The 52554-nt window shown below is 65.6% G+C and carries 54 protein-coding genes and 2 pseudogenes (1 of these 56 only partly in view); 32 read left to right on the top strand and 24 right to left on the bottom strand.

The window, feature by feature from the left end; genetic code table 11:
• The 3 genes and pseudogenes from J2Z17_RS25640 to J2Z17_RS23660 all read left to right on the top strand — a co-directional run.
• A pseudogene (locus J2Z17_RS25640) lies at positions 1-96 on the top strand (IS5 family transposase); the annotation flags it as partial.
• 151 nt (positions 97-247) lie between these two features.
• On the top strand, positions 248-496 hold the full coding sequence (locus tag J2Z17_RS23665; RefSeq protein ID WP_209949010.1) for a hypothetical protein: 249 nt from the start codon (positions 248-250) through the stop codon (positions 494-496).
• 17 nt (positions 497-513) lie between these two features.
• The gene (locus tag J2Z17_RS23660; RefSeq protein WP_209949008.1) at positions 514-1170 is read left to right on the top strand and encodes an NAD(P)H-binding protein; all 657 of its coding nucleotides are present in this window, start codon (positions 514-516) and stop codon (positions 1168-1170) included.
• 111 nt (positions 1171-1281) lie between these two features.
• On the opposite strand, the gene J2Z17_RS23655 is transcribed toward J2Z17_RS23660, so the two are convergent.
• The 3 genes from J2Z17_RS23655 to J2Z17_RS23645 all read right to left on the bottom strand — a co-directional run bounded on the left by J2Z17_RS23655 (position 1282) and on the right by J2Z17_RS23645 (position 4119).
• Positions 1282-2268 carry an MBL fold metallo-hydrolase gene (locus J2Z17_RS23655; RefSeq protein WP_245224318.1) on the bottom strand — a complete coding sequence of 329 codons (987 nt, stop codon included), beginning with the start codon at positions 2266-2268 and terminating at the stop codon, positions 1282-1284.
• Between the two features lie 101 nt (positions 2269-2369).
• Complete coding sequence (locus J2Z17_RS23650) at positions 2370-3062, bottom strand: glutathione S-transferase family protein (RefSeq protein WP_209949006.1); 693 nt, start codon at positions 3060-3062, stop codon at positions 2370-2372.
• A gap of 124 nt (positions 3063-3186) precedes the next feature.
• Positions 3187-4119, bottom strand: a complete 933-nt coding sequence (locus tag J2Z17_RS23645) for a LysR family transcriptional regulator (protein ID WP_209949004.1) — start codon at positions 4117-4119, stop codon at positions 3187-3189.
• Between the two features lie 287 nt (positions 4120-4406).
• On the opposite strand from J2Z17_RS23645, the gene J2Z17_RS23640 reads away from it, so the two are divergent.
• Entirely contained in the window at positions 4407-5576 is a 1170-nt protein-coding gene (locus tag J2Z17_RS23640) for a GAF domain-containing sensor histidine kinase (RefSeq protein ID WP_209949002.1), read from the top strand.
• A 103-nt stretch (positions 5577-5679) separates the two neighbouring features.
• On the opposite strand, the gene J2Z17_RS23635 is transcribed toward J2Z17_RS23640, so the two are convergent.
• The gene (locus J2Z17_RS23635; RefSeq protein ID WP_209949000.1) at positions 5680-6426 is read right to left on the bottom strand and encodes an SRPBCC family protein; all 747 of its coding nucleotides are present in this window, start codon (positions 6424-6426) and stop codon (positions 5680-5682) included.
• Between the two features lie 251 nt (positions 6427-6677).
• Positions 6678-7160: a hypothetical protein gene (locus tag J2Z17_RS23630; protein ID WP_209948998.1), complete on the bottom strand. Its 483-nt coding sequence runs from the start codon at positions 7158-7160 to the stop codon at positions 6678-6680.
• Positions 7161-7252: 92 nt separating this feature from the next.
• On the opposite strand from J2Z17_RS23630, the gene J2Z17_RS23625 reads away from it, so the two are divergent.
• Both J2Z17_RS23625 and J2Z17_RS23620 read left to right on the top strand, forming a co-directional pair.
• A complete protein-coding gene (locus tag J2Z17_RS23625; protein WP_209948996.1) occupies positions 7253-7639 on the top strand; it encodes a helix-turn-helix domain-containing protein in 387 nt (128 codons plus the stop codon).
• 66 nt (positions 7640-7705) lie between these two features.
• Complete coding sequence (locus tag J2Z17_RS23620; protein ID WP_209948994.1) at positions 7706-8596, top strand: LysR family transcriptional regulator; 891 nt, start codon at positions 7706-7708, stop codon at positions 8594-8596.
• A 24-nt stretch (positions 8597-8620) separates the two neighbouring features.
• Here J2Z17_RS23620 and J2Z17_RS23615 read toward each other — a convergent pair whose 3' ends face one another.
• The 3 genes from J2Z17_RS23615 to J2Z17_RS23605 all read right to left on the bottom strand — a co-directional run bounded on the left by J2Z17_RS23615 (position 8621) and on the right by J2Z17_RS23605 (position 9988).
• Complete coding sequence (locus J2Z17_RS23615) at positions 8621-9349, bottom strand: SDR family oxidoreductase (protein ID WP_209948992.1); 729 nt, start codon at positions 9347-9349, stop codon at positions 8621-8623.
• A 146-nt stretch (positions 9350-9495) separates the two neighbouring features.
• Positions 9496-9741, bottom strand: a complete 246-nt coding sequence (locus tag J2Z17_RS23610; RefSeq protein WP_209948990.1) for a hypothetical protein — start codon at positions 9739-9741, stop codon at positions 9496-9498.
• A 1-nt stretch (position 9742) separates the two neighbouring features.
• Complete coding sequence (locus J2Z17_RS23605) at positions 9743-9988, bottom strand: hypothetical protein (protein ID WP_209948988.1); 246 nt, start codon at positions 9986-9988, stop codon at positions 9743-9745.
• 33 nt (positions 9989-10021) lie between these two features.
• Between J2Z17_RS23605 and J2Z17_RS23600 the strand changes: the two genes are divergently transcribed.
• Both J2Z17_RS23600 and J2Z17_RS23595 read left to right on the top strand, forming a co-directional pair.
• Positions 10022-10558: an AAA family ATPase gene (locus tag J2Z17_RS23600; protein ID WP_209948986.1), complete on the top strand. Its 537-nt coding sequence runs from the start codon at positions 10022-10024 to the stop codon at positions 10556-10558.
• A gap of 239 nt (positions 10559-10797) precedes the next feature.
• Positions 10798-12219, top strand: coding sequence for an MFS transporter (locus J2Z17_RS23595; protein WP_209948984.1), 1422 nt, complete (start codon positions 10798-10800; stop codon positions 12217-12219).
• Between the two features lie 136 nt (positions 12220-12355).
• On the opposite strand, the gene msrB is transcribed toward J2Z17_RS23595, so the two are convergent.
• Together msrB and J2Z17_RS23585 are read right to left on the bottom strand one after the other, a co-directional pair.
• Entirely contained in the window at positions 12356-12763 is a 408-nt protein-coding gene (gene msrB, locus J2Z17_RS23590; protein ID WP_209948982.1) for a peptide-methionine (R)-S-oxide reductase MsrB, read from the bottom strand.
• An 83-nt stretch (positions 12764-12846) separates the two neighbouring features.
• Positions 12847-13260: a winged helix-turn-helix transcriptional regulator gene (locus tag J2Z17_RS23585; RefSeq protein ID WP_209948980.1), complete on the bottom strand. Its 414-nt coding sequence runs from the start codon at positions 13258-13260 to the stop codon at positions 12847-12849.
• Between the two features lie 135 nt (positions 13261-13395).
• Between J2Z17_RS23585 and J2Z17_RS23580 the strand changes: the two genes are divergently transcribed.
• From J2Z17_RS23580 to J2Z17_RS23530, 11 genes and pseudogenes are all read left to right on the top strand, one after another.
• Positions 13396-13803: a hypothetical protein gene (locus J2Z17_RS23580; protein ID WP_209948978.1), complete on the top strand. Its 408-nt coding sequence runs from the start codon at positions 13396-13398 to the stop codon at positions 13801-13803.
• Positions 13804-13958: 155 nt separating this feature from the next.
• Positions 13959-16352, top strand: a complete 2394-nt coding sequence (locus tag J2Z17_RS23575; protein ID WP_280923402.1) for a putative monovalent cation/H+ antiporter subunit A — start codon at positions 13959-13961, stop codon at positions 16350-16352.
• Positions 16353-16839: 487 nt separating this feature from the next.
• The gene (locus tag J2Z17_RS23570) at positions 16840-17259 is read left to right on the top strand and encodes a Na+/H+ antiporter subunit B (protein ID WP_209948976.1); all 420 of its coding nucleotides are present in this window, start codon (positions 16840-16842) and stop codon (positions 17257-17259) included.
• Entirely contained in the window at positions 17259-17636 is a 378-nt protein-coding gene (locus J2Z17_RS23565; RefSeq protein ID WP_209948974.1) for a Na+/H+ antiporter subunit C, read from the top strand. The genes J2Z17_RS23570 and J2Z17_RS23565 overlap by 1 nt, the downstream gene beginning before the upstream one ends.
• Before the next feature lie 235 nt (positions 17637-17871).
• Entirely contained in the window at positions 17872-19461 is a 1590-nt protein-coding gene (locus tag J2Z17_RS23560; RefSeq protein ID WP_209948972.1) for a Na+/H+ antiporter subunit D, read from the top strand.
• A complete protein-coding gene (locus J2Z17_RS23555; protein WP_209948970.1) occupies positions 19458-19931 on the top strand; it encodes a Na+/H+ antiporter subunit E in 474 nt (157 codons plus the stop codon). The genes J2Z17_RS23560 and J2Z17_RS23555 overlap by 4 nt, the downstream gene beginning before the upstream one ends.
• Positions 19928-20212, top strand: a pseudogene (locus J2Z17_RS23550) (cation:proton antiporter); the annotation flags it as partial. The gene J2Z17_RS23555 and the pseudogene J2Z17_RS23550, both read left to right, overlap by 4 nt.
• Positions 20213-20634: 422 nt before the next feature.
• On the top strand, positions 20635-20973 hold the full coding sequence (gene mnhG / locus J2Z17_RS23545) for a monovalent cation/H(+) antiporter subunit G (protein ID WP_209948968.1): 339 nt from the start codon (positions 20635-20637) through the stop codon (positions 20971-20973).
• Between the two features lie 435 nt (positions 20974-21408).
• Positions 21409-21837 carry a Ros/MucR family transcriptional regulator gene (locus J2Z17_RS23540; RefSeq protein WP_209948965.1) on the top strand — a complete coding sequence of 143 codons (429 nt, stop codon included), beginning with the start codon at positions 21409-21411 and terminating at the stop codon, positions 21835-21837.
• Between the two features lie 264 nt (positions 21838-22101).
• Positions 22102-22635 carry a transposase gene (locus tag J2Z17_RS23535; RefSeq protein WP_209948963.1) on the top strand — a complete coding sequence of 178 codons (534 nt, stop codon included), beginning with the start codon at positions 22102-22104 and terminating at the stop codon, positions 22633-22635.
• The gene (locus J2Z17_RS23530) at positions 22628-23503 is read left to right on the top strand and encodes a DUF6456 domain-containing protein (protein WP_209948961.1); all 876 of its coding nucleotides are present in this window, start codon (positions 22628-22630) and stop codon (positions 23501-23503) included. The genes J2Z17_RS23535 and J2Z17_RS23530 overlap by 8 nt, the downstream gene beginning before the upstream one ends.
• A gap of 135 nt (positions 23504-23638) precedes the next feature.
• On the opposite strand, the gene J2Z17_RS23525 is transcribed toward J2Z17_RS23530, so the two are convergent.
• Together J2Z17_RS23525 and J2Z17_RS23520 are read right to left on the bottom strand one after the other, a co-directional pair.
• Entirely contained in the window at positions 23639-24064 is a 426-nt protein-coding gene (locus J2Z17_RS23525) for a SufE family protein (RefSeq protein WP_209948959.1), read from the bottom strand.
• Between the two features lie 700 nt (positions 24065-24764).
• Positions 24765-25184 carry a DUF5330 domain-containing protein gene (locus tag J2Z17_RS23520; protein WP_209948957.1) on the bottom strand — a complete coding sequence of 140 codons (420 nt, stop codon included), beginning with the start codon at positions 25182-25184 and terminating at the stop codon, positions 24765-24767.
• A gap of 442 nt (positions 25185-25626) precedes the next feature.
• Here J2Z17_RS23520 and J2Z17_RS23515 point away from each other — a divergent pair, with 442 nt between their 5' ends.
• Both J2Z17_RS23515 and J2Z17_RS23510 read left to right on the top strand, forming a co-directional pair.
• Complete coding sequence (locus J2Z17_RS23515; RefSeq protein ID WP_342454456.1) at positions 25627-27183, top strand: sensor histidine kinase; 1557 nt, start codon at positions 25627-25629, stop codon at positions 27181-27183.
• A gap of 49 nt (positions 27184-27232) precedes the next feature.
• Positions 27233-28054 carry a peptidoglycan-binding domain-containing protein gene (locus J2Z17_RS23510; RefSeq protein ID WP_209948955.1) on the top strand — a complete coding sequence of 274 codons (822 nt, stop codon included), beginning with the start codon at positions 27233-27235 and terminating at the stop codon, positions 28052-28054.
• 45 nt (positions 28055-28099) lie between these two features.
• Here J2Z17_RS23510 and J2Z17_RS23505 read toward each other — a convergent pair whose 3' ends face one another.
• On the bottom strand, positions 28100-28729 hold the full coding sequence (locus tag J2Z17_RS23505; RefSeq protein WP_209948953.1) for a TetR/AcrR family transcriptional regulator: 630 nt from the start codon (positions 28727-28729) through the stop codon (positions 28100-28102).
• A 146-nt stretch (positions 28730-28875) separates the two neighbouring features.
• Here J2Z17_RS23505 and J2Z17_RS23500 point away from each other — a divergent pair, with 146 nt between their 5' ends.
• From J2Z17_RS23500 to J2Z17_RS23485, 4 genes are all read left to right on the top strand, one after another.
• Positions 28876-29895 carry an alpha/beta hydrolase family protein gene (locus tag J2Z17_RS23500; RefSeq protein WP_245224317.1) on the top strand — a complete coding sequence of 340 codons (1020 nt, stop codon included), beginning with the start codon at positions 28876-28878 and terminating at the stop codon, positions 29893-29895.
• Between the two features lie 99 nt (positions 29896-29994).
• Positions 29995-31026 carry an aldo/keto reductase gene (locus J2Z17_RS23495; protein WP_209948951.1) on the top strand — a complete coding sequence of 344 codons (1032 nt, stop codon included), beginning with the start codon at positions 29995-29997 and terminating at the stop codon, positions 31024-31026.
• Positions 31027-31222: 196 nt separating this feature from the next.
• Positions 31223-32722 carry a methyl-accepting chemotaxis protein gene (locus J2Z17_RS23490; RefSeq protein ID WP_245224316.1) on the top strand — a complete coding sequence of 500 codons (1500 nt, stop codon included), beginning with the start codon at positions 31223-31225 and terminating at the stop codon, positions 32720-32722.
• A gap of 230 nt (positions 32723-32952) precedes the next feature.
• Positions 32953-34605, top strand: a complete 1653-nt coding sequence (locus tag J2Z17_RS23485) for a BCCT family transporter (protein WP_245224315.1) — start codon at positions 32953-32955, stop codon at positions 34603-34605.
• Positions 34606-34695: 90 nt separating this feature from the next.
• On the opposite strand, the gene J2Z17_RS23480 is transcribed toward J2Z17_RS23485, so the two are convergent.
• Positions 34696-35523 (bottom strand): oxidoreductase, encoded by an 828-nt coding sequence (locus tag J2Z17_RS23480; RefSeq protein WP_209948949.1) that lies wholly within the window; start codon positions 35521-35523, stop codon positions 34696-34698.
• Between the two features lie 95 nt (positions 35524-35618).
• On the opposite strand from J2Z17_RS23480, the gene J2Z17_RS23475 reads away from it, so the two are divergent.
• The 3 genes from J2Z17_RS23475 (at position 35619) to J2Z17_RS23465 (ending at position 40251) form a co-directional block, all read left to right on the top strand.
• Complete coding sequence (locus tag J2Z17_RS23475; RefSeq protein WP_245224314.1) at positions 35619-36545, top strand: AraC family transcriptional regulator; 927 nt, start codon at positions 35619-35621, stop codon at positions 36543-36545.
• Positions 36546-36722: 177 nt separating this feature from the next.
• A complete protein-coding gene (locus tag J2Z17_RS23470) occupies positions 36723-37844 on the top strand; it encodes a metallophosphoesterase (RefSeq protein ID WP_209948945.1) in 1122 nt (373 codons plus the stop codon).
• Between the two features lie 205 nt (positions 37845-38049).
• The gene (locus J2Z17_RS23465) at positions 38050-40251 is read left to right on the top strand and encodes a sensor domain-containing diguanylate cyclase (protein WP_209948943.1); all 2202 of its coding nucleotides are present in this window, start codon (positions 38050-38052) and stop codon (positions 40249-40251) included.
• 46 nt (positions 40252-40297) lie between these two features.
• On the opposite strand, the gene greA is transcribed toward J2Z17_RS23465, so the two are convergent.
• Positions 40298-40780, bottom strand: a complete 483-nt coding sequence (gene greA, locus J2Z17_RS23460; protein ID WP_209948941.1) for a transcription elongation factor GreA — start codon at positions 40778-40780, stop codon at positions 40298-40300.
• 273 nt (positions 40781-41053) lie between these two features.
• Between greA and J2Z17_RS23455 the strand changes: the two genes are divergently transcribed.
• Positions 41054-41455 carry a hypothetical protein gene (locus J2Z17_RS23455; RefSeq protein ID WP_209948939.1) on the top strand — a complete coding sequence of 134 codons (402 nt, stop codon included), beginning with the start codon at positions 41054-41056 and terminating at the stop codon, positions 41453-41455.
• A gap of 164 nt (positions 41456-41619) precedes the next feature.
• Here the strand turns inward: J2Z17_RS23455 and J2Z17_RS23450 are convergent, their stop codons facing one another.
• From J2Z17_RS23450 to J2Z17_RS23430, 5 genes are all read right to left on the bottom strand, one after another.
• Positions 41620-43161, bottom strand: a complete 1542-nt coding sequence (locus J2Z17_RS23450; protein WP_209948937.1) for a DHA2 family efflux MFS transporter permease subunit — start codon at positions 43159-43161, stop codon at positions 41620-41622.
• Positions 43145-43651 (bottom strand): isoprenylcysteine carboxyl methyltransferase family protein, encoded by a 507-nt coding sequence (locus tag J2Z17_RS23445; protein ID WP_209948934.1) that lies wholly within the window; start codon positions 43649-43651, stop codon positions 43145-43147. The genes J2Z17_RS23450 and J2Z17_RS23445 overlap by 17 nt, the downstream gene beginning before the upstream one ends.
• A complete protein-coding gene (locus tag J2Z17_RS23440) occupies positions 43648-44700 on the bottom strand; it encodes a type III polyketide synthase (protein WP_209948932.1) in 1053 nt (350 codons plus the stop codon). The genes J2Z17_RS23445 and J2Z17_RS23440 overlap by 4 nt, the downstream gene beginning before the upstream one ends.
• Before the next feature lie 137 nt (positions 44701-44837).
• Positions 44838-45188, bottom strand: a complete 351-nt coding sequence (locus J2Z17_RS23435; protein WP_209948930.1) for a DUF1491 family protein — start codon at positions 45186-45188, stop codon at positions 44838-44840.
• A 128-nt stretch (positions 45189-45316) separates the two neighbouring features.
• Positions 45317-46345: a DUF2336 domain-containing protein gene (locus J2Z17_RS23430; protein WP_377300008.1), complete on the bottom strand. Its 1029-nt coding sequence runs from the start codon at positions 46343-46345 to the stop codon at positions 45317-45319.
• Between the two features lie 355 nt (positions 46346-46700).
• Between J2Z17_RS23430 and J2Z17_RS23425 the strand changes: the two genes are divergently transcribed.
• Positions 46701-46886: a hypothetical protein gene (locus J2Z17_RS23425; protein WP_209948926.1), complete on the top strand. Its 186-nt coding sequence runs from the start codon at positions 46701-46703 to the stop codon at positions 46884-46886.
• A gap of 165 nt (positions 46887-47051) precedes the next feature.
• On the opposite strand, the gene J2Z17_RS23420 is transcribed toward J2Z17_RS23425, so the two are convergent.
• Both J2Z17_RS23420 and J2Z17_RS23415 read right to left on the bottom strand, forming a co-directional pair.
• Positions 47052-47600 carry a DUF1254 domain-containing protein gene (locus J2Z17_RS23420; RefSeq protein ID WP_209949033.1) on the bottom strand — a complete coding sequence of 183 codons (549 nt, stop codon included), beginning with the start codon at positions 47598-47600 and terminating at the stop codon, positions 47052-47054.
• Between the two features lies 1 nt (position 47601).
• Positions 47602-48189, bottom strand: a complete 588-nt coding sequence (locus tag J2Z17_RS23415; RefSeq protein ID WP_209949031.1) for a DUF1214 domain-containing protein — start codon at positions 48187-48189, stop codon at positions 47602-47604.
• A gap of 193 nt (positions 48190-48382) precedes the next feature.
• Between J2Z17_RS23415 and J2Z17_RS23410 the strand changes: the two genes are divergently transcribed.
• The gene (locus J2Z17_RS23410) at positions 48383-49030 is read left to right on the top strand and encodes a hypothetical protein (RefSeq protein ID WP_209948924.1); all 648 of its coding nucleotides are present in this window, start codon (positions 48383-48385) and stop codon (positions 49028-49030) included.
• Positions 49031-49195: 165 nt separating this feature from the next.
• Here J2Z17_RS23410 and J2Z17_RS23405 read toward each other — a convergent pair whose 3' ends face one another.
• Entirely contained in the window at positions 49196-50389 is a 1194-nt protein-coding gene (locus J2Z17_RS23405) for a GGDEF domain-containing protein (protein ID WP_209948922.1), read from the bottom strand.
• A 284-nt stretch (positions 50390-50673) separates the two neighbouring features.
• Here J2Z17_RS23405 and J2Z17_RS23400 point away from each other — a divergent pair, with 284 nt between their 5' ends.
• Entirely contained in the window at positions 50674-50904 is a 231-nt protein-coding gene (locus J2Z17_RS23400) for a hypothetical protein (RefSeq protein ID WP_209948920.1), read from the top strand.
• Between the two features lie 186 nt (positions 50905-51090).
• Here the strand turns inward: J2Z17_RS23400 and J2Z17_RS23395 are convergent, their stop codons facing one another.
• On the bottom strand, positions 51091-52554 hold the 3' portion of the coding sequence (locus J2Z17_RS23395) for a transglycosylase domain-containing protein (protein ID WP_342454455.1). It continues 705 nt past the right edge of the window; only the last 1464 of its 2169 coding nucleotides appear in the window; its start codon lies beyond the right edge, outside the window; its stop codon occupies positions 51091-51093.

Below are 52554 nucleotides of genomic sequence, written 5' to 3'. Positions count from 1 at the left end.
GCGACCCGATACGACAAAACACGGAAATCCTTCTCAGCATTCCTCGCTCTGGCCGCCGCAAAGATTTGGCTGCCATACTTTGTCAACAGGGCCTAGCGAGGCAGGCGACCGGGCAGGGTTGAGCCGTTTTCTCAACGCGACAGCGGCAATATTGCAAGCCTCTTCCGCCGACAGGTCTGGTGGTTGGCTGCCAAATTTACGGTGATCAAAGGGGGCCGCCTCGAGAGCGTGTTTCGAGCAGGTTCTCGTGTCGAAACTCACCCCCGGCGAAATCGGCAATGGCGCTCGTCAATGGCGCTCGGAAACGGTGCTCGGCAAGGGTGATCGTCAATGGAGCGACGCGCCGTCCGCAGCCAGCCCCGACAAAAGAACAGCAATACATGCAAAGGGCAAACATGATATTCAGCCCGGGGGCTTCGAGGTGCGCGCCAGGGTAAGCGACCGTGTGCAGCGAACCGATTTCCTTCCAATGGCTTGCTTCCACGCACCTTGCTGAATGGCGGAGACTGGCACATGACCCGACATATTTTGCTTGCCGGCAGCACCGGGCTTATCGGCAGGCGCGTTCGTCTTGAACTCGGCGAGCGGGCCGATATCGATCTCATCAGCCTCGTTCGCAACGGCTCGACCGTCCCTGGTCATCCGATCGAGTTCGAACACTTATACGTCGCGCCGGAAGCGACGCTGAAGCCGGTCGCGCCCGATGGTGCCGATGTTGCCATTTCCTGTCTCGGCACCACCATTCGCACAGCCGGGTCGCAAGCTGCCATGTTCCGCGTTGATCATGACTACGTTCTGGCCCTTGCCAAGGGCGCAAAGGCGCTCGGCGCCCGCCATTTTATCCTTGTGAGCTCCGTCGGCGCGGGCGGACCCGGCTTCTATCTCAAGACCAAGGGCGCCATTGAACAGGCGGTCACCCAGCTTGGCTTTGAGCGGATCGACATAATCCGCCCGGGCTTTCTGCTCGGTCAACGCGACGATACGAGGCTTATGGAAGCGGCTGCACAGCGCCTCCTCGGCGCACTCTCGCCGATACTGCCCGACCGCCTGGCCCGCTATGGGACCATATCTGCGCAGAAGGTCTCGGCGGCCATTGCGCAGCTCGCCGGAAAGACGGAGCCGGGCCATCATGTGTATGAGAACGTCGACCTGCGACGGCTCTCTGAATAACGTCACTGTCAGTCCGCAAGAGATGTTTTGAACTTGTGTCTGCCAGGGGCTGAACCGTGAATTCCTCTCCCCGCGCGGCGGAGAGAGGGTTCGAATGACGGCTTCTGCCGCTTACTTGCCGTCGCGGTTGCGATATTCGATCGGATGGAAGCTGAAACTGTCGGGGCCCTCCCGCCGCACATGGCCGACACCGGGGAAGGGCAGATGCGGGGCAGCGATCAGCGCGCGGTCGCCGGCAAATTCGCCGAAGGCCTGCTCGCGGGTCGCAACCGCCTGATCCGGCTTCACGTCATAGAGGATCGCCACCTTCGGGTCGGGAAACTGCACCGCCTCGACATGCACGATATCGCCGACAAAGGTGATCGACAGGCCCTTGCTGACAAGATGGAAAAAGGCGCTGCCCGGCGTATGGCCCGGGTGGATCGAGCCGGTGATCCCCGGCAGTACCGTTTCGCCATCGGCAAAGGTCCTCACCTGGCCGAGCGCCTGGTAGACGCCGACCGTCTTGGCCGCCTCGTCGAAATATTTGGCGTCATAGCCTGTCTTTCCGGCATTCGTCGCATCGAGAAAGAACGAGACGTCCGGGGCGCCGACATGCACGGTGGCATTGGCAAAGACGGGCTTGCCGGCCTGCACCAGTCCGCCGGTGTGATCGGTGTGGATATGGGTGATCAGGATGTCGGTGATGGCATCCGGGGTGACGCCCACGCTTTTCAGGCTGTCCAGCAGCTTGCCGCCATAGCCCGGACCGAAGAGATCGCCCGAGCCGGTATCGACCAGGATCGTGTGGTCGCCGCCGCGGATCAGGAAGGCATTGATCGAGGCTTCGACCGGGTTGGATTGAAACGATGAATGCAGGAGATCGTCGACATGCGCCTGCGCGGTGCCGAGCATCAGCGTGTAGAGGTCCTGCGGCACCGTGCCGTCGGAAAGGGCGGTGATCTGCAGATCGCCGACCGGGAAGGAATAGGCATCGGCGACCCGGACATAACCGGCGGCCGTGATCGGTGCCGCAGTCTGGGCCTGCGCCGGCTGGCCGAGCATGGCCAGAAGCACGGCAGCGGTCGAAAGAAGAAGCGGAAGAGCGGGTTTCATCATTCTGTTTTCCTTTGGGATTTTTCGCGCAGGCGGCCGGGCCCGCAAAGGCTTGCGGGGGGCCGTCCTGGGATACTGTCGAAGAGGTCGGGGGCAGGTCGGCGTCAGGCCGCGGCGCCTGCGGTCTTTCCATGCGCTGCAAACAGCGCCGCGCGCGTTTCGTCGTCCAGCTCGTGCTTGAAACTGTGTTCCTGCTTCAACGCCTGGGCTGCCCGGACCGCAGCTCTTGCGTTCATGCGCGACATGAAATGCGCAACATTCGGATAATCGGCTAAACCTCTGTCGCCGAACACATATCCGGCCGATGCGGCCCAGCCGTAAAGCGCCATGTCGGCGATCGAATAGCGCTCGCCTGCAAGCCATTCGCGACCGGCAAGACGCGTGTCGAGAACCCTGTAGTGCCGCTCCAGCTCCGCCCCATAGCGGGTCTTGGCATAGGGCAGGTCCTCGGGCGCATAATGCAGGAAGTGGATCGCCTGGCCGGACATCGGCGACAGGCCGGTGGCGACGAATTGCAGCCAGGACAGGGTTTCGGCGCGCGGCCCGGGCTCGCTCGGCAGGAAGCGCCCGTGCTTTTCGGCGAGATGCAGAAGGATCGCATGGCTGTCGAACACGGTCACCTCACCGTCGGTCAGCGCCGGCACCTTGCCGTTCGGATTGATCCTGAGAAATTCCGGGCGATGCTGCTCGCCCTTGAAGATGTCGACGGGCACGATCTGGAACGGCAGGTCGAGTTCGTGCAGCAGCACGGCGACCTTCAGCGAGTTGGGGGTGGCATGATAATAAAGGGTCAGCATGGCATTGTCCTCGCAATCGGAACGGGGTGGGGCAGCGCTCTGGCTGCCGGCCCTGGATGCGCCGCAGCGCCGACTTTCACCAATCGCGATTGCCCATCCGACCTATCGCCGCCGCCAATGCCTGTCAGCCGGGGCGGCGCTGGCGGCTGTCCCTTGCGGCTTCCATCACCATGCCGCGCAGCCAGGCATGGGCGGGATCGCCGCTCATCTTCGGATGCCAGAACAGCTTGACCGCGAACAGGCCGAGCGGCACCGGCGTCGGGTAGATTTCCAGCGTGTCGGTGAAGCGTTCGAGGAAGCGCCGGGGCAGGGTGCAGAGGCAATCGGTCGAGGCGATCACCAGCGGCGCCAGCGCATAGCTCTGGATCGACACCGAGACGCGGCGGGCCAGCCCGATCTCGCCCATGGCATCGTCGATCACGCCGGAAAAGCCGCCGCCGCTGGTGGAGATCAGCAGATGATCGAGGCGTGCGAATTCCTCGGCCGTCAACGGCCCCGTGCCGCGCGGATGGCCGATCCGCTGGGCGGTGACGAATTCCTCCTTGAACAGCGTGCGGCCGATCAGGTCCGGCGTGGCGTCCTCGGCAGCGCCGATGAACAGGTCGACATCGCCCTGCGCCAGCGTCTCGCCGATCCTGGCCTTGTCGGGCAGCGTCAAGGCGATGCGCGCCCGCGGCGCCTGCGCATGGATCAGCGGCATCAGGTCGGGGGCGAGGATAGCTGCCGGATTGTCGGTGGCGGCAATGCGGAAGGTGCGGGTACTGGTTGCGGGATCGAAAACCTGCGCCGACTGGACGAAGCGGGTGAGACTTTCGAGCAGCCGTTCGAGCTCCGGCTTCAATGCCAGCGCATGCGGCGTCGCCGTCATGCCGCGCCCGGTCGAGGCCGGCACGAAGAGCGGATCGTTGAACACCTGCCGCAGCCGCGTCAGCCGGCCCGACAGCGCCGACTGGGTAATGTTGAGCCGCTGCGCCGCATGGGTAACATTCTCGTCGCGCAACAGCGCGTCGAGCGCGATCAGCAGGTTGATGTCGAGGTCGCCGATAGCCTGGCTCACTTGCGTCTCCTTGAGGACAGCGCGTCAAGGGCTCCTCTTTAGAGCATTTCCTGGAAAAGTGCAGTCGCGGTTTTCCATCCGGAAATACGTAAAACAACAAACTAGCGGACCTCGGGTGAACGCCTGTTTGCCGGACATGGTCCAGCGCGGGACCGGCCGGGGGAAAGGGGGCTTTGCGACCGCCAGTCTGACGGTGCCGCCGCCGGATGCTGCGCGGGTGCCTCTTGATATTTTCCTGACTTTCCTATCTGTTCCCTTCGCGACACTCTTCTCCAGACGGGCCCACGTTGAATACCGATTTTCAAGACGATATTGCTGCGGTCCAGAGGATCGCCGCCGTTCCCAACATCCTCGATATCGTCTGCCGCTCGACCGGGATGGGCTTTGCCGCCGTCGCCCGGGTCACCGAAGACCGATGGGTCGCCTGCCAGGTGCTCGACAATCTCGATTTTGGCCTGCCGGCGGGCGGGGAGCTGAAGGTCGAGACCACGCTCTGCCACGAGATCCGCCAGCATCGCCAGGTGGTGGCGATCGACAATGTCGCCGAGGATACGCTCTACTGCCAGCATCACACGCCGCGCATCTACGGGCTGCAGAGCTATATCTCGGTGCCGATCATCCTGCCGGACGGCCGCTTCTTCGGCACGCTGTGCGCCATCCACACCGAGACGGCCGCGGTCAACAATCCGCAGGTGATCGGCACCTTCAAGCTGTTTGCCGAGCTGATCGCCCACCATCTGGACGCAAGCGACCAGCTCGACGAGGCGCAGCGCGCGCTGACCGACGAGCGGCAGCTGTCGGAACTGCGCGAGCAGTTCATCGCCGTGCTCGGCCATGACCTGCGCAATCCGATCGCCGGGGTCGATGCCGGCATCAACATGCTGCTGCGCAGCGGCTGGACCGAGCGGTCGCCGCAAATCCTGCGGATGATGAAGGAGAGCGTCACGCGGATGGCGGGCCTTGTCGACAATGTCATGGATCTCGCCCGCGCCCGGCTCGGCGGCGGCATCAAGCTCAAGCTCGACACGCAAAGGCCGGTTTCCGAGACGATCGAACAGGTCGTCGGCGAATTTCGCAGCGCCCAGCCCGAGCGGCAGATCGACGTCACCTGCACGCTGACGCGCGACGTGCCGCTCGATCATGCACGCCTGGCCCAGCTGTTTTCCAATCTGCTCGGCAATGCCCTGACCCATGGAGCGCCGGGCGCGCCGGTGACGGTGGCGGCGGCAACCGGCGAGGGGAGCTTCACGTTGGCCGTCACCAATTCCGGCGAGCCGATCGGGCCGGATGCGCGCGAGCGGCTGTTTCGTCCCTTCCACCGCGGCGGCGAGACCAACAGCGAAGGCCTCGGCCTCGGCCTCTACATCGCCTCCGAGATCGCCCGCGCCCATGGCGGCACCCTCACCGTCGTCTCGGACGCCGACGCCACGGTCTTCACATTCTCGATGCCGGGGTGAGGCACCGTCGGTGCACCGGCTGTGAAGGCTTCGCCTTGAGGCCTTCATCGCACCGGCGCTGTGGGCCTTCGGCCTTCATCCTGTCCGCTCCGCCCGCCGCCCTTCATCCCCCGACCTTGCCCGAAATATACCGCGCGAACTCGTAGTTCGGCCGCTCCAGGTGCGACAGCGCGCCGGGCTCGGACAGCCGGCCGAGCAGCCCCTTGTAGACCTTTTCCGTGCAGCCGCGGTCCTCGTCGTTGACGGCATCCAGCAAGGTCTTCAGCGCCTTGAAATGGTCCTGCGCCTCCGGGTCGTTGACATAGTCGGCATGCAGCCCGCCGCCATAGAGGATCTTCACATGGCCGGCGCCGTCGGGATGCAGCGACAGGTACCAGAAATAGCCCGGCGTCAGCGTGATCATCAGCGCCGGATAGATCGAGATCAGCCAGGTCTTCACCCGTTCCTCGCCCACCAGTGTCGTGTTCAGCGGATGCGCGACGGTGAGCGGGGCGTCGTCCTTCTTCAGGATCCAGTGATAGTTGAAGGCGTCATAGCCTTCCGGACAGGTCATCTTCTCCAGGGACACGAAGCCGCCGATCGTGCCGGAATGGCAGACCGGCAGGTGGTAGCTCTCCATGAAGTTTTCCGCGAGCACCTTCCAGTTGGTCGCCCAGCGATGCTCCTCGCGAAAGGTCTCGCCGTAGGAGCCCATGTCGAGATAGCCGACGAGGTTTTCGACCTCTTTCAGCTGTTCGGCAGGCTCCGGCGCATCCGGGTTCAGCGTCACCAGGATCCAGCCCTGCCAGACGGTGCAGCGGATGGTTGGCAGCTTGATGTTCTCCTTGCAGAAGCCCTCGTTCATGTGCATGGCCGGCGCGCCAAACCCGACAATCCCCTCCCGGCCCCAAATCCGCCGCCTCCCACACACCGGATCCCCACTATCGCCCCCTTGATCCACGGCGCCTCCACCGTCCAGCAGATGATGTCGACGCCGAGATAGTCTTGCGCATAGGCGAGAGATGCGTCGTGGGTGAAGCGCCTGCCGCTTATGACAAACGCGGCCATCCGCCGGACGACGCGTCGTGGTTCGGCCCGGCAGGATCGCGGCGCGTTTGCCCCTCACTCGATCGAAAGCCGCAGCATCTCGCCTTTCACCGTGATTTCGGGCTTGGCGCCGGGGGTGTTGGCGAGCGCCGAGCTGACCAGCGAGGCGGTCGCCTCCACCGTGTAGCTGATCTGCGTCGGCACCAGGAATTTGAGACTGGCATCCATCATCCTGCCGGTCAGCCGGATCACCTCGTCATGACGGACCGCGTCGAAGGCGAGCCGGGCCCGCATCGCCGCGCCGGAGAGCAGCAATGCCGTCGCATGCCCGTCGAAGGTGATGTCGCCGGCATCCGCATCGATTGCGACCGCTGAAAATTGGCCGTCGAGGCTGGCGCGCGAGGCCGACTGGGCGATCCGCACCGCCGCCTCCGGCGCCAGATTGATCGTCAGCTCCGGCCGGCAGTTCGACCAGTCCGACCAGCCGGACCAGTCGGACCAGTGAAACGGGCGGCCGCCGCCTGTGTCGACGATCAGCGCGCTTCCCTCGATCCGCATCGTCGCGCCCGGGGCGCAGCTTCGGTCGGAAGATACCCGATCCGCAGGCGCAGGCCGAATGGCAGGCGATCCTTGCCGAGCTCGACGATCTGATGGCGCGCGCCAGGCTTTATGCCGACACGGACCTCAATCTGGCGCGGCTCGCCCGTCGCCTCGGCCGCCCGGCGCGCAGCCTCTCCAATGCGGTCAATCGCGTCCACGGCCTCAGCGTCTCGCAATATGTCAATGATTTCAGGGTGGCCGAGGCCTGCCGGCTGCTGAGGGACACCGAGGCGCCCGTCACCCGCATCCTCTACGAGGCGGGCTTCCTGACCAAGTCCAATTTCAACCGCGAATTTTTGCGCGTGACCGGCATGACGCCGACCGCTTGGCGCACCGCGCAGGACAGAGGCGAGGCCGGCGCGGGGATGCCCCATGCCGTCCGCTCCGGTTCGGATCTTGAGGACCATCGGCGCGGGCGCGTCGGCGCCGCCCGCTGAAACGCCGTTCCCCGGGGGCCGCGCCTGCGCTAGACTGCCGTCATCCTTCGAGCGGACCATCGCCCCATGAATCTTCGTTTCCTCAAAACCTTCGTCGCGGTTGCCGAAACCGGCAGCATGACCCGCGCCGGCCTGCGCGTGCATCTGTCGCAATCCTCGGTGAGCGAGCAGATCCAGGCGCTGGAACAGGAATTCGGCACCGCCCTGTTCGACCGCGCCCGGCGCCGCCTGTCGCTGACGGCTGCGGGCGAACGGCTGCTGGCCCATGCCCCGGCGATGCTGGGGGCGCTCGACCAGGCCCGGGCCGATATCGCCGCAAGTGCTGGCAACACCGCGGGCGCCCTTGCTGTCGGCGGGCTGGAAACACTCTGCGCCGGGCTCCTGCCGCCGCTGCTGGCCCGCTATCGTGCCGCCTGTCCGCAGGTCGCGCTCACCCTTGCCACCGACACCAGCGTCGGATTGCGGGCAGGGATCGCCAGCGGCGATCTCGACATCGCCTTCCTTTTCGGCCCGCCGGGAAGGCTTGCGGGCGGCCGCAGCGAGACGCTGTCGGAACTGCCCCTGGCCGTGCTCGCGCCCGCCGGCCACCGCCTTGCCACGGGCAACCCGGTGCCGCTGTCGGCGCTGGGCGACGAGACCTTTCTGGTGACCGGGGAGGGCTGCGTCTTCCGGGCCATGTTCGAGCAGGTCTTTGCGGGGGCGGGTGTCCGTCGCCCCGCGATCGGCGGCACCTTTGCCTCGATCGCCGCCGTCCGCCGGCTGGTCGAGGCCGGCATGGGGCTGGCGATCGTGCCGGGAACCGGCCAGGCCGCCGGCGACGACCGGCTTGCGGCGCTGGCGGTCGAAGGGCTCGACAGCAGCGTGGCGCTCACCATGCTCTGGCGAAAGCGGCCGGTGCAGCCGCCGGCGCTGCTGCGCTTCCTGGCCGAAAGCCGCGCCCGGTTTGCCGCCGCCTGATGGCTGCCGGTCGCCGCCGGGCGGTCAGACCAGCCGCTGGCCGCCGTCGACATGCAGCAGCGTGCCGGTGATGAAGCCGTTCTCCATCAGCGCGGCCATCGCGGCGGCGATGTCTTCGGGCCGGCCGACACGTCCGACCGGCAGACGCTCCGCCATGGCGCCCAGCACCTGCGCCTTGCGGTCGCCGGCCACATGGGCCCAGATCCCGGTCTCGACCCAGCCGGGCGAGACGACATTGACCCGCATCGGCGCCAGTTCGAGGGCCAGCGCATAGACCAGCGATTCCAGCGCGCCGTTGACGGCGGCGACCACCGTGCCGCGCGGTGCCGGGCGATAGGCGGCAATGCCGGAGGTCAGGGTGATCGATCCCGTGGGCGTCAGCACATCCCGGCCGTGCCTGGCAATGAGCAGCGGCCCCAGCACCTTGGAATCCATCACCCTGCGCGCCACGTCCACATCCATCTCGGCGAGCGGCACATAGACGCCGGCGATATCGGCTGCCGTGGTGGCGATGTGATCGAGCGGCCCTGTCGCGGCAAACAGCGCCGTCAGCGACGCCGCGCTGGTGGCATCGGCGACATGGGCGGTGAGCCGGCCCGGGGCGCCAAGGGTGCGGCGGGCGGCGTCCAGCCGCTCGGCCGAGCGGCCGGCGATGATCACTTCGGCCCCCTCGTCGAGCAGCCGTGCGGCAAGCGCCAGCCCCATGCCCGAGCCGCCGCCGATCACCAGGATTCGTCTGGATTGAAAACGCATGGACCTGTCTCCTCGTTTGCGTGGAGAGGTCTTATGCGGCCGTCAGCGCCGGAAAGGGAAAGGGGAGAACACGATAGCAACTATCGGAAAAGCCGATGAGCCGGTCGGCGACGATGTCGCGGCCGGCCCGGCGCTGACGCACGGGGTCAGGCGCTGCGGGCCATCAGGCGGCGATGATGGGTCAGACGCGGCAGGCGCCCGATGCTTACGATGCGGTGAATGCCGCTCGCCAGCAGCAGCAGCGGCAGGCTTACCGGCCAGACGAGGCAGGCCAGGAGACCGAGGATACGCGGCAGGTCGAACCGGTTGCCATCCGCCATACCTTCGACGAAAGTCATCGTCAGCATCAGCAGAGTGACCATCAGCAATATCAAAAACAGCAGCATCGACAATTCAGGCCCGCCTATACGTTCGGATGTCCAGTATTGTTGTCGAATTCTTAACCATCGTCACCCCGCGAAATTTAGTAGGGTGGGGCGCTCTGGTGTATCTGCCGGAATATGCGAGGATAGAGGCCGCAATGAACTGCGCGGACGGCGTTTTTGCAACTGGAGAGGTGTTCGGCAAGGTGTGCGGCAGCCAGTAGATGTGCTGTGAAACCTTGTCATTGCGGTCGCCGCCGTGCAGCACATCGAACATGGGGTGCCGGTTCTCGAGGGCCGGCGGAGCAGCATGAAGCGCATACACATTCTCGGCGCGTCCGGATCGGGCACGAGCACCCTGGGGGCAGCGCTCGGCCGGCATCTCGGCATTCCCCATGTGGACTCCGATTCCATCTACTGGCTGCCCACCGATCCGCCCTTTGTCGAGCCGCGTGCGCTGGAGGAGCGGCATGCCATGCTTCGCGAGCTTCTGCCGGCTGACGGGCACTGGATCTTTTCCGGCTCGGCGCTGAAATGGGCCGAACCGATCGAGCCCTACTACGATCTCGTCGTGTTCCTGCAGCTCGACCACGACACCCGCATGTCCCGCATCCTGAAGCGCGAAAAGGCCCGATATGGTGCACGGATCGAGGAGGGCGGCGACATGTATGTCAAAAGCCGCGTCTTCCTTGCCTGGGCGCGGGCCTATGACACGGCCGGTCTCGGCCAGCGCAGCCTGTTGTCGCACGAGAAAATGCTGGAGGCGCGCGGCTGGCCCGTCCTCAGGCTCGACAGCATCCATCCGGTCGAGGACCTCGTCGCCGCGGTGCTGGCGCAACTGGCATAGGGACGCCGCCGCCCCGATGATCCCGGTGGGGCCTGTGATCACGGTCGTCCCGGTGTCGCGATCAGCCTGACCCACCGCGCGTTTTTCCGCTCCGACCCTTGATTTTGACAATTGCTGCCGGCTGCGCAGCCTGCTCTTCTCGTCGCATTGCGGGGTGCTTCGGCACGGCCCAATGGTAACGAGATGAGCGGGCGGCACCGGGCAGGGCCGCTATATCTCAGGCGGCGAGGAACCGGGCGATGGACCAGGGGGCAGCGGGCCGGAAGGCCGACGATCCTGCTTCGACCGGACGGACATCCGCCGGCCAGAGGCTCGGCGCCGACTACTGGAAACTTCTGCTGTCGAGCGGCATGACCAATCTGGCCGATGGCATCGGCCTCGTCGCCTGGCCCTGGCTCGCCTCGCTGATCACCCGCGATCCGCTGGCCATCGCCCTGGTCGGCGTCGCCCAGCGGCTGCCCTGGTTTATATTGTCGCTGCCCGCCGGCGTGATCATCGACCGGCTCGACCGCCGGCAGATTGTCATTGCCATGGATGCCCTGCGCTGTCTCATGCTGGCGGTGCTGACCCTGGCCATCGCGCTGCCGGGCACCATGCCGCCGGTTCCGCTTGCGGGCTTTCCGGTGCTTGCCCTCTACGGGCTGCTGCTGTTCAGCGCGCTGGTGACCGGTTCGGCCGAGGTCCTGCGCGACAGTTCCGCCGGCACGCTGCTGCCGGCCATTGTGCCGCGGGACAGGCTGGAAACCGCCAATGCCCGGATGTTCGGCCTGGAGGTGCTCACCAATATGATGATTGGCCCGTCGCTTGCCGGCTTTCTGCTGGCTCTCGCCCTGCCGCTGGTCTTTGGCCTCACCGGTGTGGCCTTTGCGCTTGCCGGCCTGCTGGTGTTTTCGATCCGCGGGCCGTTCCGCGCGACCCGACGGGTGACGCAAGGGATCGACGCGAACCCTCACGCCGATGGGGGGCGGGGACAACCCACCGTCGGCGCGACAGGCTTCATCGGCGAGGCGAAGGAGGGGCTCGCCTATCTCTTCGCCCGGCCGCTCTTGCGCGATCTGGCGCTCGGTCTCGGCTGCTTCAATGCGCTGGAAAACATGCTGCTGATCGCGCTGGTTCTCTATGCGCAGGAGGTGCTGCATCTGGGTTCCGCCGGCTATGGCCTGCTGCTCACCGGCGGTGCCGTCGGCGGTCTTGCCGCAGCCCTTGTCGGAGAGCGGTTCATCCGCCTGTTCGGTCAGGCCGCCTGCCTGAGGCTGGCGGTCGCGATCCTGCTGCTGCAGGCGGTGGTGCCGCTGGTCCTGCCGTTCCCGGAGCCGATCTGGCTCACGCTGGCACTGTTCTCGGCGATGGGGACGGTCTGGAACATCATCACCGTCAGCCTTCGCCAGCGGCTGATCCCGGCGCATCTGCTTGGCCGGGTTACCAGTGTCTACCGGCTGTTCGGCCTCGGCATGATCCCGCTCGGCTTTGTCCTTTCCGGCCTGACCGTGACCGTCACCGAACCGCTTGTCGGCCGCCATGCCGCCCTTTGCGCCCCTTTTGCGCTCGCGGCCGTCCTCGTCGCCCTGCTGCTCGCCACCCTCTGGCGCCGCCTGTCGCCGGCCGCCATCGCCGCCTTCGTGTCGACAGCAGCAGGCGACGAGCCGGAAGCGGCGCGATGATCGGGGGTGCCGAACGGCTGTCCGGCGGCGGGCAAGCCCCGGCTCAAAGCCTGTCGCGAGAGGGCCGGCATCGGCCCCGGCATGCTTCCGTAGAAAACGGCCGCCGCAGTCTGCGCCGGCCGTTTCGTGCTTGTCTCTATGCCTGTTCTTCGAAATTCAGTGCATGGCCGTTGATGCAGAAGCGCAGGCCCGTCGGCGGCGGGCCGTCGGGGAAGACATGGCCCAGATGGCCGTTGCAGGTGGCGCAGCGGATCTCGGTGCGCACCATGCCGTGCGAGGTGTCCTTCAGCTCGATCACCGCGTCGGGAATCGCCTCGTAATAGCTCGGCCAGCCGCAGCCCGAATCGAACTTCGTGTCGGAATAGAACAGCGGCGCATCGCAGGCCGCGCAGTGGTAGAGGCCCTTCTGCTTGTTGTTGTTGAACGGGCCGGTGAACGGCCGCTCGGTGCCGGCCTGGCGCAGGATGTGATACTGCTCCGGCGTCAGCTGCTCGCGCCACTCGGCATCGGTTTTCTCCATTTTCGGCTTGACGGTCTCGGCCATGGAAGCCCTCCTTTTCGTATGCGCCATAGATAGGGTTTCCGCGCCCGTTCGGCAATGCGCCGGCACCGGGCCGCAAGGCGGCATCAGGCGCTGCGGGCGGCGCGGTGACGGGCGACCACGCCGCGTGCAAACCCGTCCGGGTCCGCCGCCATGGCGCAGACCTGCTCGGCAGGGGCGTCGGTTCCGGTATGCTTTGCCGACCAGAGCACCAGCGCCGTCATCACGGGGGCGAGGTCGAGCCCCTTGTCGGTCAGCCGGTAGCGGCGCCGGCGCTTGTCGGTCTCGTCGGGCAGCGCCTCGATCAGCCCGTCGTCGGCAAGGCGCTTCAGCCGGTCGGCCAGTATGTTGGTGGCGATCCCTTCGCCCGCCTCGAGAAAGCCGGCATAGCTGTCGATACCCTTGAACATCAGGTCGCGCACGATCAGCAGCGACCAGCTGTCGCCAAACAGCTCCAGTGCCAGGCTGATAGGGCAGAGCGAGCGGGGGGCCTGGCGCATGGCGGTCTCCAGAGGGGGCTCGGGATGGATCGGCAATCGCCGATATGGTGACTGTGTGCGGAAATAACTTGCAAAATGCAAGTGTTCGGCGCTAGCTTTCATCCTGCTCTGACGAGAAGGGATCGGGGGGATCGGATGGACAAGGCTTTCTGGCTCGGCTTTGCAGCCTATCTGTTGCCGACATTTCCGCTCGGCTATGTCTGGCACCTGAAACTCTTCCGCGGGAGTTACGAGCGGCTGGACATCTTCCGCGACGAGGTGATCATTCCCTTCGGCATTCTCTCGATGGTCATTCAGGGACTGGTGTTTTCCTGGTGCTATCCGCGGCTCTTCACGACGGCACATGATGACTGGTGGAAGGGTGCGCTCGGTTTCGGTCTCGTCTTCGGCGGGCTCGCCTTTTCCTTCGCCGTGCTTCCGGTCGCCGCCAAATATCGGATGACATCTGTTGACGATTTCGTGAGGATCGAAACCCTGTTTACCGTGTTGCAGTTTGGCATCGTCGCGCCTCTCATCGCGCTGGCGCACCGCCAGCCCCTGTAATCCCTTGGGGATTTGCTGTCGCTCTTCTTGCAGGCCGTCTCTTTTGTGCTTTTTGTCGAATGCGAAGCCCGCCTCTTGAGGCAGGGGGCCGTTTGTCTTAACAACGGTCAGCCTTCGACTGCGGAGGATCATGCGCGACGCCAGGGAGCCGGAATTTGCAGACTATCTCGAGCCTGACCATTCTGGCCATGATGCTGCCCTTTATCGGCGCGCTCGTCGCGCCGCCCCTGATCCGCCGGTTCGGCCACAACACCGCCTGGGTGCTGGCGCTGTTTCCGGCCTATGCCTTCTACCATTTCTGCCAGTTCCTGCCGACGATCGCCGATGGCGGCGCCGTCACCGGCGGTTATGTCTGGGTGCCGAGCTTCAACCTGTCGTTTTCCTGGTTCATCGACGGGCTGTCGCTGACCTTTGCGCTGTTGATCACCGGCATCGGCACGCTGATCGTGCTCTATTCCGGCGGCTACATGAAGGGCCATCCGGAGCAGGGGCGTTTCCTCTGCTATATCCTGCTGTTCATGGGCGCGATGCTCGGGCTCGTGCTTTCCGACAGTTTCCTGATGCTGTTCATCTACTGGGAGCTGACCTCGATCACCTCCTTCCTGCTGATCGGCTTCGACCATGACCGCGAGGCCTCGCGCCGCGCCGCCCTGCAGGCGCTGGTGGTCACCGGCGGCGGCGGGCTCTGCCTGCTGGCCGGCCTGATCTTCCTGTGGAACATGACCGGCGTCACCCAGCTGTCGCTGCTCGTCCATGCCGGCGACGTGGTGCGCGCAAGTCCGTTCTACATGGCGGCGCTGCTGCTGGTGCTCGGCGGCGCCTTCACCAAGTCGGCGCAGTTTCCGTTCCATTTCTGGCTGCCCAATGCCATGGAGGCGCCGACGCCGGTCTCGGCCTTCCTGCATTCGGCCACCATGGTCAAGGCCGGCGTCTACCTGCTGATGCGGCTCAACCCGACGCTCGGCGGCACGGCGGTGTGGGAAATCCTGCTGCCGGTCTTCGGCGGATTGACCCTGCTGGTCGGCGCGGTGCTGGCGCTGCGGCAGACGGATCTGAAGCAGATGCTGGCCTATACCACCGTCGCCTCGCTCGGCCTGCTGGTGATGATGACCGGCTTCGGCTCGGAGCATGCGATTGCCGCGGCCGTGCTCTATCTGATCGCGCATGCGCTGTTCAAGGGCGGGCTTTTCATGGTCGCGGGCCTTGTCGACCACGAGGCCGGCACGCGCGATGTCACCGTGCTGCGCGGCCTGCGCGCCGCCATGCCGATCACCTTTGCCGCCGCCCTTTGCGGTGCGGTCTCGATGGCCGGGTTGCCGCCGTTCTTCGGCTTCCTTGCCAAGGAGGAGATCTACGGGGCGCTTGCCCATGGCGACCTGCGCGCGATCGTCTTCACCGCGGTTGCCGTCATCGGCAATGCGCTGATGTTCGTCATCGGCTTTGCCGTGGCGCTGAAACCCTTTCTCGGTCGGCCGATGGATGAGATCCATGAGGGGCACGAAGTCCATGAGGGGCCGGCGCTGATGTGGCTCGGGCCGCTGGTGCTCGGCCTGACGGCGCTGTTCGGCGCGCTGTTTTCCGGCGTCTCGCATGCGCTGTTCTCGACCCCGATGACCTCGGCCATCGAGGGGCATGTCGAGGAGGTGACGGCCAGCCTGATCCCGCATCTCAACCTGCCGCTGCTGCTCTCGGTCGTCACCGTCATCCTCGGCATCGCGCTCTATCTCGGCCTCACCACGGTGCGGCGCGAAGTCGACCGCTTCTTCGTGGCGCTCGGTCCGGGCCCCGATCGCGGCTTCGACCATTTCGTCGCCGGCACGGTACGCTTTGCCTACAAGGTGACTGCCTTCGTGCAGCCCGGCAAGCTCGACACCTATGTCACCGTCACCTTCATGCTGCTGGCGATCGTGCTGCTGGTGCCGCTCTTCGTCTTCGGCGAATTGCCGGATATGCCGCACTGGCCGGTGGACGCCAAGTTCCATGAACTGACCTTCCTGATGATCGCGGTGATCGGCCTGTTTGCCGTGCTGCTGGCCAAGAACCGGCTGACGGCGATCGTCTCGCTCGGCATCCAGGGCTTTGCGGTCGCCGTGCTCTTCCTGCTGTTCGGCGCGCCGGACCTGTCGTTCACCCAGTTCATGGTCGAGACGCTGTCGGTCGTCATCCTGGCGCTGGTGATGACCAGGCTGCGACTGTCGCCGTCCGACCACCGCACGCGTCGCCAGTTCCTGTTCGACAGCACGGTGGCGATCGCCTGCGGCCTCGGCTTCACCCTGATGCTGCTGAAGACCATGCAGGTGCCGTTCAACAATGCGCTGACGGACTTCTTCAACGCCTATTCCAAGACGATCGCGCACGGTGCCAATGTGGTCAACGTCATCATCGTCGACTTCCGCGGCACGGATACGCTCGGCGAGATCTCGGTGGTGATGATCACCGGCCTTGCGATCCTCGCCCTCATCCGCATCCGCGTCACCGACGTCGCCGCCCCCCAGTCGCGCGACAAGGTGGAGACGATCGCGGAAGCCGAGGCGGAGGGCAAGATATGAGCGTTCGCATGAGCCGGGGCACGTCGGGTGCCGCTCACCCCCCTCTGTCCTGCCGGACATCTCCCCCTCAAGGGGGGAGATCGGTTGTGGCGGCCGCGCGCTCCGCGTCTGCCGCTTCGGCTTGTGCGGGCGGAATGCGGCCGAGGGGACGCCTGAGCGAGCCTGAAGGCGAGGGCATGGGGCCTGGCATGAATGGCGACAATTCGGGCGGGACTCACCCCCCTCTGTCCTGCCGGACATCTCCCACTCAAGGGGGGAGATCGGTTGTTGCGGCCGCGCGGTCTGCCTCTGCCGACAGCGTCTGCGCAAGAACGAGGCGGAACGTCGACCTGGCCTTTTTCCGTTCCTCTCTCTCGGGGCAGGGCGCCCGCATCCGGCGATCTCCCCCCTTGAGGGGGAGATGCCCGGCAGGGCAGAGGGGGGTGGCCGCGTCGCGCACCGTCGCTGAGCCTCTGTCAACATCGACATGCCACCGGAGATCCCACCCATGAACACGCTGATCTTCCGAACGATTGCGCCCTTCCTGACAGCCCTGATGATGCTGTTTTCGCTGTTCGTGCTGCTGCGCGGCCATAACGAGCCGGGTGGCGGCTTCATCGGCGGGCTGATCGCCGCCTCGGCGCTGGCCATCTACGGCATCGCCTATGGCGTGCAGGCGGTGCGCCGCGCCATCTGGTTCCATCCGATGTCGATTGCCGGTGCCGGGCTGATGCTGTCGGCGCTGTCGGGCATGGTGTCGATCTTTGCCGGCGTGCCGTTCATGACGGCGCTGTGGATCTATCCGCGGATCGGCCAGGTGGAGGTTCCCTTCGCCACGGTGACCAGCTTCGACATCGGCGTCTATCTGGTCGTCGTCGGGGCCATCACCTCGATCGCGCTGGCGCTCGAGGAAAGGGACGAGGACTGATGGAAACCCTGTTTGCAGCCCTTGTCGGCATCTTCTTTGCCGCCGCCTTCTACCTGATGATGTCCAAGCATGTGGTGCGCATCCTGCTCGGCATCGTCATCCTCGGCAATGCCGTCAACCTGCTGCTGTTCACCACCGGCCGGCTGACCCGCGAAGTGCCGCCGATCATCGCCGACGGCTCCGACACGCTGCCGGCGGCCGCCGCCAATCCGCTGCCCCAGGCGCTGATCCTGACGGCGATCGTGATTTCCTTTTCCTTCTTCTGCTTCCTGCTGGTGCTCGGCTACCGCGCCTATCAGGACCTGAAGACCGACGACACCGACGAGATGCGCGTGGCCGAGCCCGAGAGCGAGCCGCTGCCGCCGTTGGGATATTGATTGGGATGCGCATGGCATTGATCACCCCCCTCCGGCCTGCCGGCCCTCTCCGCCTCAAGGGGCGAGATCAGCCAGCCCGCATCACGCAGACTATCTTGAACCTTAGCATCTGCCGCAGTGACGAGCTTCGAGGGCGAACGGGACCTGCCCGCGAGTCGATCTCTCCCCTTGCGGGGGAGAGGGCCGGCAGGCCAGAGGGGGGTAGCCCCTTCTGCAACCTCGGAGGAGCGATCTGATGGCCGCATCCTCGCACGCCTCCACCGTCGATCACGCGCTCGCCTGGGTCATGCCGCCGGCGACCACGCAGCAGTGGCTGGTGATCCTGCCGGTGGCGCTCTGCCTGATCGCGGGCGCCGGCCTGATGATGCTGCGCCACCAGATCCGCATCCATCCGCCGATCGCGATCGCCACGCTTGCGCTTCTGACCGTCATCGATGCGCTGCTGCTCTGGCGCGTGTCGGTCGATGGCCCGATCACCATGATGATGGGCCGCTGGCTGCCGCCTTTCGGCATCGCCTTCACCGTCGATCTTACCGGCGCGCTGTTTGCGCTCGCGGCTGCCATCGTCTCGCTGTCGGGCGCCGTCTATGCGCTCGGCGACATCAACGGCTCGGGCCGGCGCTATGGCTTCTATCCCTTCCTGCTGGTGCTGACGGCCGGCGTCACCGGAGCGTTTCTCACCGGCGACATCTTCAACCTCTATGTCTGGTTCGAGGTGCTGCTGATCTCGTCCTTCGGCCTGCTGATCCTCGGCTCCGAGCGCGAACAGATCGACGGGGCGCTGAAATATGCGATCCTCAATCTGATCGGCACCACGCTGTTCCTGATCGCGGTCGGCTATCTCTATGCGATCTTCGGCACGCTCAACATGGCCGACATCGCCCGCAAGGCCGGCGGCCTGCGCGACCATGCGCCGCTGATGACGCTGGCGACCCTGTTCGTGCTCGCCTTCGGCATGAAGGCCGCAGCCTTCCCGGTGAATTTCTGGCTGCCGGCCTCCTACCACACGCCGCGCGTCGTGGTTTCGGCGCTGTTTGCCGGCCTGCTGACCAAGGTCGGCATCTATGCGCTGCTGCGCGTCATGGTCATGTTGCTGCCGGTCGAGCGCGACACGCTGAGCCTGGTAATCGGCCTTGCAGCGGCGCTGTCCATGCTGCTGGGCGCGCTCGGCGCATTGGCGCAGCGCGATGTCAGGCGCTTCATGGGCTTCATCATCATCGTCGGCATCGGCTATATCGCGGCGGGTGCTGCGATCGGCGGGGTGGCCGGCGTGTCGGCGGCGATCTTCTATGCGCTGCATTCGATCGTGCTGATGACCGCGCTCTATCTGGTGGCCGGCGAAATGCGCGCCCGTGCCGGGTCGTTCCGGCTTGACGAGCTCGGCGGCCTGTGGCGCGTCGCCCCGGTCTTTTCGGCGGTCGCGCTGGCGCTGTTCTTTGCCGGCTCCGGCCTGCCGCCGTTTTCCGGCTTCTGGCCGAAGGCCATGCTGGTCAAGGCGTCGATCGATATCGGTGCCTGGTGGCTGGCTGCAGCCATCCTGATCTCCGGCTTCCTCATCACCATGGCCTTCGGCCGGCTGTTCCTGCTGGCCTTCTGGCGGCCGCATCCGCTGGCGCAGGACAATCCGGATGCCGTCGTCGCCAGCCCGCACGGGGCGTCGGAGGATCTGCTGCGGCTGGCCCCGATCATCGTCCTGACGGCGCTGGTGGTCGTCTTCGGCATCTTCCCCGAACAGCTGCTGCAGCTGTGCCAGCGGGCCGCCGAGGGCCTTTCCGACCCGACGGCCTATATCCAGTCTGTCTTTGGCCAGGGAGGCACGCCATGACGCTGTTTGCGATCAATCTGGTGATGGCGGTGATCTGGGTCGCGGTCTCGGGCAGCGCCTCGCTGCTCAACCTCGCCTTCGGCTTCGTGCTGTCGACGCTGGCGCTCGGCCTCATCCGCGAGCAGGTCAACGGCGTCGGCTATCTGACCCGCACGCTGCGCTTCGCCTCGCTGATGCTGCTGTTCCTCGTCGAGCTTGCCAAATCGGTCTGGAAGGTTGCCATCCTGGTGCTGGCACCGAAGCTGAAGCTGGAGCCCGGCATCTTCGCCTATCCGCTGAGGGTCGAGCGTGATTTCGAGATCACCCTTCTGGCCAATCTCATCACCCTGACGCCCGGCACGCTTTCGGTGGATGTCTCCGACGACCGCAAGAAGCTCTATGTCCACGCCATCGACTGCTCCGATGTCGAGGGCACGATTCGCGACATTGCCGAGGGTTTCGAACGCAAGATCATGGAGACCTTCGAATGAGCTCTCCCGCCTATATTGTCCAGCTGGCCTGCTATGGCGCGCTCTTTCTGCTCGCCATCGCCTTCCTGATGACCGTCTACCGTGTGGTCAAGGGGCCGACGCTGCCCGACCGGGTTCTGGCGCTCGACATGCTGGTCGGCATCGTCATCGGCTTCATCGCGGTGATCGCGATCCGCACCGGCTACACGCTCTATATCGACATCGCGATCTCGCTCGGCCTTGTCGGCTTCCTGGCAACCGTTGCCTTTGCCCGCTTCATCCTGGCGCGTGGCGTCGAGGGGGAGCACCCGTCCGAAGACGAGCCGGTGTTCAGCACCGAGCAGGGCCGGCCGCAATCGGTGCATGGCAGCCGCACCTCGAGCCCGGCGCATGCCGGTGACCTGGTCGACGCCGAGACGTCCGGCGTGCCCTCGCATGCGCCGGCCGATGCGGCCGAAGCGAAACCGGCGGCGACCGGTCCGGCGGAAAACGACGGGGTCGCCGAAAACCGGCCCTCCGCGTCGGTGCGCAAGCCGCGGGGGCGCAAGACCTCGGCCGCCGCTCCGGCACCGGCAAAGGCGAAGTCCGAAGACGCCGCCGCTCAAGGCGACAACACAACCAAGAGTGGTGGAGCGTTGCGAAAGGCCGGCCGGGCAGCGTCCGCACAGCCTTCGGCGCCGACGACTGCCGCGCCGCGCAAATCCCGCCGAAAGGATGACAAGTAATGGCTTATGTCTTGGCGATCGTGACGGCAATATTGATCTTGGGCGGTGCGTTTTTCGCCCTGACGGCGGCGATCGGAATCAACCGTCTGCCGGACCTCTATACCCGCATGCATGCGGCCTCCAAGGCCGGAACCGTGGGCTCCGGACTGTTACTGCTGGCGGTCGGATTGCATTCGGGCGATGTGGCGACGTTCAGTCGCGCACTTGCCGGCTTTCTTTTCTTTATACTCACTGCCCCGGTTTCGGCACATTTGCTTGCCAAAGCTGCACATCAGGTCGGATATAGTCTGCATTCGTCCAGTGTTCGCGATGATCTTACAGATGAAATCGTTTCATAGGATTTTAATGGTTTTTCGACGCCGTACCGCATGTAAGTTTTAGTTGTGTTTCTGTGTTTTTACAGTCACTAATTTTCTCCCCCAAGAATTCCCACCTCAAAAATCGGTAAAATATCGATTGGACTTTCCTTCAAAGAATGGTATTCGCTCATATTGAGCAAGGATGCTTCACGTCTTCCAAAATGGGTTGTGTGGTAAGTAAATCCGGCAGTATTTCGAAATCCTTTTGAAATCACGTCGGAATATTCATTTCCAAACGCGCATTCCGGTATACTCTGCATCCACAGGTCGCTCGCCGGCTTCATCACAGGGAATTTAGGGGTAGATTCCTGCGTTGCATTTTGCGCGGATGATGAGACGGCGATCTACTGTTTGCTTTATGCATGACAGCGCCGAAGGGCGTGACGGGCAAGTCTATGAATAGGAGACAACACTATGACAGAAATGGTCCAGGAGTCCGATCAGGGCCTTTTGGTAGAACTGACCGCTGAAATCGTGGCTGCCTATGTCGGCAATCACGTTGTTCCGGTCGGCGACATCGCCGGTCTGATCTCGGATGTCCATACGGCATTGAGCAGCACCAATACCCCGGTCGTACCGCAGCCGGTGGCCGAAAAGCCGAAGCCGGCAGTATCCGTTCGCAAATCCGTCCAGGACGACCAGATCATCTGCCTGGAATGCGGCGGCAACTTCAAGTCGCTCAAGCGTCACTTGATGACCCACCACGGTCTGAACCCGGAAGAATACCGCGACAAGTGGGACCTTCCGCTCGATTACCCGATGGTAGCACCCGCCTATGCCGAAGCACGTTCGCGTCTGGCAAAGGAAATGGGTCTCGGCCAGCGCCGCAAGCGCAGCAAGTAAGCCAGCGATCCGGATCGCCGTTTTCTGCAAGGCCGGACCTCCAAGGGTTCGGCTTTTGCTTTTCCGGTCGACAGCCCCGCGTCCCGCTTCGGGGAAATTTCCGCAGGGTAAGCTGCAGGGTTGAGGAAAATAATCCCATATAAATATGGGGCCGGCGCCAAAATCTGTCCACAGTTTCAAGGGCGGCTCTGGTTGCACCGCCTTTCTTTTTCCACCTGTTTGTCCATAGGGTGTATGAAATAATTCCTATTTTGGGAGTTTGTCATGCACCACGATCCTTTCCAGCAGATCGAGCCCGCATATTTCGCGGTCATTTCCACCCGTCCGTTCCGGGTAAGCTTCACCGCCTCGCAACGGGTGTGCCTCGTGCCCTTCGGGCCGGGCGCGCCGCAAGGCCCGCTCTCGCCCGGTCTTCGCCTGGATGGCGAGGGGCGGGCGGCATCGCCGGATGCGCCCGGCGCATGCCGCATCGATGGCGAGGCTGCGCGCAAGGCCTGCCGCGCCATCCAGCGCATGGCCGAAGAGCTGCTGACGCTGGAGATCCACAGCACCTTTGTCGGCAAGGGCCGCAGGGCCAAGACCCGCACCCGTCACATCGCCATCTATGTCGCCCATGTGGCACTCGGCATCGGCCAGCAGCAACTGGCCGATGCCTTCGGCCGCGACCGCTCGACGGTCAGCTATGGCTGCGCGGTGATCGAGGATCGCCGCGACGATCCCGCCTTCGACGGTTTCATCGGGCTGCTGGAGCGCGTGGTGCAGGCCGCCTTCGCACCGGAGGCCGCCGATCATGAATGACGGCAAGCGCCAGGCGGCAGAGGTGACGGCAGAGGCGACGGCAGAGGTGAGGGGGGAGGCGAAGGCGGGCCGCAACGCCGGCATGGCAGCGCTGGGGCGGCTGCTGCGATTCGTGCTGGCGGGCGCGCCCTGCCGGGTGACGCCTGTCGGCGGCGGCTTCGCCGATATCGCGGCCGCCGACGGCAGCCTGCGCCGGGTGCCGGCGAACCTTGTGACGGACGGCCTGCGGCGCGGACTGCTGATCGCGGGTGACGGGGCGATCCGCCCGGCGCCGGAGGCCCGCGCCTTCCTGCGGCGGCTGGCCGCCGATACGGTCGAGGATGCCTGCGCCACCCAGCATCGGCAGATTGAGCGCAGCGTCCTGCCGGCCGGGTCGGGCGAGCTCTCCGGCCCGGTCAGCCGCAACCTGAAGGAATCGCCGCTCGGCCCGCTTTCCCGGCTGAAGGATCGCAGCGGTGTCGCCTATTTTCCCAAGCCGGCGCTTGCCGCCGCCGACAGGCTGGCGTCGGATTTCGACCGGGCCGGCCTGCAGCCGCGGATCACCCAGAGCTGGGCGCCGCGGCTTGCCGAAGCGTCCGGCCGGCGCGGCGTGCCCGACAATGCGATCAGCGACAGCGCGGCGGCCGCAAGACGGCGGCTCGACCGGGCGATGGAAGCCATGGGACCGGATCTGGCCGGCGTGGCCCTCGACGTCTGCTGCTTCGGCAAGGGACTCGAACTGGTCGAGCGCGAGCGGCAATGGCCGGTTCGCGCCGCCAAGCTGATGCTGCGCACCGCGCTGCTGTCGCTGGCCCGCCACTATCAGCCCCCGAAGCCGAAGCCCCGCAGCCGCCATTGGGGCGCCGACGATTTTCGCCCGCAACTGTGACGGCAAGGGCAGGGGGACGGGAGATGGAAGGGGAAGCGGAAAGGCGGAAGGGAAGGGAGACCGGAAGGAAAGAGATAAAGGCCGGCTGGGGAGGGCGGCGCCGCCGAGGAAAAACCGTCGGCGCTGCTGGCCGGCTCAGGCGGCGGCGAGCTTGCGTGCGGCTTCCTCCCGGATCCGCTGGACCATCGAGCGCAGGCCATTGGCACGCTGCGCCGAGAGATGCTCGATCATGCCGAGTTCGGTGAACAGCTCGAGCGCGTCGAACTTGACGATGTCGGAGGCATGCTTGCCGGAATAGGCCGCCAGGATGATCGCCACGAGGCCCCGCACGATATGCGCGTCGGAATCGCCCTCGAACGAGATCACCGGATCGTCGCTCGCGTCTTCGGTATGCGAGACCAGCCATACCTGGCTGGCGCAGCCCCGCACCTTGGTGTCGCTCGTGCGCTTCTCCTCGGCGAGTTCGGGCAGCGCCTTGCCGAGTTCGATCACATAGCGGTAGCGATCCTCCCAGTCGTCGAGAAAGGCGAAGTCGTCGATGATCTCTTTGAGCGCTGTCATGGCGTCTTCCATGCTTTCGGGAGTGTTATCCCGGATATAGGGGATCGACGGCGCGATGAGAACCATGGGACGGCTTAAAAAAAGGGGGTGTCGGCATTTCGTGTCGACCTGGCTTTTCGAGCGGGCGATCTTGCGCTCACCGGAGCTGGCCAGCCGCGTCTTCAATGACGGAAAGGCTCTCCTGGTCGGTGAAAGCTTCCACGCCGCTTCGGGGTAGAAGTGTGTAACCGATCCCCCGGGCCACGGGGGCAGGGATTTGGACCGCTCTGGTTGACCGAACCGCGCACGCTTAGCCGGTCGGCACCTCGGTCCGCGTGCGGCCCCACTTCTGGCGGCGCTCGCTACCGCGGAAAGGGCAGTGGGGTGGTCTGCGCTTCGATGTCGAGAATCGCTTGCGTCTTTCGCTGGAGATCCCGGATCTTCGGTCGGGCGCCTTCGATCCGGGCGGGTTCAGTCGTCGAAGGCCTCTTTAAAACGGCGAAAGTCGTCGTGTGACAAGGGCCTCCACCGTTGGAAAAGCGGCGTGATATCGGCCATTTTCCGACATGCCGACGCGCCAACACGCTTTGTTGTACCCGTCAAAAAAATCCCCGCCCGAGCGGGGCGGGGGGAGCCAGGAATGGCTTCAAGTTGGACCTGCGGGACAGGCATGGCAGGCAACGGGCGGGGCGGAGCGGGTCCGGCCCCCGGCCGTGGAATTTCAGGGACGGACCGGCTTTGCGAGGGGCACCGGGATAGTGGCCATCTGCGGCACGGTGCCGGTCACCAGCGTCGCATTGGCTGCGCCCGGCAGGGCCGGCATCGGCTGGTCGAGTTCGGCAACCTTGGCGCCGGTGTCCTTGTTCAGGTGCGAATCGAGGATCTGGAAGGCGACGAGGGCGCCGTCGCGGGCCCGGGCGCTGACGGCACTGAAGGTCTCGGCACCCTTTTCGCAGACGGCGGGCTGCTCGATGCAGATCTTGGCGAGATACTGATAGGCCCCGGACGCGGCGCTGACGGCATCGGCAACATCAAGCGTGCCGGCATCCGAGGTCTTCGCATCGTTACCGCTGACGCCGAAAAACGACAGTGCAACCAGAACGATGGTGAACCAGAAGGAGCCTTTGATCAGAAACCACATTGTCTTTGCCTATCCCTGCTGTCGGCGTGTTGTTGCCGGGTTGTCCGCAGACCTGTTGGCCGTTCGTTGGGCAGAGACTAGGGGGGGAAACCGAATTTCGTTTTTCAAAAAAGAGCCGCCTTTGTTCAAAGTTTAAGTAAAATGCCGCCCTTCCGGTTTTGTGCCGCCGGTTGGCTCAAAGTTTAGCAAACAGCGTTAATCAGGTTTGCGGCAAGACGGCGGCAAAGCCTTATGGTTGCAGGACTTGTCCCCGTCGAATGGTTAATTCCGACACGAATTGTGCACTTACGGCCTGTTAACCATGAATGGAAGGCTCTGAAATTTATGTGCCAAAATGGGCACTTGGGCTCTGTTAACCGGTCCGGCCGCGGTCCGCCCTTATCTTTTCCTTAAACCGCCCTGCCTAAGGTGACCTGACTGTATTTTGTCACGGAATGTATGCGTGTCTGTATTGAGTAAAATCGCAGGAAAGGGCCTCGGCGCCGTCGATAATGTCGCGCGTCTTGGCCTTCGTCGTGCGCTGGGACGCGAGGCTTCGGCGGTCGATGTGGTGCGCATGCGCTGCGCCCTCCTGGCTTTCGTGCCCAAGCCCTTTGTCCTGCCCTGCCTTCTGCTTCTGGTTGTCGACCCGACGACGGCGCTGCCGCTCGGCTTTGCCCTCGGCCTGGCGCTGCTTCTGTTGGCAGCCGGGCTGGTGCTTGCCGTCTCCGTCGTGCGTGACGAGCCGGAAGACATCGCCGCGCATCCGTCTGCGTCGCGCCAGAGCGTGCCGAGCGCGCTGCTGCCGGGTCTGGTGCTGCGTCTCGACGCGCAGGGCCATGTGGTCAGCGCCGACGGCCGCGACCGGGATGCCCTGTTCCGGCAGATGCGCGAACCCTATGGCCGGCCGCTCGCCGAACAGTTTCACGTGGCCGACCGGATCGGCTTCCTGCAGGCGCTCGACGCGCTGCGCCTCGGGGAAGACGACGCCATTGTCGAGCTTCGCCTGCAGCGCCCGTCGCCCGAGCGCCAGGACGGCCCGTTCATGATGGTCCGGCTGGACATGGTGGCCGAGCGCGGCGCCGACGGCGGGCTGGACGGTGTCTTCGTCCAGCTGCGCGACGCGACGCAGACGCTGATCGATCGCCTTGAAATGCGCGCGCTGCGCCAGGCGGCGGATGCCGCGGAAGAGACCAAGGCGCGCTTTCTCGCAGCCGTCAGCCACGAGCTGCGCACGCCGCTCAACGCTATCCTCGGCTTTTCCGACATTCTGGGCGGCGAATATTTCGGCAAGCTGCAGAACGATCGCCAGCGCGAATATGTGCAGCTGATCCACCAGTCCGGCACGCATCTGCTGTCGGTGGTCAATGCCATGCTCGACATGTCGAAGATCGAGGCGGGCCGTTTCGAGCTGCAGAAGGAAGATTTCCCGATCGCCCAGACGATCCGCGAATGCGAGGCCATGCTGGCGCTGCAGGCGCGCGACAAGAATGTCGTGCTGTCCAGCCGGTTCGGCCCGGATCTCGGCCACATGGTCGCCGATCCGCGGGCACTGCGCCAGATCCTGATCAACCTGGTCGGCAATGCGATCAAGTTCACCGAGACCGGCGGCGCCGTGATGATCGACGCGGCGGTTGCCGACGGCATGCTGACGGTCGCCGTCTCCGACACCGGCATCGGCATTGCCGAGGACAAGCTGCCGCTGGTCGGCCGGCCCTTCGCGCAGATCCATAACGACTATGCCCGCCGCTACGAGGGCTCGGGTCTCGGCCTGTCGCTGGTCAAGGGGCTGATCGGCTTGCATGGCGGCCGGTTCAAGCTGGCCAGCCGCCAGGGCGAGGGCACCGTCGTGACCATTTCGCTGCCGCTCGACGGCCATGGCGAACTGGCCCAGCCGGTGCACGAAGACACGGCCCCGGTGGAATTTCCGCCGCGGCTGAAGGACGGCGACCGGCATGCCCCGGCCGCGGAAGAGGCGCTCTGGGTGGGCCGCGCGGTGGCCGCTGCCCGCGCATCATGACCGGGCGACCGATGACGAGTGACAGGACGAAAAGAGGAAAGTGAATGCGATGACGCGCAAGCGGAAAAGCTCGAAGCGTAAGCCCCGGTCGCGGGTGATGCCGCTGCTTCTGGCCGGCGCTGCGGCGATCAACCGCCAGGTCGCTCGGCATCCGGCGGCACTCGGCGGCACGGTGTGCTTCTTTGTGGTCTTCGGCTTCGTTGCCGCCAATGCGCTGTGGTATCAGCCGGGCCGGCATCCGGCACCTTTCCTGAAGACCCGCGAGCCCGGCCATTTCGCCGCGATTGCCGGCGTGCGCCGCAATCCGCTGCTCGATCAGGCCAATGGCCGCGTCACCACCTTCCGCATCGAGCGCGAAAATGCTGCCAATGCCGCATCGCCGTCCGCCGCCATGGCCAATGCGGCCGGGGCGGGCGAGGCGGATCCGGTGCTGACGACAGCCGCCGTGCCGCTGCCGCGCCCGGTCGGCGACCTGAGTGCCGGCCAGCGCGTCGACGTGCGGACGGATAACGGCGTCGATCCGGTGGCCGCGGCGATCCTGAGCGCCGATGCCAGCCTGCCGGCCGACCCCGCCCTTCCGAGCCCGCGGCCCAAGGCTGTCGCAACCGGCGGCGATGTCGCCAGTGCGGTGCCCGTCCGGGCTGAACCCGTTGCCGCGGTCCCGCAGGATCCGGCCCAGTCGGTGGAAATGGTGCTGGAGATCCAGCGCGGCCTTTCCAACATCGCCTATACCGATGTCACCGTCGACGGCGTCGCCGGCGCGCAGACCCGCGCGGCGATCCGTCATTTCGAGCATCACTACCGGCTGCCGGAAACCGGCGAGCCGAACGAACAGGTGCTCAACAAGCTCCGGTCGATCGGCGCCCTCTGACATCCGGTCGGCGTCGCCAGGGCGGATACGGCCGGGCGTAGAAGGTCAGGGCGCGGGATCGAGCGTCGGGCTGGTGCCGTGGCGCAGGCCCTCGACCAGCAGGGCCACCATTCGCCGGGCGTGATCCGGCCGCTTGTCATGGGTCGGCATCGAAAGCCCGGTGACGGCACCCAGCAATTCCAGCGAATCGACATCCTTGCGCACCTCGCCGGCAGCCGCGGCGCGCAAAAGCAGGCTTTCCAGCGCCGGTTTCAGGTTTCCCTCGAAATAGGCCGGCAGCGCCTCGAAGGCCGGGTCGCCCGAATGCAGCGCCTTGGCCAGCCCGCGCTTGGCCGCCAGAAAGTCCACATAGCGCTGCAGCCATTTCGCCAGTGCGTCGCCGGGACCGTATTCGGCCGCGAGCTGGGAAGCCGCCGCCGCGCAGCGGTCGACCTCCTGGCGAAAGACGGCGGCGACCAGATCGGCGCGTTGGGGAAAATTGCGGTAGACTGTACCGATGCCGACGCCCGCCTTTTCGGCGATCTCGCGCACCGGCGCGTCGACGCCGGATGTCTTGAACACCTCCAGGGCCGCCTTCAGCAGGGCATCGCTCGAGCGCTGCGCGTCGGCGCGGACCCGCCGTTTCGCCGGCGTTTGCGGCGCCTGCGCCTCGATGTCTTGCGTCGTTTTCACCATCGCGTCCACGTCCTGCGCCCGCCGGTGGCGCAGCCTCTTGCAAAACGGAACATTGTTCCGTATATATGCGGAATGCTGTTCCGCTTAATGCAGGCTAGCACGGCGACAAGCTTTTGACCACACCAACGATCGAAGAGGAGCGTGCCATGCCGCACGAGACCAGCCCTGCCGCCGACCGGGCGCGCGAACTGCAAAATGCCGGCGATCACGCGCTGATCGGGCGTGCCGCCGGCCTGCCGGCAGGCGCGCCCGTTTCGGTCTTCTCCTTCGCGCCGGTGGCGCTCGATATTCCCGGCCGCCCGGTCACCCTGACCCTGCGCGTCACCGCGCCGGCCACCGGCACCGGCCTGCCGATCCTGCTGCTGTCGCACGGGCAGGGGCGTTCCAACCACCTGTCCTCGCTGAACGGCTATGGCCCGATGGCGCAGTTCTGGGCGTCGCAGGGCTTCGTCGTGCTGCAGCCGACCCATCTGAGCTCGAAATCGCTCGGTCTCGATCCCGAGGGTCCAGGCGGTCCGCTGTTCTGGCGCGCGCGCGTCGAGGACATGTCGGCGATCCTCGATCGTCTGGACGATGTCGAAGCCGCCGTGCCGGGCCTTGCCGGACGGCTCGACCATGGCCGGATTGCCGTTGCCGGCCATTCCATGGGCGGGCACACGGCGGCCATGCTGCTCGGCGCCACGCTGGTTGATCCGGAGGATGGCCGCCTGGTCGACCTCACCGACCGGCGGATCAGGGCGGGCGTCCTCCTGGCGGCACCCGGCAATGGCGGCGCCGATCTTTCGACCTATGCGGCGCAGCATTACGGCTTCTTCTCGACCGTCAGCTTCGCGACCATGGCGACGCCGGCCCTGGTGGTTGCCAGCGACGACGACGTCTCGCCGCATCTGACCGTGCGCGGCGCCGACTGGCACGCCGATCCCTGGCGCCTGAGCCCCGGGCCGAAATCGCTGTTCACCATGGCCGGCGGTGGTCACTGCCTCGGCGGCATTTCCGGCTATGACACGGCCGAAACCAGCGACGAGAGCCCTGAAAGGGTGGCCGTCGTCCAGCGGATGACGCTCGCCTGGCTGAAGACGCAGCTTGGTCTTGCCGACGACGCCTGGCAGCAGGCGCAGGCAGCGCTAGCCGCCATCGGCGGCCTTGGCACCGTGCAAGAGAAATAGCCGGTCACCGGCAGCCATACTTCGAACCATCCGAGACCGCGGGCCGGCTGCCTTTCGCAGCGGCAACGCACCCCCATGCCAAAACCACAGGAGACAGACATGCACTACCGCACGCTCGGCAAGACCGGCATCAAGGTCAGCCCCTATTGCCTCGGCGCCATGATGTTCGGCGCCCAGGGCAATCCCGATCCCGAAGACGGCATCCGGATGATCCACAAGGCCCTCGACGCCGGGATCAATTTCATCGACACCGCCGACTTCTACAGCCAGGGCCAGTCCGAGGAGATCGTCGGCCGGGCCCTGAAAGGTCGCAGGGACAAGGTGGTGCTGTCCACCAAGGCGCATCTGCCGATGGGCGAAGACCCCAACATGCGCGGCAATTCGCGCCGCTGGCTGACGCAGGCACTCGACGACAGCCTCTCGCGTCTGGGCACCGACCATGTCGATCTCTATTTGATGCACCGGCCGGACCCCGACACCGATATCGAGGAGACCCTGTCGGTACTGAGCGACCTGATGCGCGCCGGCAAGATCCGCGCCATCGGCTCCTCCACCTTTCCCGCCTGCGACATCGTCGAGGGCCAGTGGGTGGCCGAGCGCCGCGGCCTGCAGCGCATGCGCGTCGAGCAGCCGCCCTATTCGATCCTCAATCGCGGCATCGAGCGCGAGGTGCTGCCCACCTGCCTGAAATACGGCATGGGCGCCATGGTCTGGAGCCCGCTTGCCATGGGCATGCTGACCGGCCGCTACCGCAAGGGCCAGCCGATGCCCGACAGCGCCCGGGTCAAATATTTCCCCGAGCAGATGGGCGATGCCCGCCGGCTCGACGCGGTCGAACAGCTGATCCCGGTGGCCGAGGAGGCCGGCCTGTCGCTCGCCCACATGGCCATGGCCTTCGTCATCGCCCATCCGGGCGTCACCTCGGCGATCATCGGTCCGCGGCTGATGGCTCATCTCGACGATGCGCTGGCCGGTGCCGGCGTGGTGCTCGACGATGCAGTGCTGGAGCGGATCGACGCCATCGTGCCGCCGGGCAGCGATGTCGGCCGGCTGGTTCCGGATTACGATCCGCCCGCCGTCACCGATCCGTCGCTGCGCCGCCGTCCTGCGGGCGCCCGCGCCGCGGCCTGACAGGGGGCCGGGAAGGCGAGGGGGCGGCGTTCCGCCCTCTCGGTCGCCATGGTTCGATTTGGCCAAGGGCTCCGAACGGCCTCGTCCACCGTTGCCCAGGGGACTAGGCCGTAAACGCATGTGTTGCAATGCGACAATTTACAACTAATTTACCGTGTCGGTCGCATCATCCCGTTTCCTTTGGAGGAGGGGCTTGATGGGAATGGCACACACTGCGCCGGCAGCCGGCGACGAGGACGCGACACACTCGATCGGGGTGCCCGGCGCGGCACCGGACGCGCGCGATGCGGCAGCCGCGGCCGCAGGTCCCGATGCCGATGAATTGCGCGCCATTTTCGCAGCCCTTGGCGAGGACACCTCGACGCTCGGGCTCGATCTGGTCGACATCGCCGGCACCGTCCAGGACCTGGCGCAGATGTCGAAGCGCCATGCCGGCCAGTTCTCCCGGATTGCCACCAATGCCCAGGCGATCGCCGCGATCAACCGCAAGGTCGCCGGCACGCTCGGCGAAATCGACGCAACCGCCAGCGACGCCCGCGACATGCTGGCGAAGTCCTCCGAGCGCATGGCCGGCGCCGTGACCGCAATCGACAGCCTGGTCGAGGTCTCCTCCCGGATCAGCGGGGAGATCGGCGGCTTCGGCCAGTCGCTGGCAGATGTCGACAAGGTGGCGACCGAGATCGGCACGATTGCCCGCCAGACCAATCTTCTGGCGCTGAACGCCGCGATCGAGGCGGCACGCGCCGGCGAGGCAGGCAAGGGCTTTGCCGTCGTTGCCAGCGAAATCCGCGCCCTGTCGCTGCAGACCACCCATGCCACCGGCGCGATCCAGGCGACGCTGGTCGAATTGCGCGACAAGATCAACCGCCTGTCGGAGGCCGGCACCGGAGCCAGCCGCAATGCCGTCGGCGTGCGCCAGACCTCGCAGGAGATGAGCGATGCCTTCGGCGCCATGGAAGCGGTGATCACCCGGGTGCTCGACAGCGCCGTGATGATGGCCGGCACGACGAAGACCGTCGAGCAGGAATGCGCCGCCTTCATCGACGTGCTCGGCGAACTGACCGGCGATGTGGAACAGTCCGACCGGCAGCTGCAGGGCGCCAGCGGCCGGGTCGACCGCATGGTCGGCCTGTCGGAGCGGCTGATCCAGCGGATCGCCGAGGCCGGCGTCGAGACTGCCGACAGCCGCTGGATCGGCACCGCGCTCGATGTCGCAGCGCAGATCGCGCAGGCCTTCGAGACCGCCGTCGACCGTGGGGCGATCGACCTTGCCCGGCTGTTCGACCGCAGCTATCGGCCGATCCCGGGCTCGGATCCGCCCCAGGTCATGGCCGCCTTTACCGAGCTTGCAGACCGCCTTCTGCCGGCAATCATCGAACCGGTCGCGGCCAGCGACGACCGTGTCGGCTTTTGCGCCGCGGTCGACGACAATGGCTATCTGCCGACCCATAACGCGAAGTTCTCGCAGGCCCAGCGGCCCGGCGACAGTGTCTGGAACACCGCCCATTGCCGCAACCGGCGGATCTTCAACGATCGGGTCGGCCTTGCCGCCGGTCGCTCGACCGCGCCCTTCCTGGTCCAGACCTACCGCCGCGACATGGGTGGGGGAAATTTTGTTCTGATGAAGGATATCTCCGCTCCGATCACCATCAAGGGCCGCCACTGGGGTGGTCTGCGCATTGCCGTAAAGCTCTGAAAACGTTTAATTTCCGTAGTCGGTCGTGCGGACTTTAGCGCTGCGGAAACCCGCCGCAATTAGTTCAGGCTCCTGTCGCATCTGCCCGTTTTTTGGGCGATCGTGAGACAGACAGGGGTTGAACTAGCCCCTATTCTGCCTCAATTAGCCAACCTTCACGCGCGATCGGCGGCGGGGGACGCCCGTCGATCGCTGACTTCCCCAATGTTCTGACGACAAAGGAGAGCGGTTTGGACGACAACAGGGATATTCCCGAAAACACCGAAATCGAGGCCATTCCGGCCCCGGAAGGTGCAACCCAGGTCATCGAGACCGACTACGAGATCGGCCAGGACAATTTCGCCTATCGGCGCAGCTTTCTCGAACTCGACATCCACAACCCGGTTTTCGCCATCTCGGCGCTGGCCATCCTCGCCTTCACCATCCTGACGCTGATGTTCCAGACGACGCTGGAGCCGGTCTTTACCGGGTTGCGCGATTTCCTCACCGGCAATCTCGACTGGTTCTTCCTGCTGTCCGGCAATGTCTTTCTCATCCTGGCGGTCGTGCTGATCTTCGTGCCGCTCGGCAAGGTTCGGCTCGGCGGCCCGGATGCGCGGCCCGACTACAGCTATGTCTCGTGGTTCTCGATGCTGTTTGCCGCCGGCATGGGCATCGGCCTGATGTTCTACGGCGTGTCCGAGCCGCTCGGCAATTATACCGCCGCCTTTGACGGCCCGACCATCGAGAACGGCGTGCGCACCGACTGGGCGCCGCTCGACGGAGCCGCCGGCGATGCCGAGGGCGCCCGTCGCCTCGCCATGGCCGCCACCATCTTCCACTGGGCGCTGCACCCCTGGGCGATCTATGCGATCGTCGCCCTGTCGCTGGCGCTGTTTTCGTACAACAAGGGCCTGCCGCTGACCCTGCGCTCGATCTTCTACCCGATCTTCGGCGAGAAGGTGTGGGGCTGGCGCGGACACGTCATCGACATCCTGGCGATCTTTGCCACGATCTTCGGCCTGTCGACCTCGCTCGGCATCGGCGCGCAACAGGCCTCGGCCGGTCTCGACTTCCTGTTCGGCTTCGGCACCACCACCGGCGGCATGGTGTTCCTGATCATCTTCATCACCGGCATTGCCACGGCCTCGGTCGTTGCCGGCATGGACAGCGGGGTCAAGCGGCTGTCGGAACTCAACATGCTGCTGGCCTTCCTGCTGCTGATGTTCATCATTCTGGCCGGTCCGACTTTGCAGATCTTCAAGGGCTTCTTCCTCAACCTGGCCGCCTATGCGGAATATCTGCCGGCGCTGTCGAACCCGTTCGGCCGCACCGACGACAATTTCCGCCAGGGCTGGACCGCCTTCTACTGGGCATGGTGGATCTCGTGGTCGCCGTTTGTCGGCATGTTCATCGCCCGCGTCAGCCGTGGCCGCACGGTGCGCGAATTCCTCGTCGCCGTCCTGCTGATCCCCTCGATCGTCTCGGTGATCTGGATGACGGCCCTCGGCGGCACCGCGATCAGCCAGGTCATCGACCAGGGCCTGACCTCGGTGCAGGACGCAGCCCTCGAGATCAAGCTGTTCGAGATGCTGGCGCATCTGCCGCTCACCGGCATCACCTCGCTGGTCGGCATCCTGCTGGTGGTGGTCTTCTTCGTCACCTCGTCGGATAGCGGCTCGCTGGTGATCGACACGATCTCGGCCGGCGGCAAGGTCAATGCCCCGGTACCGCAGCGCGTCTTCTGGGCCACCTTCGAGGGCCTGCTCGCCATCTCGCTGCTGCTTGGCGGCGGACTGGTGGCACTGCAGGCCATGGCGGTATCGACCGGCCTGCCGTTCACCCTCGTCCTCCTCGGCGCCTCCTACGCGCTGGTCAAGGGCCTGATGGCCGAGCCGCGATAGCGGCCGGACGCAACAAGAGACATGAAAAAGGGCGGCTCGAAAGGGCGGCCCTTTTTTGCGGCGCATCGGCAGCGCCGACGTGTCATTCTGCTAACCGTCGGTCGACACGGTAAGCGGTGCCCAGAGGTCGATCTCCGACTGCAGCCGCTCGATCCGGCGCGAGACCATATCCAGCGCGTCGCTGCCGAGCAGCAGCTGCGGCGGCGGATTGTCCGAACCGACAAGCGTCAGCACCGCCTCGGCCAGCTTCGCCGGATCCCCCAGCTGCTTGCCGCTCTTTTCCTGCCGCGCGGTGCGGATCGGGTCGAACAGCGCGTCGTAGTCAGCAATCGAGCGCTGCGTGCGCACCATCGAGCGCCCGGCCCAGTCGGTGCGGAACGACCCCGGGCAGAGCGCCGTCACATAGACGCCGAAAGGCGCCATCTCGGCCCGCATCACCTCGGATATGCCCTGCAGGGCGAATTTGCTGCCGCAGTAAGAAGCGATGCCGGGCATGGTGATCATGCCGCCCATCGAGGTGACGTTGACGATGAAGCCGGCGCGCCTCTGCCGGAAGCGTGGCAGGAAGGCCTTGGCCACGGCGACCGCACCGAAGACGTTGACGTCGAACTGGCGCCGCATCTCGTCCAGCGGCGCTTCTTCCAGCACCCCTTCATGGCCGTAGCCGGCATTGTTGATCAGCACGTCGACGGGGCCGTGCGCCTGCTCGACCGCGGCCACCACGTCCGGGATGCGCGCGAATTCGGTGACGTCGCAGAGCACCGTCGCCACCCCCGGCAGGCTGTCGGCCAGGGCGGCGCGCGCGGCCTTTGAACGCACGGTGCCGATCACCGCGTGACCGGCCGCGCTGGCCGCCGTGGCGATCGCCAGGCCGAAGCCGGAATTGGCGCCGGTGATGAAAAAGGTTTTGTTAGACATGATCTGTTCCTCATTGCGTGGAAGATGGATTTGACAGATAGTCTCTGATGGAAAGCCTTTCGATTGCAGAACCTATGAATGTCTTGCCAATTCCTATGAGAGAGCCGGCAGGCTCGTCCGGTCGCGCGGCCCTGGTCGACCGTGCGGCGCGCCTGGCGCCGCAGCCGGGCTACAACGCCACCGGCCTCTCCACCGTGCGGATCCTCCGGTCCGAAACCGTGCTGCGCGACGTGCCGGTGCTCTATCGCCCGGGCGCCGTCTTCGTCCTGCAGGGTTCCAAGCAGGGCATGCTCGAAGGGGCGGTCTACCGCTATGACGAGGAGCATTACCTCGCCGTTTCCGTGCCGGTGCCGTTCCGGATGGAATCGGCGGCAAGCCCCGCGCGGCCGCTGCTCGCCGTCTATGTCGACTTCGATATGGCCATGGCAGCCGAGATCGCCGCGGGGATCGAGGCCTTCGGCGCGCCGGAGGCGCCCTCCGGCCGGGCGCAGAGCCTCGTCTCCAGCCCGACCGGACCCGAGATCGAGGACGTGCTCATGCGCCTGCTGACGGTGCTCTCCAATCCGGCCGAAACCGCGATTCTCGGTCCTGGCATCCTGCGCGAACTGCATTACCGGGTCTTTGTCGGGCCGCAGGGCGCGGCCATGATCGCCACCCTGCAGCAGAAGGGCATGGTCGGCCGGATCGTCCGCAGCCTTGCCCGCATCCGCGAGACCTATGCAGCGTCGATTTCGGTCGCGGCGCTCGCCGGCGAGGCGGGCATGAGCATTCCCTCCTATCATGCGCATTTCCGCGCGCTGACCGGCAGCACGCCGATCCAGTATATCAAGGCCATGCGCCTGCATGAGGCGCGGCTGATGATCGCGCGCAGCGACCGGACGATCGCCGAGGTCGCCGCATACGTCGGCTATGTCAGCCCGGCCCAGTTCAGCCGCGATTTCCGCAGGCTGTTCGGGCGCACCGCCTCGAACGAGGCGCAATGGGTCCGCCGGCATCTGGGCGAGATGGTCTCCGGCGAGTAGCGCCGGGCGCGGCGATGGCCACGCGTCGCGGTGGTCAGGTCCGGGGCGTTTTGCCGATGCACGTGCGAGGCGGGGTGTACCAGGACCTGCCGTCCTGCCTGCACTGTCGGTAACGCTTGATCGCCGGCGCGTCTTGCCCCATCTAAGGCTTCCCGCCGCCGCTCCGATCGAGATCGCATGTTCCACATCATCTTCAGTCTTCCCTGGCTCTATGTCACAGCCCGGTTCATCCAGCCGCTGCCCTGGCCGTTTGCCGCAAAGCTGGCGCTGGCGCTGCTGCTTCTGATCGGGTCGCAATATCATTTCTTTGCCCGCCTCTCGTCGGGTTCGGTCCTGGCGCCGGAGTTTCCGCGGCCGCTGGTGATCGCCTTCAACCTGCTGTTCGGCGCCCTCGTGTTGCTGGCCGTGCTGCAGATCGTGGTCGACCTGGCGAGCCTGGCCACCATGCTGGTCCGGCGCGAGGTGATCTTCGTGCCGCCCTCGATCCGCTATGCGATCGGCGTCCTGGCGCTCGGCCTTGCCGGTTTCGGCGTCTCCCAGGCCATCCGGGTGCCGCCGCTGAAGGATATCGAGGTGAAGATCGCCGGCCTGCCGGAAGCCTTCGACGGCTACCGCCTGCTGCAGCTCACAGACCTGCACCTGACGACGCTCTTTCCGCGGCGCTTTGCCGAGGAGGTGGTCGCGCGGGCCAATGCACTGGAGGCGGACCTGATCGTCGTCACCGGCGATTTTGCCGACGGCACGGTGGCAAACCGAAGGGACGATGTGGCGCCGCTGGCAGGCCTTTCCGCCCCCGACGGGGTCTTCGCCATTCCGGGCAATCATGAATATGTCTTCGATTACCGCGACTGGATGCATCATATAGAAGGCCTCGGCCTCACCATGCTGGAAAACCGGCATGCGGTTCTGACGCGCGGCGATGCGCAGCTGGTGCTGGCCGGCACCACCGATCTTTCCGCCCGCGGCACCGGTGCCCCCCGCCACGATCTGGCGGCCGCCCTGGACGGCGCGCCCGCCGGCGCCCCGGTCATCCTGCTCGATCATCAGCCGCGCGGCGCGCGCGATGCGGCGGCGGCCGGCGTCGCGCTGCAACTGTCCGGCCATACCCATGGCGGCATGGTGCTCGGCCTCGAGCGGCTGGTCGCCCGCGGCAATAACGGCTTCGTCTCCGGATTCTATCAGGTTGGCGGCATGACCCTTTATGTCAACAACGGCACGGCGCTGTGGCCGGGCTTTGCCCTGCGCCTCGGCAAGCCCGCGGAACTGACGCGTATCACCCTGAAGCGGGCGGAAAGCTGACCGGCGCGCCGGTCCGCAATGCCGTGCGACGACCGGCGCGCCGGGACCCTCCGCCTGTCGCCGTTGCCGGGCATGGCCCGTTTCGTCGTCGCCGGCTGCGGGCGCTGCGTGCAAAAGGGTGTATCCACGTCCTTTAAGTGAAATTTTAATCTAGCTGCATAGGATTGCCCCGAGGGTACTGCGTACATATCGGGAGAAGACCACCATGCCGAGCTGGCGGCGAGACCATCGCGGTCCGGAATTTCACCTCAGCCTTGCACTGGCGGCCCTGGTCGGACTGCTCGTTTTCGTCGCCGCCCTCGGCGGCATCACGCTCACCCGCGACACCGGCCAGATCGCCTCCATCTGGCTTGCCAATGCGATCGTTCTGGCCATCCTGCTGAAGACGAGGCGGTCCAGCTGGCCCTATCTGCTGGCGGCGGCCTATCTGGGCAACATGCTGGCGGGCCTCGGCGCCGGTGCCGGGCTGATGACGGCAGTCGGCCTGTCGCTCTGCAACACGCTCGAGGTCCTGATCTGCGCCGCGCTGATCACCACGGCGACGAAGGAACGCGACTTTCGCCGCCCGATGCCGATGCTGCTGCTGTCGGTGATCGCCATCGGGCCGGCCGGCCTGATGTCGGCGGCGCTTGCCGGTTCGGTGCTCTCGCTGATCGGTGGCGCGGACATGCTGAAGATCGCCATCACCTGGTACCCCGCCCACGTGCTGGGCCTGGTCACCCTTGCGCCGCTGCTGCTGGTGTTGGGAGAGCAGGACCTCAAGGATCTGGCCCATCCGCGATTCCTGCTTCGCACCTTGCTCGTGCTTGCGGCCGTCGGCGCGATTCTGGCGCTGATTTTCCTGCAGAAAAGCATGCCGCTGTTGTTCTTCGCCTTTCCGGCAATCATACTGGCCACCTTCTGCCTCGGCTTTCTTGGCGCGGCCATGAGTGTCGTGCTGACGGCCTCCATCGCGGTCTGGGGGACGTTTCATGGCCTCGGGCCGATCAGCCTGATGGCCGATCCGGCGGCCAGCAAGGTTCTGGCGCTGCAGCTGTTCACCGGCACCAGCGCGCTGACCGGCTTTGCCGTCGCCTGCATGCTCGGCGAGCGGGCGATCCTGATGGCGGCGCTCGAGCAGACCCCGGACTTCTATTTCATCAAGAATACCGAAAGCGAATTCGTCTCGGTCAACCGGAACGTCGTGCGCCACAACGGTTTTGCCCACGGCCGCCAGATGCTCGGCAAGACGGATGCCGAGCTGACCACGCCGAAACGCGCCGAGACGCTGCTGCTGGAGGAATGGAGCGTGATGCATGGCGGCCTGCCGGTGAACAACCGGGTCGAATGCATCCCCGACGAGACCGGCGCCGCGCGCTGGTATGAAACCTCCAAGGTGGCGCTGAAAAGCATGACCGGACGGGTGATCGGCCTTGCCGGCGTGACGCGCGAGATCACCCAGCGCAAGCAGATGGAGGCGGAGCTGGAGGAGGGGCGCGACCAGCTGGCGCTGATCATGAACGAAATGTCCGACGGCATCGTCACCATCGATCCGGATGACCGCATCGTCTATTGCAATGCCAAATACCGCAATCTCTATCCGATCACCGGCAAGTACCGGTTGCCCGGCGCCTTCATGCCATCGGTGCTGGCACTCGCCAAGGAGGCCGGTGAACTGCCGGGCCTCAGCCCCAGCGAAGCCATGCGGAAACTCAAGGCCGGTATCGACGACGAGTTCGAGATGTTCGACGGCACCTGGCTGCATGCGCGCTCGCGCATCGGCTCCAGGGGATATGTGACGCTGGTCGTCTCCGACATCACCAAGCTGAAGCGCAGCCTGATCGAATTGCGCGGCATGGCCGAGAAGCTCGAGGTTCTGGCCGACACCGACGGACTGACCGGGCTCCTCAACCGGCGCTCGCTCGACCAGCGGCTCGACCAGGAAATCCTCAGATGTCGCCGCAGCCGTCAGCCGGTCAGCATGATCCTGCTCGATGTCGACCGGTTCAAGGCCTATAACGACCTCTACGGCCACCAGGGTGGCGATGAATGCCTGAAACGGGTGGCGCAGGTGCTGGCCCAGAGCGTCAAGCGGCCGAGCGATTTCGTCGCGCGCTATGGCGGCGAGGAATTCTGCATCGTCCTGCCCGACACCGACCAGGCCGGCGCCTTCGTGCTGGCCGAACAGGTGCGCCAGGCCGTGTCCGGCCGCAAGATGAAGCACGAGGGCAGCGAGAAATCCGTCGTCACCGTCAGCGCCGGCGTCGCCTCGCTGATGCATGACGGCAATGCCTCGACCTCGGTGGCGCTCGTCTCGCGCGCCGATACGGCCCTATACGAGGCCAAGGATGCCGGTCGCGACCGGGTCGCCTGCTGGAACCCGATCTCCGACATCAGCGCGCCGGAGGCGGCGCGGATGCTCAAATAGACGCAGGGTGTCGCCGGGAACCCGGCCCGCGCGGCATCGGCAGCGCCTACGAGATTGCGGTGATCTCCAGCTCCTGCGTGCCCAGCGTCACGGTATCGCCGATAGCCTTGCCGATCAGCAGCCGCGCCACCGGCGCCACATGCGACAGCGTGCCCGTCTTCGGGTCGGCCTCGTCCTCGCCGACGATCCGGTAGGTCTGTACCCGCCCGTCGTCCCGTTCGAAGGTGACCGTGCTGCCGAAGGCGACGATGTCGGTGCCTGCGGGGGCCGGCATCAGCTGCGCCGAGTGGATCCGCTCGTTGAGATAGCGAAGGTCGCGGGCCGGTCCGGCGGCCTGGCGTCGCCGCTCGTTGATGTCCTCCACCGCATTGGCGATGGCAAGGGCGGCCCGCGCCGCTTCGGCCTGGGTCTGCAGCGCCTTCAATCCGGCCTCGGTCACGAGGTTGGGATGTGGCGAGACGGGCCGGTCGGGCAGCTGGGTCTCCGAGGCGGTCTCGGCGCTCTCCTCCTTGACGAATGCAACGCTCAACGGATCATACTCCGGTTCGGGGTGATGGATCGATCCGCCAGATTACGGCCAAAGCCCCGGGCGGTGCAAGCCGGCACGCCGGGCCTGCGCCCCGCGGGCGGCGATAGTGCCGGCCGGTTTCCGGGCCTTGGCCTGTCATTGCGGTTAACGGGAATCCGAAAACTTGTAAGAATTGGAAACACTTTGTGACTAAAGGCCTGCGATCGCAGCGTTTTTCCCACTTGCCGCCCGGGCTCGCTTGACCGATATTGCAAGTGCTAAAGGAACGCCGTCATGATCAGAATGATTGAAGACCCCGCCGAACTCGATGGCGAGGACATCACTGGCAAATACATTCTGCGCAAGCTGAATTACCACTGGTTTGCCTATGGCAAGGCCGGTGTGGTCACCGCTTGCAAGGGATCGACCCTTGAGCTCGACCGCGAGGAAACGGTCTACATGGAGCGCTGGGGCCGTCGCGCCTATTCCGGCCATGGCAAGCGCTATCCCGGCGGCACATGTCCGGTCTCGGCCGTGGCCTGCGTCTGCGACACGCCCGAGGAAGTCAATTCCGTCATCCAGCTCGATGTCGAGGCGCATGACGAATTCCAGCAGCTGATCGCCAAGGCCGATGCCCGCGTGCGCGCCCTGGCGTCTTCCACCCGGGAAAACCTGTTTCTCGCCGCTGCCGAATAACCGGCCGGCGCCCGACCCGACGCATCGGCTGCAGCCTGCGGCCGCCCTGCCGGCCGACAGGACCCCGCGACACGCCTCTCTGCTTCTGATGGCCTGAAGGACGCTTGCCCTGCCTGGCGTCTGCGCCGGACGCGCGAGCGAAAACCGGTTCTGCCCGGTCTGGCCTATTGCGCCGGCGCCACGCGCCTTGCCAGCGGCAGGCACAGCATGGCAAGCGCCGTGACGAAGGCGATCGTCATCCAGGCTTCGTTGAGCGCCTGCACGGTCGCCGCGGTCTGCACCAGCTGATCGAGATCGACGGACAGGTCCGTCTCTGCCCCGCCTTTCAGCGCGGCGAGGGCGCTTGCGGGAACGCCGACAAAGGCGGCGACATCCCTGTCTCCCGCCTGCAGCCCCTGCAGCAGGGCGGTGCCGAGCGGCTCGCTGCGCGTATAGATGATCGTGTCGATCAGCGCGATGCCGATGGCGCCCCCCAGATTGCGCATCAGGTTGAACAGCCCGCTGGCATCCGGCACCCGCGCCGGCGGCAGCGTGCCCAGCGCCAGCCTTGTCGGCGGCAACAGGCAGAACATGATGGCGACGCCACGCACCACCTGCGGCCAGAACATCGCGTCATAGTCGGAGCGCGGATCGTGAAAGGCACTCATGCCGATGCCGACGGCAAAGAGCGCGAAGCCGATGGCAGACAGCAGCCGCGCATCCATCCGCTTTTCCAGCGCCACCGCAATCGGCGCGGTCAGCAGCTGGGCCGCTCCGGTCACCAGCATGGTCATGCCGATCTCCAGCGCGTTGTGGCCGCGCACGAAGGCCAGGAAGACCGGCATCAGATAGACCGAGCCGAACAGCCCGATGCCGAGAATGAAGCTCAGGATCGAGCCTGCGAGAAAGTTGCGGTCGCGGAAATTGTTGAGGTCCACCAGCGGCCTTGTCCGCCGCAACGACCGCCGCACGAAGGTTAGGCCGGCAACCAGCGACAGCGCGAGCAGGCCGATGATCGTCAGCGAGACCCAGCCGCGCGTCGGCGCCTCCTTCAGCGCAATCTCCAGCGCCGCCAGCGACACCGCCATCAGCACCAGCGACAGGCCGTCGAGCCGGCGAAGCTCGGCCATGGCGGTCGGTTCGCGCGGCAGCGCCCTGGCGGCAACAAGGGCCGCTGCGGGCCCCGGCAGGAGATTGATCAGGAACAGCCAGTGCCAGGAATAGGTCTCCGTCAGCCAGCCGCCGACGATCGGCCCGACGGTCGGGGCGAGCACGGCCAGCACGCCGGCGATCGTCGTCGCCAGCGCCTGTCGCCGGTCCGGAAACAGCACGAAGACGGCGGAAAACACCGAGGGAATCAGCGTGCCGCCGGAAAAGCCCTGCAGCACCCGCCAGGAGACCAGCGTCTCGAAACTGCCGCTGGCGGCACAGCCGGCCGAGGCGATGACGAACACCGTCAGCGAGGTGACGAACAGCCAGCGCATGGACAAAAGCCGGGTCAGGAAGCCGGTGAGCGGGATCGCCACGACTTCGGCGATCAGATAGGCCGTCTGGATCCAGCTCATCTGGTCGGGGCCGATATCGAGCGCCGACTGGATCGTCGGCAGGGAGGTGGCGACCACCTGCACGTCGAGGATCGCCATGAACATGCCGACGCACATGGCGAGGAACCCCGTCCACACCCAAAGGGGCGGCGGGGCGGGGGTGGCGTCAGCGCCGGGCGTCATCGGCGGCGCCGGCAAGGGCGGCATTCTCGGCCCGGATGCGGATCGTCAGCACCAGGGCATTGGCGATGGTCAACACCAGGGCATAGACCGGCAGGCCGAAGCAGAGCGGCAGCACGGCGATCTCGCCGACCACCACCACGTAGTTCGGATGGCGGACGAAGCGATAGGGGCCGCTGCGCACGAGGGTCTCGCCGGGCACCACGATGATCCGCGTCGTCCAGCGCCGCCCGAGCGTCGAGAGCGTCCAGAGCCGCAGCCCCTGCAACACGGCAAACACCGCAACCCAGCCCCAGTGCAGCGGCGTGTTCCAGCCCAGCAGCCACAGGCCGGCGAGCCAGACGGCATGCAGCACGACGATCAGCGGATAATGGGCGGCCGAGACCTCGACGGCCCCCTTCGCCAGAAGGGCCGCCGTGTTGCGCCGGGCCAGCCAGAGCTCGCCCAGCCGTTCGACGGTCACGAATACCAGAAGCAGGACAGACCAGATCATGCGGCAGTTTTCAGCGATACGCAGCTCAGTGTAAAGCCCGGCCCCATCGCGGTCAGCAGGGTGCGCCGCGGCAGGCCGGCCCCGATCAGCCGTTCGAGCACGAACAGCGCGGTCGGCGAGGACATGTTGCCGTAGTCGGCAAGCACGTCGCGCTCGTGGTCGAGCGCGCCCTGGCCGAGCGACAGGGCCGTCTCCAGCGCATCGATCACCTTGGCGCCGCCCGGATGGCAGGCGAAGCGGTCTATATCGTCGGCCGTCAGGTCGCCGCGCGCCAGGATCGCGGTCACCGCGGGGGCCACATTCTCGGTGGCAAAGGGCGGGATCGCCCGGTCGAAGATCACTCCGAGCCCCTCGGTCTCGACGCTCCAGCCCATGATCTCGAGCGTGTCGGGCCACATGTGCTGGCCGCTCATTTCCACCTCGGCGATGCCGTTGGCGGTTGCCCGCAGCACGCAGGCCGCCGCCCCGTCGCCGAACAGCGCGGTGGCGACGATATTGGCCTTGGTCAGCTTGTCCATGCGAAATGCCAGCGTGCAGGTCTCGACCGCCACCAGCAGCACGGTCGATCCGGGACGCGAGGCGGCAAGCCGCGAGGCGATCGAGAAACCGGAAACGCCGCCGGCACAGCCAAGTCCGAACACCGGGACCCGTTCGACATCCGGCCGGAATCCCATCCGCGATGCGGCGAAGGCCTCGAGGCTGGGGGTCGCGATGCCGGTCGAGGACACCGTCACGACCGTGTCGACATCGCCGGCGGCAAGGCCCGCCGCCTGCAGCGCCTTGTCGGCGGCGGCAATGAAGAGATCGGTGGCGCCCTCGATAAAGACCTTGTTGCGGTCGGGCCAGTCCGGCGTCGCCAGATACCATTCGATCGGCCGCACGCCGTAGCGGCGGCGGATGCCGGAACTTTCGAACACCTTTGCCAGGCGTTCGAAATCGGCAAAGCGGGAGGAAAAAGCCTGATGCGATGCCCTTGCGGCGTCGCGCTGGTCGATGACATGCGGCGGGACGGCGGTCCCGATGGAAAGGAGTTTCACGGTGTCTTGCATCAAATGTCCTGCCGGGGGCGTCTTTGCCATGGGCCGGCTGCGCCACGGCGGGTCCGGAGACCAAACGGGCCGGCATTTGAAAAGGTTTCAACGGCGGGCGTTCAATTAAATTTGCGCGGCACGCAGCGGTGGTCGGCTCAGCCGTCGGCAAGCTCGATCAGGTCGCCGATCGCGTCGACCTCGATCTCGATCAGCCACAGATCGCCGTCCCATTTGCTTTCGCGCGCGATCGTCTCGGCCACCGTGTCGGCCTCGACCCTGTCAAGCCGGACCTCGAACCGGCGCCCGCCCGGATCGGCGTCCTCGTCCTCGGCGAAATAGCTCTGCGGCGCGGGCCCGTAGAGGGTCTCCAGTCCGTCGCGAAAGCGCTGGCGGATGAAGATCGCCCCGGCCTGCTCGGCGCCCTTGCGCTCGATCGCGGCAAAACCGCCGTCGCTGAAGACGCGGCGTACAAGGGCGGAGGCGAAGATATCGGATCTGAGACGCATGGCCTCAGGTCCTAGAGCAATTCGGCGGGGATGGGAACACGGGATCCGTCGCGCCGTCCGGCGCATAGACGGGATATTTCAGACGGGCGCGGAGCGGGGCGGCGGAAGGCTCAGGCGCTGCGGAAGGCTCAGGCGCTGCGGTGGCGCAGGGCCGGCCGGTCGCGGCCGTCGCCAGGGCTTGCGGATTGGCCGGTGATCGGATGGGCGACAGGCAGCGGGGTATAGGTGTAGCTGTCGGCGCGGTACCAGGCCTCGATGCGCTCCTCGCATTCGGCCGGATCGAGCGTTGCGAGGATCTTTTCGGCCCGCGTGTCGCTGCCCTGGCGCTCGTTCAGCTGCGGATAGAGGGTGCCGAGCACGTCGAGAATGTCGCCGACCTGCATGGCGATCGCCACCAGCGTGGTTGCCAGCTGGCGGCCCGAGATGTCGAGCATGATCCGTTCGGCCAGCCAGCGGCTGGACGACAGCGCGTCGGCAAGGGCGGTGGCAAAGGCGCCGGTCTCGCGATTGCGGGCAAAGCGCACCATCAGCGCTTCCTGCATCGGGGTGATGGTGCGAAGGCCGGTGCGGTCGCGGCGGCCGGGCGCGCCGCCATGGCCGGCCAGGGTCTTGATCGTGCGGCGGACCTTTTCTTCGCGCGCCCGGCGCTCGGTCCGTTCCGCCTCGCGGGCGCGGCGTTCGGCCTCGTCGGCGGCGGTTGCCCGCGTCGATGCTGCGGTCGTCTCAAGGCTTCGCGGCATGCGGATTTCGTGGCGCAGGTCCACCAGCGCATCGATCACCCGTGGCGACAGCCGGTCGCGCTTGACGATGGCGCGGGCATGGTCGAGCCCCTGCGTGCGGGCAACGGTGATCAGCAAATCGTCGGACAGGCAGGGCGAGGCGGCGAGGAAGGGTGCGGCCACCGCGATCGGCTGGCTGGCGATAAACAGGGCGACGGCGGTCGGCACCTGATCGCTTTGCGACAGTGCCGCCACGGCCTGGCGGCGGGCCTCGTCGCTCGATGCGGCAAACAGCGGTGCGAACAATTCGGCGAACTGGCGAAGCTCCGATTTCGACGGCTGGGTCAGGCTCTCGAACCCTGTGACGGTCGCCATCAGCACGATGTCCTTTCTACGAGCGGCCCCTGTCCGCTCCAGTGCACGAAATTCTTCACTCACGACGCAAAACAACCTGATCCAACGCGATACATTCCCCTCACGCTAGCGCAAATCCCTTATGAGATTGTTAACTATGCTATGGTGATCTGTTTTTATCCGGAATCGACGTGCATGCAGCATGTCTTGGTATCTCGAAAGCGGGATCGACCGGATGTTGCGATGCCTTGAATTGCGCAAGCCTCGGGAAAGTAAGTCTTTCTAATATACGAGTGCTGGCGCACCGAGAAAGGCGCAGATGTCTCGCCGTGTCACACCGCCATGACGACATGGGAGGATGCGCCGGCCCCGTAGCGACGGGGCAGGATGAAATTGGTCAGTCTTCGTCCGTCTCGCAACAGCCCTTATGGAGAGACCTATGGCGGAAGTAATCAAGATGACGCCGCGCAGAGCGGCAAGTGCCAGCCGGGCGGCCGCGTCCGGCGCACTCGGCAAGATCCTGCTGTTTACCGGGCCGCGTTACGAGCGTGTCGAGGAGCTGGCGAAATCCGTGACCAAGCCTGGCCCGCGCAAGCCCAAGCCCGGCAAGCCTGTCACCAGCTGATCGACGATCATGGCCCGCAAACGCGGCTGCCCTGGCGGTGGCCGGAACCAGGGGCCGGCGGTTCGTCCCAGGCGATCCTGAAAAACCTGCAAAGGGTGCGGTGGCACGGCCATGGCGACCCTGTGACACGCCCCGGCGCCGGCTTGCACCGACCCGGTTCGCCGGTCAGTTGACCGACAGGGGCAGGCAGCTGGCACTGTCGAGAAAATCGAGCGCTTCGTCTTCGAAGCTTTGCTGCGGCACCATGGCGCGCAGCACCACATAGCCCTGGCCACCTTTCATGTCGACGATGATCGACGATGCCAGTTCGCTGTTGGCCGCCTTGCGGATGCGGGCCACCTGCTCGCTGGAGGCGACCACCAGGTCGAGCATGCCGCCGACCGATGTGCGGTCGTTCATGCTGAACACTTCATTGGCGGCCCGGTCGAACACGGAGACCGACCAGAAGTCGTGATTGCTCGGCGCCAGCAGCCGCACCGCCCGCTCGGCCAGGTCGAAATGGCAGACCGCCGTGCGGATGAACGGATCGACGCTCATCAGCCCCGCCGCATCCCGCTCGCCAGACAGCGTCGAGAACTGGTTGAAATCCCCTTCCGCGGCCGCCCTAGTATAGGCGTCCTGGCCGGTGAAGCTCGGCACCGACAGCACGATGACGATGTGCAGCAGGGCCGCACCGATCAGTCCGCTGAGCAGCGCCAGCAGCAAAGCGCCCATCCTACTCATGGCCGCATCCGATCTTTTCCACCTTGGGCATGTCGTAGCTGATCAGGCCGGAATTGCCGGCCGCCGGCGTGTCGAACAGCGTCAGCACCAGGGTGAAATTGCCGGCATCGGGAAGGGCCAGCCAGTTGAACGGCTTGGCGGTCGGCGACACGGTCACCTCGATCTGTCCGTCGGGGCGCCGTGGCAGGGCGAGCGAGTTATAGGCGCCGGGCAGGGCGCTGTCCGGCTTCAGCCAGGTGCCGTTGCGTCTCGCCGCATAGAGGGTGAAGATCCGCGCCGGCGGCGGTGTGCCGTGGACGCGGTAGCTGCAGGTGGCGATCAGCCGTTCGCCGCTCTCGTCCGTCTCGGCCGTGAAGGTCAGCCCCTCGGCACTGCCATAGAGCAGCTTGCCGGTCCGGGCCCGATGGGCTTTGGCATAAGGGTCGGCCTGCGCCGTCTGCGCCTTGGGAAAGGCATGCCAGACACCAACCTGGATCGCTCCGGCTCCGACCGACGCATTGAGGGCCGAAATTGCCGAAGCGATGCCGCCGCCAAAGGCGATTGCCAGTGCTATGGCAACGAGAAATGGAACCCGAAACACGTTGACGCTCAAACCCTCTCGATCCGCCCGCCGAGGGGTAACACTAAATCTTTATTAGGGAAATGCTTCCCTTTCGGCGTGTGCAGATATTTGCGTCCTGTGCGCAAAACCGCCTGAGGCAGACGGCACGATGAACCAAATTGCCCCTGCGCCGCACTTATTGCCAGACCCTCGCAGCGGAAAAGGAGTGGGCATGGCAGACAATGTGAAGAAGATCGCCTCGAACAAGAAGGAGTGGGCCTATTTCGAGAAATATGTCCGCGCCCAGGGCGATGGGGATCTTCTGGATTTCCTCAGCGCCAAGCTGGCGCGCAACGAGATCTACGACAGATATCTGAGCGAGGTCGCCGAAATCAGGGTCGACGCGCTGAAGCCCTATCGCCTGGCGGGCGAGAAGATCTGGACGGCCACCTATAATGCCTGCGTCGTCAAGGGCGTGCAGTCGGAGCCGGCGCGCAGGGCCGCGGCCAATTCACCGGCTTTTGAGAAGCTGCTGAAAAAGGCCCGCATCGCCGCAGTGGAAAAGTTCCAGACGGACCACTACGACGATTACCGCAAGTCCGACGACTTCAGGGATTTCGCCCTGACGAAAGTCAATGGCAAAAAGATTGCGAAGGCGCTGAAATTCCCGGCAAGCACTGCCGACGACCTGGCCCTGGCCAAGATCTATCTGATCATGGGTGAGGAAACCAAGGCTAAGGCCCCCATTCGACGGGCGAACGAGGAGCAGTTCACGGCCCTGGCCGCGAAGGCGAAGAATCCGCGTGCCGGCATCCGCGGTCCGAGCGAGAGCGATGTGATCGACGGGCTGAAAAACTACAAGCTGACCGTCGGCGCCTGACACCGGTTCGGGGCGTGGCGGGCCTTACCCCCGCCACGCAACGGTTGCGGCACCGAGCGCCCCCTCTCGGTGCCGCAGCTATTTTGACGCCTGTCACGGGCCCGAAGGCTGTCCGGTCTTCGCTCGGCCCGGGGCGAAAGGCGGGGCCGTTTGAGGTGGTTCGCGTCACGCCGCGAGGGCGGCGCTCCTGACCTTGCCGTGCCGCCAGCCGTTGCGGCCATTCGCCTTGACCTCGTAGAGCGCCCGGTCGGCGGCCTCCTTCAGCTGGTCGAAGGCCTTTTGTGTTTCCAGCGAGCCGCAGGCATAGCCGATGCTGACGGTGACATGGCCGCTTGCCGAGGCGATGCCGGCATGTTCGATCTGCAGATCGCGGATCGCCTGGCAGAGACGCGCGGCGACCTGCTCCATCATCGGCAGATTGCAAGAGGGCAGGATGGCAACGAATTCCTCGCCGCCATGGCGGGCCAGATGGATCGGCTCGCCGGCGATCTCGCGGTTCAGGCTTTCCGCCACCCGCGCCAGGCAGCGGTCGCCGGCGGCATGGCCGTGGTGATCGTTGAACGCCTTGAAATGATCGATGTCGATCATCGCCAGTCCGCCTTCGGCAAGGTCGGCCGTCAGCGGGCTGCGGCGCAGGGCGTCGAGCATGCCGTCGGTGCCGCGCCGGTTGGACAACCGGGTCAGCGGATCGGTGATCGACAGCGTGTGCAATTCGTCGGCGCGCTGGGAGAGCTTGATCTTCAGGATCTCGATCTCGTGCATCTGCAGGAAGGTCGTCAGCCGTTCCGCATCGAGCTGATGGCAGGCGATCAGCGTCAGCACCACGGTCGGGCCGTAGATCGCCAGATGCGTCAGCCCATAGCCGGCCGTCACGCCGTTAATGAACCAGATCGCGGTATAATTGACGAGGAGGGTGACGGCGCTCGCCGCCAGCGCCATGCGGAAATCCGGGCGCGAGCCGATGGTGACGACCATCTGGAAGATGGCGGCGGCGTAGAAATAGAGGTGGACGCCGGGCGAGTGGCTGGACACGAGGATCGCGCACCAGGCGATATTGCCGCAGACGGCGACCGAGGTGGCGGCCAGTTCCTTGCGTCCGATCGGCCGGTCGAGCTGCAGATAGATCATCAGCGCGATTGCCAGCGGCAGGATCACCCCGAAGCGCAAGGCAAGGCTGAGTGTGGTGACATCGCCGAGCAGCAGCGCGTCGACCACCGCGTAACTCATGTAGAACAGGCCGATCAGCACCACGTTGAGGATCAGCAGGCGATTTCGCAAGGGCGCGCTGTGGCGAAGATAGGCGGCGGTTTGCGCGGGCGTCAGCGTTGGACGTGTGGTCAGTCCAAGGCGGTTTTTCATGGAGATCATCCCATAGCTTGTCGCAAAGCGCGGGCGTGATCCCGCCCCTGGTTTGTGTTCCCCCAAGGGTTAAGGATTTGCTATTTTCCCGGCTGCTGCCGCCGGCAGGCGCGGACCAATTCTGGGATCAATCCGGTCTTGCTAAACAGGGCGCAACGGGCGACCGCAGGATCCAACCGGCGCGGTCTGCGCGCTATGCGGCGGACATGTCTCCACAGAGCCCGACGATGGGAGCCACATTGGCCCTAACTGCAGTCCTCGCAATAGGAAGGATCTGGGCTTATATGGATGAAACGCGAGAAAAGCTCATTTGGAACGAGAGGCGAAAGCTGCGGGCAACGTGGCTCAACCAACTCTCATCCGCATCGATCGTGGTTGGCGTCGCGACACCGACGGTTGCCTACAGCATCGGAATCATCAAGACGTTTCCCATGATCGGTGCTATTGTCTGGACGCTGGCTTTCAGAGGACTGCATTTCGCGGCGTTGCGCGAAGTCTGCGCCCTCAACGCGTGAGAGATGGATTTTAATTCGATCTACACCATGTCCGGACTGATCGTGTTGGCTGCCGTTGTTGGCTATCTGCCCTAGCAACGTTACCACTCGTAAAGCCCGCGCTCCTCTCTGTGATCGGCATGCTGATCTCTGATGGGGAAATGGCGTGAAGCCGCTTCGCCGATAAATGCCGCCGGCACCGTCATCTCATTTGCCGAGGCTTGCGGTTGTCTGCGGATCGACGGACAGCGGCTTGGCGTCCTGCAGCATCTTCATCAGCGCCCGCAGGGCGGCCGCCGAGTCCGGGTTCAGCGTGCGCGGGCGGACGAAATCGGGCAGTTCCTCGCCTTCGGCCTTGGCCAGCTTGTCGGAGATCTTGCGGCGCGGACCGTCGGGCAACGGATCGGCAATGCCGGGGATCGGCTTCAGCTCGATGCCCTGGTGGGCATAGTCCATCAGCTTCTTGAAGGTCATCGCCGGCAGCGCGCCGCCGGTCAGGTTGTTGGTCGAGGTATAGTCGTCATTGCCGAACCAGACGGCGGCCGTGTAATTGCCGGTATAGCCGCAGAACCAGGCGTCGCGATAGGCCTGCGTCGTGCCGGTCTTGCCGGCGGTCAGCACGCCGTCGACGGCGGCCCGGCGGCCCGTACCGACATAGGGCACGCGGGTCATCATCTGGGTCATCGAGGCCTCGGCCTTGTCCGACAGGACGCGCTTGGCCGGCGGCGCGTCACGGTCGAAATCATAGAGCACATCGCCGTCGTAATCGGTCATCTGCTGGATGCCGTGGCGGCGCGATTCAAAGCCGCCGGCCGGAAACACGGCATAGGCGGTCGCCTGGTCGAGCACCGTCACCTCCGAGGTGCCGATCGGAATGGTGACGTCCTTGCGGATCGGGGTCTCGACGCCGAATTTCTTCGCCTGCGCCATGATCTGCTCGATCGGATGCGGCCCGAGCTTGTCCTTGGCAAGGCGCACGGGGATGGTGTTGATCGAGCGGGCCAGCGCCGTCTTGATGTCGATCCGCCCGGCATAGTGGTTGCCGTAATTGTGCGGGCTCCAATTGCCCCAGGAAATCGGCGCGTCGACGATCGGCGTGTCCGGCGTCATGCCCTTTTCCATGGCCAGCGAATAGGTGTAGATCTTGAACGACGAGCCCGGCTGGCGCAGCGCCCTTGCGGCGCGGTTGAACTGGCTTTCGCCGTAGTCGCGGCCGCCGACCATGGCACGCACGGCGCCGCCCGTCTCGATCATCACCAGCGCCGCCTGCTTGACCCGGTAGGCATCGCCATATTCGCGCAGGCTCGATTCCACCGCCGCATCGGCCGCCTGCTGGAGGCTGGTGTCGATCGTGGTCTTCACCACCAGCGTGTGCTGGCGGATATTGTATTTCTGCGCCAGGCGCTGCACCTCGTCATAGGCCCAGTCGAGGAAATAGTCCGGCGATTCGGCCTCCTCGCCGCGGTCGATGACGGTGGCCGGATTGCGCCTGGCGGCAATCACCTGTCCCTCGGTCATCAGCCCGCCCTGAACGAGATTGGTCAGCACCTCGTTGGCGCGCGCACGCGCGGCCGGCAGGTTGACATGCGGCGCATATTTCGCCGGCGCCTTGAACAGGCCGGCCAGCATCGCGCTTTCGGCCAGCGTCACGTCGGTCAGCGGCTTGCCGAA

It is taken from the genome of Heterorhizobium halophytocola (assembly GCF_017873095.1).
GTDB lineage: Bacteria > Pseudomonadota > Alphaproteobacteria > Rhizobiales > Rhizobiaceae > Allorhizobium > Allorhizobium halophytocola.
Note: the sequence above shows the minus strand (reverse complement) of the source record. Positions and strands in the feature narration are given on the sequence as shown.

Excerpts from the sequence above, each read along its gene's own strand:
- J2Z17_RS23470 (WP_209948945.1), top strand. The coding sequence starts at position 36,723 with ATGTTCCACATCATCTTCAGTCTTCCCTGGCTCTATGTCACAGCCCGG.
- J2Z17_RS23605 (WP_209948988.1), bottom strand. The coding sequence starts at position 9,988 with ATGTTCGATGTGCTGCACGGCGGCGACCGCAATGACAAGGTTTCACAG.
- J2Z17_RS23540 (WP_209948965.1), top strand. The coding sequence starts at position 21,409 with ATGACAGAAATGGTCCAGGAGTCCGATCAGGGCCTTTTGGTAGAACTG.
- J2Z17_RS23660 (WP_209949008.1), top strand. The coding sequence starts at position 514 with ATGACCCGACATATTTTGCTTGCCGGCAGCACCGGGCTTATCGGCAGG.
- J2Z17_RS23570 (WP_209948976.1), top strand. The coding sequence starts at position 16,840 with ATGAACACGCTGATCTTCCGAACGATTGCGCCCTTCCTGACAGCCCTG.
- msrB (WP_209948982.1), bottom strand. The coding sequence starts at position 12,763 with ATGGCCGAGACCGTCAAGCCGAAAATGGAGAAAACCGATGCCGAGTGG.
- J2Z17_RS23560 (WP_209948972.1), top strand. The coding sequence starts at position 17,872 with ATGGCCGCATCCTCGCACGCCTCCACCGTCGATCACGCGCTCGCCTGG.
- J2Z17_RS23505 (WP_209948953.1), bottom strand. The coding sequence starts at position 28,729 with ATGGTGAAAACGACGCAAGACATCGAGGCGCAGGCGCCGCAAACGCCG.
- J2Z17_RS23530 (WP_209948961.1), top strand. The coding sequence starts at position 22,628 with ATGAATGACGGCAAGCGCCAGGCGGCAGAGGTGACGGCAGAGGCGACG.
- mnhG (WP_209948968.1), top strand. The coding sequence starts at position 20,635 with ATGGCTTATGTCTTGGCGATCGTGACGGCAATATTGATCTTGGGCGGT.
- J2Z17_RS23495 (WP_209948951.1), top strand. The coding sequence starts at position 29,995 with ATGCACTACCGCACGCTCGGCAAGACCGGCATCAAGGTCAGCCCCTAT.
- J2Z17_RS23400 (WP_209948920.1), top strand. The coding sequence starts at position 50,674 with ATGGATGAAACGCGAGAAAAGCTCATTTGGAACGAGAGGCGAAAGCTG.
- J2Z17_RS23615 (WP_209948992.1), bottom strand. The coding sequence starts at position 9,349 with ATGCGTTTTCAATCCAGACGAATCCTGGTGATCGGCGGCGGCTCGGGC.
- J2Z17_RS23480 (WP_209948949.1), bottom strand. The coding sequence starts at position 35,523 with ATGTCTAACAAAACCTTTTTCATCACCGGCGCCAATTCCGGCTTCGGC.
- J2Z17_RS23475 (WP_245224314.1), top strand. The coding sequence starts at position 35,619 with ATGAGAGAGCCGGCAGGCTCGTCCGGTCGCGCGGCCCTGGTCGACCGT.
- J2Z17_RS23525 (WP_209948959.1), bottom strand. The coding sequence starts at position 24,064 with ATGACAGCGCTCAAAGAGATCATCGACGACTTCGCCTTTCTCGACGAC.
- J2Z17_RS23490 (WP_245224316.1), top strand. The coding sequence starts at position 31,223 with ATGGGAATGGCACACACTGCGCCGGCAGCCGGCGACGAGGACGCGACA.
- J2Z17_RS23420 (WP_209949033.1), bottom strand. The coding sequence starts at position 47,600 with ATGGGCGCTTTGCTGCTGGCGCTGCTCAGCGGACTGATCGGTGCGGCC.
- J2Z17_RS23565 (WP_209948974.1), top strand. The coding sequence starts at position 17,259 with ATGGAAACCCTGTTTGCAGCCCTTGTCGGCATCTTCTTTGCCGCCGCC.
- J2Z17_RS23600 (WP_209948986.1), top strand. The coding sequence starts at position 10,022 with ATGAAGCGCATACACATTCTCGGCGCGTCCGGATCGGGCACGAGCACC.
- J2Z17_RS23635 (WP_209949000.1), bottom strand. The coding sequence starts at position 6,426 with ATGCACATGAACGAGGGCTTCTGCAAGGAGAACATCAAGCTGCCAACC.
- J2Z17_RS23445 (WP_209948934.1), bottom strand. The coding sequence starts at position 43,651 with ATGATCTGGTCTGTCCTGCTTCTGGTATTCGTGACCGTCGAACGGCTG.
- J2Z17_RS23555 (WP_209948970.1), top strand. The coding sequence starts at position 19,458 with ATGACGCTGTTTGCGATCAATCTGGTGATGGCGGTGATCTGGGTCGCG.
- J2Z17_RS23650 (WP_209949006.1), bottom strand. The coding sequence starts at position 3,062 with ATGCTGACCCTTTATTATCATGCCACCCCCAACTCGCTGAAGGTCGCC.
- J2Z17_RS23425 (WP_209948926.1), top strand. The coding sequence starts at position 46,701 with ATGGCGGAAGTAATCAAGATGACGCCGCGCAGAGCGGCAAGTGCCAGC.
- J2Z17_RS23535 (WP_209948963.1), top strand. The coding sequence starts at position 22,102 with ATGCACCACGATCCTTTCCAGCAGATCGAGCCCGCATATTTCGCGGTC.
- J2Z17_RS23510 (WP_209948955.1), top strand. The coding sequence starts at position 27,233 with ATGACGCGCAAGCGGAAAAGCTCGAAGCGTAAGCCCCGGTCGCGGGTG.
- J2Z17_RS23410 (WP_209948924.1), top strand. The coding sequence starts at position 48,383 with ATGGCAGACAATGTGAAGAAGATCGCCTCGAACAAGAAGGAGTGGGCC.
- J2Z17_RS23455 (WP_209948939.1), top strand. The coding sequence starts at position 41,054 with ATGATCAGAATGATTGAAGACCCCGCCGAACTCGATGGCGAGGACATC.
- J2Z17_RS23585 (WP_209948980.1), bottom strand. The coding sequence starts at position 13,260 with ATGCGCCAGGCCCCCCGCTCGCTCTGCCCTATCAGCCTGGCACTGGAG.
- J2Z17_RS23625 (WP_209948996.1), top strand. The coding sequence starts at position 7,253 with ATGGCGCGCGCCAGGCTTTATGCCGACACGGACCTCAATCTGGCGCGG.
- J2Z17_RS23620 (WP_209948994.1), top strand. The coding sequence starts at position 7,706 with ATGAATCTTCGTTTCCTCAAAACCTTCGTCGCGGTTGCCGAAACCGGC.
- J2Z17_RS23435 (WP_209948930.1), bottom strand. The coding sequence starts at position 45,188 with ATGCGTCTCAGATCCGATATCTTCGCCTCCGCCCTTGTACGCCGCGTC.
- J2Z17_RS23405 (WP_209948922.1), bottom strand. The coding sequence starts at position 50,389 with ATGAAAAACCGCCTTGGACTGACCACACGTCCAACGCTGACGCCCGCG.
- J2Z17_RS23440 (WP_209948932.1), bottom strand. The coding sequence starts at position 44,700 with ATGCAAGACACCGTGAAACTCCTTTCCATCGGGACCGCCGTCCCGCCG.
- J2Z17_RS23630 (WP_209948998.1), bottom strand. The coding sequence starts at position 7,160 with ATGCGGATCGAGGGAAGCGCGCTGATCGTCGACACAGGCGGCGGCCGC.
- J2Z17_RS23500 (WP_245224317.1), top strand. The coding sequence starts at position 28,876 with ATGCCGCACGAGACCAGCCCTGCCGCCGACCGGGCGCGCGAACTGCAA.
- J2Z17_RS23580 (WP_209948978.1), top strand. The coding sequence starts at position 13,396 with ATGGACAAGGCTTTCTGGCTCGGCTTTGCAGCCTATCTGTTGCCGACA.
- J2Z17_RS23595 (WP_209948984.1), top strand. The coding sequence starts at position 10,798 with ATGGACCAGGGGGCAGCGGGCCGGAAGGCCGACGATCCTGCTTCGACC.
- J2Z17_RS23465 (WP_209948943.1), top strand. The coding sequence starts at position 38,050 with ATGCCGAGCTGGCGGCGAGACCATCGCGGTCCGGAATTTCACCTCAGC.
- J2Z17_RS23655 (WP_245224318.1), bottom strand. The coding sequence starts at position 2,268 with ATGATGAAACCCGCTCTTCCGCTTCTTCTTTCGACCGCTGCCGTGCTT.
- J2Z17_RS23520 (WP_209948957.1), bottom strand. The coding sequence starts at position 25,184 with ATGTGGTTTCTGATCAAAGGCTCCTTCTGGTTCACCATCGTTCTGGTT.
- J2Z17_RS23450 (WP_209948937.1), bottom strand. The coding sequence starts at position 43,161 with ATGACGCCCGGCGCTGACGCCACCCCCGCCCCGCCGCCCCTTTGGGTG.